The 57,671-nt window shown below is 55.4% G+C and carries 44 protein-coding genes and 8 pseudogenes (1 of these 52 running past the window's edge); 33 read left to right on the top strand and 19 right to left on the bottom strand.

Annotation, left to right across the window (positions count from 1 at the left end; all coding sequences use genetic code 11):
- Positions 1–429 carry the 3' portion of a bifunctional DNA-formamidopyrimidine glycosylase/DNA-(apurinic or apyrimidinic site) lyase gene (mutM, locus tag AU509_RS05765; protein WP_094117880.1) on the top strand. 381 nt of this gene lie to the left of the window's left edge, so only the last 429 of its 810 coding nucleotides appear in the window; its start codon lies off the left edge, out of view; its stop codon occupies positions 427–429.
- A gap of 7 nt (positions 430–436) precedes the next feature.
- Here the strand turns inward: mutM and coaD are convergent, their stop codons facing one another.
- From coaD to rfaQ, 6 genes are all read right to left on the bottom strand, one after another.
- Positions 437–916 (bottom strand): pantetheine-phosphate adenylyltransferase, encoded by a 480-nt coding sequence (coaD, locus tag AU509_RS05760; protein ID WP_026738452.1) that lies wholly within the window; start codon positions 914–916, stop codon positions 437–439.
- Positions 906–1,679 (bottom strand): glycosyltransferase family 2 protein, encoded by a 774-nt coding sequence (locus tag AU509_RS05755; RefSeq protein WP_094117879.1) that lies wholly within the window; start codon positions 1,677–1,679, stop codon positions 906–908. Before AU509_RS05755 ends, coaD begins: the two co-directional genes overlap by 11 nt.
- Positions 1,679–2,956, bottom strand: coding sequence for a lipid IV(A) 3-deoxy-D-manno-octulosonic acid transferase (gene waaA / locus AU509_RS05750; protein WP_085650756.1), 1,278 nt, complete (start codon positions 2,954–2,956; stop codon positions 1,679–1,681). The genes AU509_RS05755 and waaA overlap by 1 nt, the downstream gene beginning before the upstream one ends.
- A 1,072-nt stretch (positions 2,957–4,028) precedes the next feature.
- Positions 4,029–5,126, bottom strand: a complete 1,098-nt coding sequence (locus AU509_RS05745; RefSeq protein WP_094117878.1) for a glycosyltransferase — start codon at positions 5,124–5,126, stop codon at positions 4,029–4,031.
- Positions 5,127–5,129: 3 nt separating this feature from the next.
- Positions 5,130–6,257 carry a glycosyltransferase family 4 protein gene (locus AU509_RS05740; protein ID WP_085650758.1) on the bottom strand — a complete coding sequence of 376 codons (1,128 nt, stop codon included), beginning with the start codon at positions 6,255–6,257 and terminating at the stop codon, positions 5,130–5,132.
- Positions 6,254–7,324: a putative lipopolysaccharide heptosyltransferase III gene (gene rfaQ, locus AU509_RS05735; protein ID WP_094117877.1), complete on the bottom strand. Its 1,071-nt coding sequence runs from the start codon at positions 7,322–7,324 to the stop codon at positions 6,254–6,256. Before rfaQ ends, AU509_RS05740 begins: the two co-directional genes overlap by 4 nt.
- A gap of 211 nt (positions 7,325–7,535) precedes the next feature.
- Between rfaQ and AU509_RS05730 the strand changes: the two genes are divergently transcribed.
- Both AU509_RS05730 and AU509_RS05725 read left to right on the top strand, forming a co-directional pair.
- Positions 7,536–8,495, top strand: coding sequence for a polysaccharide deacetylase family protein (locus tag AU509_RS05730; RefSeq protein WP_094117876.1), 960 nt, complete (start codon positions 7,536–7,538; stop codon positions 8,493–8,495).
- Positions 8,496–9,611, top strand: coding sequence for a glycosyltransferase family 9 protein (locus tag AU509_RS05725; protein ID WP_094117875.1), 1,116 nt, complete (start codon positions 8,496–8,498; stop codon positions 9,609–9,611).
- Positions 9,612–9,695: 84 nt separating this feature from the next.
- Here the strand turns inward: AU509_RS05725 and AU509_RS05720 are convergent, their stop codons facing one another.
- From AU509_RS05720 to envC, 7 genes and pseudogenes are all read right to left on the bottom strand, one after another.
- Positions 9,696–10,547, bottom strand: coding sequence for a glycosyltransferase family A protein (locus AU509_RS05720; RefSeq protein WP_085650762.1), 852 nt, complete (start codon positions 10,545–10,547; stop codon positions 9,696–9,698).
- 110 nt (positions 10,548–10,657) lie between these two features.
- Positions 10,658–12,040: an O-antigen ligase family protein gene (locus AU509_RS05715; RefSeq protein ID WP_094117874.1), complete on the bottom strand. Its 1,383-nt coding sequence runs from the start codon at positions 12,038–12,040 to the stop codon at positions 10,658–10,660.
- A 129-nt stretch (positions 12,041–12,169) separates the two neighbouring features.
- Positions 12,170–13,144 carry a lipopolysaccharide heptosyltransferase RfaC gene (gene rfaC, locus AU509_RS05710; protein ID WP_094117873.1) on the bottom strand — a complete coding sequence of 325 codons (975 nt, stop codon included), beginning with the start codon at positions 13,142–13,144 and terminating at the stop codon, positions 12,170–12,172.
- Positions 13,141–14,192, bottom strand: a pseudogene (gene rfaF, locus AU509_RS05705) (ADP-heptose--LPS heptosyltransferase RfaF). The gene rfaC and the pseudogene rfaF overlap by 4 nt, the downstream one beginning before the upstream one ends.
- A gap of 31 nt (positions 14,193–14,223) precedes the next feature.
- Positions 14,224–15,155: pseudogene (gene rfaD, locus AU509_RS05700) on the bottom strand (ADP-glyceromanno-heptose 6-epimerase).
- 98 nt (positions 15,156–15,253) lie between these two features.
- On the bottom strand, positions 15,254–16,159 hold the full coding sequence (locus tag AU509_RS05695; RefSeq protein ID WP_094117956.1) for a divergent polysaccharide deacetylase family protein: 906 nt from the start codon (positions 16,157–16,159) through the stop codon (positions 15,254–15,256).
- 53 nt (positions 16,160–16,212) lie between these two features.
- Positions 16,213–17,489 (bottom strand): annotated as a pseudogene (gene envC, locus AU509_RS05690) (murein hydrolase activator EnvC).
- A 302-nt stretch (positions 17,490–17,791) separates the two neighbouring features.
- Here envC and AU509_RS05685 point away from each other — a divergent pair.
- The 6 genes and pseudogenes from AU509_RS05685 (at position 17,792) to AU509_RS05660 (ending at position 22,639) form a co-directional block, all read left to right on the top strand.
- Positions 17,792–18,226, top strand: coding sequence for a rhodanese-like domain-containing protein (locus AU509_RS05685; RefSeq protein ID WP_176223460.1), 435 nt, complete (start codon positions 17,792–17,794; stop codon positions 18,224–18,226).
- A gap of 124 nt (positions 18,227–18,350) precedes the next feature.
- Positions 18,351–18,823: pseudogene (secB, locus tag AU509_RS05680) on the top strand (protein-export chaperone SecB).
- The gene (gene gpsA, locus AU509_RS05675; RefSeq protein ID WP_085650768.1) at positions 18,823–19,839 is read left to right on the top strand and encodes an NAD(P)H-dependent glycerol-3-phosphate dehydrogenase; all 1,017 of its coding nucleotides are present in this window, start codon (positions 18,823–18,825) and stop codon (positions 19,837–19,839) included. The pseudogene secB and the gene gpsA overlap by 1 nt, the downstream one beginning before the upstream one ends.
- 110 nt (positions 19,840–19,949) lie before the next feature.
- On the top strand, positions 19,950–20,768 hold the full coding sequence (cysE, locus tag AU509_RS05670) for a serine O-acetyltransferase (RefSeq protein WP_085650769.1): 819 nt from the start codon (positions 19,950–19,952) through the stop codon (positions 20,766–20,768).
- Positions 20,769–21,129: 361 nt separating this feature from the next.
- Positions 21,130–21,609: pseudogene (gene pagP, locus AU509_RS05665) on the top strand (lipid IV(A) palmitoyltransferase PagP); the annotation flags it as partial.
- 131 nt (positions 21,610–21,740) lie between these two features.
- Positions 21,741–22,639: pseudogene (locus tag AU509_RS05660) on the top strand (carboxylate/amino acid/amine transporter).
- Here the strand turns inward: AU509_RS05660 and metR are convergent.
- Entirely contained in the window at positions 22,542–23,480 is a 939-nt protein-coding gene (gene metR, locus AU509_RS05655; RefSeq protein ID WP_085650772.1) for an HTH-type transcriptional regulator MetR, read from the bottom strand. The pseudogene AU509_RS05660 and the gene metR overlap by 98 nt on opposite strands.
- 104 nt (positions 23,481–23,584) lie before the next feature.
- Here metR and metE point away from each other — a divergent pair, with 104 nt between their 5' ends.
- Positions 23,585–25,852, top strand: a complete 2,268-nt coding sequence (metE, locus tag AU509_RS05650) for a 5-methyltetrahydropteroyltriglutamate--homocysteine S-methyltransferase (protein ID WP_094117871.1) — start codon at positions 23,585–23,587, stop codon at positions 25,850–25,852.
- A gap of 384 nt (positions 25,853–26,236) precedes the next feature.
- Here the strand turns inward: metE and AU509_RS05645 are convergent, their stop codons facing one another.
- Positions 26,237–26,560: an ArsR/SmtB family transcription factor gene (locus AU509_RS05645; protein WP_085650774.1), complete on the bottom strand. Its 324-nt coding sequence runs from the start codon at positions 26,558–26,560 to the stop codon at positions 26,237–26,239.
- 161 nt (positions 26,561–26,721) lie between these two features.
- Here AU509_RS05645 and AU509_RS05640 point away from each other — a divergent pair, with 161 nt between their 5' ends.
- A complete protein-coding gene (locus tag AU509_RS05640; RefSeq protein ID WP_094117870.1) occupies positions 26,722–27,969 on the top strand; it encodes an MFS transporter in 1,248 nt (415 codons plus the stop codon).
- Between the two features lie 214 nt (positions 27,970–28,183).
- On the opposite strand, the gene AU509_RS05635 is transcribed toward AU509_RS05640, so the two are convergent.
- Positions 28,184–29,194, bottom strand: coding sequence for a GntR family transcriptional regulator (locus tag AU509_RS05635; protein WP_094117869.1), 1,011 nt, complete (start codon positions 29,192–29,194; stop codon positions 28,184–28,186).
- 687 nt (positions 29,195–29,881) lie between these two features.
- On the opposite strand from AU509_RS05635, the gene AU509_RS05630 reads away from it, so the two are divergent.
- From AU509_RS05630 to AU509_RS05615, 4 genes are all read left to right on the top strand, one after another.
- Complete coding sequence (locus tag AU509_RS05630; protein ID WP_094117868.1) at positions 29,882–30,628, top strand: SDR family NAD(P)-dependent oxidoreductase; 747 nt, start codon at positions 29,882–29,884, stop codon at positions 30,626–30,628.
- Positions 30,629–31,081: 453 nt separating this feature from the next.
- On the top strand, positions 31,082–32,260 hold the full coding sequence (locus AU509_RS05625) for an ABC transporter substrate-binding protein (RefSeq protein ID WP_094117867.1): 1,179 nt from the start codon (positions 31,082–31,084) through the stop codon (positions 32,258–32,260).
- Positions 32,261–32,447: 187 nt separating this feature from the next.
- The gene (gene udp, locus AU509_RS05620) at positions 32,448–33,206 is read left to right on the top strand and encodes a uridine phosphorylase (RefSeq protein ID WP_085650779.1); all 759 of its coding nucleotides are present in this window, start codon (positions 32,448–32,450) and stop codon (positions 33,204–33,206) included.
- A gap of 31 nt (positions 33,207–33,237) precedes the next feature.
- Positions 33,238–34,020 (top strand): tyrosine-protein phosphatase, encoded by a 783-nt coding sequence (locus AU509_RS05615; RefSeq protein ID WP_094117866.1) that lies wholly within the window; start codon positions 33,238–33,240, stop codon positions 34,018–34,020.
- 154 nt (positions 34,021–34,174) lie between these two features.
- Here the strand turns inward: AU509_RS05615 and ppc are convergent, their stop codons facing one another.
- Together ppc and argE are read right to left on the bottom strand one after the other, a co-directional pair.
- On the bottom strand, positions 34,175–36,814 hold the full coding sequence (ppc, locus tag AU509_RS05610) for a phosphoenolpyruvate carboxylase (protein ID WP_094117865.1): 2,640 nt from the start codon (positions 36,812–36,814) through the stop codon (positions 34,175–34,177).
- Positions 36,815–37,341: 527 nt separating this feature from the next.
- Positions 37,342–38,492 (bottom strand): annotated as a pseudogene (gene argE / locus AU509_RS05605) (acetylornithine deacetylase).
- 206 nt (positions 38,493–38,698) lie between these two features.
- Here argE and argC point away from each other — a divergent pair.
- From argC to hemB, 12 genes and pseudogenes are all read left to right on the top strand, one after another.
- On the top strand, positions 38,699–39,703 hold the full coding sequence (gene argC / locus AU509_RS05600) for an N-acetyl-gamma-glutamyl-phosphate reductase (RefSeq protein WP_085650783.1): 1,005 nt from the start codon (positions 38,699–38,701) through the stop codon (positions 39,701–39,703).
- A gap of 23 nt (positions 39,704–39,726) precedes the next feature.
- Positions 39,727–40,500: an acetylglutamate kinase gene (gene argB / locus AU509_RS05595; RefSeq protein WP_094117864.1), complete on the top strand. Its 774-nt coding sequence runs from the start codon at positions 39,727–39,729 to the stop codon at positions 40,498–40,500.
- Positions 40,501–40,616: 116 nt separating this feature from the next.
- A pseudogene (argH, locus tag AU509_RS05590) lies at positions 40,617–41,989 on the top strand (argininosuccinate lyase).
- Between the two features lie 168 nt (positions 41,990–42,157).
- Positions 42,158–43,666 carry a DNA recombination protein RmuC gene (gene rmuC, locus AU509_RS05585; RefSeq protein ID WP_094117863.1) on the top strand — a complete coding sequence of 503 codons (1,509 nt, stop codon included), beginning with the start codon at positions 42,158–42,160 and terminating at the stop codon, positions 43,664–43,666.
- Positions 43,667–43,825: 159 nt separating this feature from the next.
- The gene (ubiE, locus tag AU509_RS05580; protein WP_085650787.1) at positions 43,826–44,581 is read left to right on the top strand and encodes a bifunctional demethylmenaquinone methyltransferase/2-methoxy-6-polyprenyl-1,4-benzoquinol methylase UbiE; all 756 of its coding nucleotides are present in this window, start codon (positions 43,826–43,828) and stop codon (positions 44,579–44,581) included.
- 14 nt (positions 44,582–44,595) lie between these two features.
- On the top strand, positions 44,596–45,201 hold the full coding sequence (ubiJ, locus tag AU509_RS05575) for a ubiquinone biosynthesis protein UbiJ (RefSeq protein WP_094117862.1): 606 nt from the start codon (positions 44,596–44,598) through the stop codon (positions 45,199–45,201).
- The gene (gene ubiB, locus AU509_RS05570; protein ID WP_085650789.1) at positions 45,201–46,838 is read left to right on the top strand and encodes a ubiquinone biosynthesis regulatory protein kinase UbiB; all 1,638 of its coding nucleotides are present in this window, start codon (positions 45,201–45,203) and stop codon (positions 46,836–46,838) included. The genes ubiJ and ubiB overlap by 1 nt, the downstream gene beginning before the upstream one ends.
- A gap of 78 nt (positions 46,839–46,916) precedes the next feature.
- On the top strand, positions 46,917–47,180 hold the full coding sequence (gene tatA, locus AU509_RS05565) for a Sec-independent protein translocase subunit TatA (protein WP_094117861.1): 264 nt from the start codon (positions 46,917–46,919) through the stop codon (positions 47,178–47,180).
- Between the two features lie 3 nt (positions 47,181–47,183).
- Entirely contained in the window at positions 47,184–47,708 is a 525-nt protein-coding gene (gene tatB / locus AU509_RS05560) for a Sec-independent protein translocase protein TatB (RefSeq protein WP_094117860.1), read from the top strand.
- A gap of 3 nt (positions 47,709–47,711) precedes the next feature.
- Positions 47,712–48,473 (top strand): Sec-independent protein translocase subunit TatC, encoded by a 762-nt coding sequence (gene tatC, locus AU509_RS05555; protein WP_085650791.1) that lies wholly within the window; start codon positions 47,712–47,714, stop codon positions 48,471–48,473.
- 139 nt (positions 48,474–48,612) lie between these two features.
- Complete coding sequence (gene tatD, locus AU509_RS05550) at positions 48,613–49,407, top strand: 3'-5' ssDNA/RNA exonuclease TatD (RefSeq protein WP_085650792.1); 795 nt, start codon at positions 48,613–48,615, stop codon at positions 49,405–49,407.
- A gap of 4 nt (positions 49,408–49,411) precedes the next feature.
- Positions 49,412–50,434 carry a porphobilinogen synthase gene (gene hemB, locus AU509_RS05545; RefSeq protein ID WP_085650793.1) on the top strand — a complete coding sequence of 341 codons (1,023 nt, stop codon included), beginning with the start codon at positions 49,412–49,414 and terminating at the stop codon, positions 50,432–50,434.
- 12 nt (positions 50,435–50,446) lie between these two features.
- On the opposite strand, the gene rfaH is transcribed toward hemB, so the two are convergent.
- Entirely contained in the window at positions 50,447–50,935 is a 489-nt protein-coding gene (gene rfaH, locus AU509_RS05540; RefSeq protein ID WP_085650794.1) for a transcription/translation regulatory transformer protein RfaH, read from the bottom strand.
- A gap of 123 nt (positions 50,936–51,058) precedes the next feature.
- On the opposite strand from rfaH, the gene ubiD reads away from it, so the two are divergent.
- The 6 genes from ubiD (at position 51,059) to hemG (ending at position 57,558) form a co-directional block, all read left to right on the top strand.
- Positions 51,059–52,555 (top strand): 4-hydroxy-3-polyprenylbenzoate decarboxylase, encoded by a 1,497-nt coding sequence (gene ubiD / locus AU509_RS05535; protein ID WP_094117859.1) that lies wholly within the window; start codon positions 51,059–51,061, stop codon positions 52,553–52,555.
- Positions 52,556–52,609: 54 nt separating this feature from the next.
- Positions 52,610–53,311, top strand: a complete 702-nt coding sequence (gene fre / locus AU509_RS05530) for an NAD(P)H-flavin reductase (RefSeq protein WP_085650796.1) — start codon at positions 52,610–52,612, stop codon at positions 53,309–53,311.
- A 245-nt stretch (positions 53,312–53,556) separates the two neighbouring features.
- On the top strand, positions 53,557–54,888 hold the full coding sequence (gene pepQ, locus AU509_RS05525) for a Xaa-Pro dipeptidase (RefSeq protein ID WP_094117858.1): 1,332 nt from the start codon (positions 53,557–53,559) through the stop codon (positions 54,886–54,888).
- Complete coding sequence (locus AU509_RS05520; protein WP_094117857.1) at positions 54,888–55,502, top strand: IMPACT family protein; 615 nt, start codon at positions 54,888–54,890, stop codon at positions 55,500–55,502. The genes pepQ and AU509_RS05520 overlap by 1 nt, the downstream gene beginning before the upstream one ends.
- A gap of 45 nt (positions 55,503–55,547) precedes the next feature.
- On the top strand, positions 55,548–56,999 hold the full coding sequence (trkH, locus tag AU509_RS05515) for a Trk system potassium transporter TrkH (protein ID WP_085650798.1): 1,452 nt from the start codon (positions 55,548–55,550) through the stop codon (positions 56,997–56,999).
- A gap of 19 nt (positions 57,000–57,018) precedes the next feature.
- Positions 57,019–57,558 (top strand): menaquinone-dependent protoporphyrinogen IX dehydrogenase, encoded by a 540-nt coding sequence (hemG, locus tag AU509_RS05510; RefSeq protein WP_085650799.1) that lies wholly within the window; start codon positions 57,019–57,021, stop codon positions 57,556–57,558.
- Positions 57,559–57,671 lie beyond the last annotated feature (113 nt).

Genomic DNA, 57,671 nt, shown 5'->3' with positions numbered 1-57,671 from the left:
CATCTGGGACCGGAGCCACTCAGCGATGCGTTCAGCGGCGACTATATGTTCGATAAGTCGCGAGGCCGGAAGACGCCGATAAAGCTTTGGATTATGGATAACAAGCTGGTCGTCGGCGTGGGTAACATCTACGCCAGCGAATCCCTGTTCAGCGCGGGCATTCTGCCGGAGAGAGCCGCAGGCTCGCTGAGCGAGGCTGAGTTCCAGCTATTAGCCGACACCATCAAGAAGGTGCTGCTACGCTCCATCGAACAAGGCGGGACTACACTGCGGGACTTCCTGCAGTCGGACGGTAAACCCGGGTATTTTGCGCAGGAACTGCAGGTCTACGGCCGCAGCGGCGAACCTTGTCGTCACTGTGGGACGCTGATTGAAAGCCTGAAACAGGGGCAACGCAGTACCTTCTTCTGCCGTACCTGCCAGCGCTGACGGCGCGTCAGGCCAGCTTTTTCTGCAGGGCTGCCGAGATGGGCGGAGGGAGAAACGGATCGATGTCGCCGCCGTGTCGGGCGACTTCTTTCACCAGGGTGGACGAAATAAAGGACCACTGCTCCGCAGGCATCAGGAACACGCTCTCCAGCTCGGGCATCAGGTGCGTGTTCATCTTCGCCAACTGCCACTCATACTCGAAGTCCGATACCGCCCGCAGTCCGCGCACCAAAATATTCGCCTGATGCTTCTGAGCAAAATGCGCCATCAGTTCGCTAAATCCCATCACTTCGACGTTAGTCAGATGACTCGTCACTTCGCGCGCTAGCGCAACGCGTTCTTCCAGCGTGAACAGCGTATTTTTGCTGGGGCTCGCGGCTATCGCCAGGATCAAGTGGTCGAACATCCGGGCGGCACGGGTCAGCAGGTCGAGATGGCCATTGGTCAACGGGTCGAAGGTGCCGGGGTAGATCGCTCTAGTCGTCATGATGTTTACGCTGGTTATTCAGTGCCCATAAGCCAGTATATTTATTAAACGTGTACTGCGCATTGACTATCGCCAGCAGCAGTCCGCGCTTGCCGTCCAGAAAGCCTGCGCGCAACAGCCAGGTCTTGGCGAAAGCGCCGAGCGTATGGGTCAGGATGGACAGGTAGCTGCAGCGTTTACCCGCCTGGAAACGCGACTGCGCCCAGCTGGCGGCGTAATCAAACTGCTTTTGTTGAAAGGCGAAAAAATCCCGACAGGTGAGATGCTGGAGATCGCCTGCCAGCGAAACGACGCGCGCGTCGCCATAGTCCAGCGACTCATGCACCGCGTTATCGTTATAGCGATAGTGGCGCGGATAAAGGCGAATTACCTCGTCGGGATACCAGCCGCTGTGGCGCATAAAGCGACCTAAAAACAGATTGCGGCGAGCGCAGCGATAGACCGTTTTCCCGTCGGGTGATGCGAGCACGCGCTCAATGGCGAGTCTCAACTCAGGCGTTACGCGCTCATCACAGTCGATCATGAAGATATAGTCGCCGCTGGCGTAGCTTTGCGCCCGCTGACGTTGCCGACCGAAGCCCGGCCAGTCGTCATGTTCGAATACCTGTGCGCCGAACTGACGCGCGATCGCCTGCGTGTCATCGCTGCTACCGGAGTCCAGAACGATGATTTCGTCCGCCCAGGAGACAGAGGCCAGACAGTCCGGCAGTAGTTCAGCCTCATTGCGGCTGATAAGCACGACGGACAGGCGAGGGTGGCTCATTATTGTCTCCGTGGCGGTAGATAGGGTTCCAGTAGTTTTAGCAGACTTTGTAGCGCGCCCTGATTTTTATGCAGCACCTGTACCGCGTGACGGCCGTAATACTGGCGATAGTCATCGTCGGAGAGAAGATTACTGACCTGTTCGACCAGCGAAGCGGTGTCTGTCACCGTGATCAGTCCGTCGGACTGCTGCAATCGGGCGCATATATCTTTGAAGTTAAACGTATGCGGGCCCATCAGCACCGGGATGGCATGGGCTGCGGGCTCCAGCGGGTTATGGCCGCCGCGTCCAATCAGGCTGCCGCCGACAAAGGCGAGGTCGGCAATACCGTATAGCAGCATCAGTTCACCCATCGTATCGCCAATCACGACCTGCGATGAGGCGGGCGGAATCGCGCCTTCGCTGCGCAGGGTATAGTCGAGACCGGCTTTGCTGACGATTGTCTTGGCGTCGTTGAAACGCTCTGGATGGCGCGGCACCAGAATCAGCAGCAGGTTGGGGAAGGTCTTTAGCAGCTCGCAGTGCGCGTCGACGATGATTTTCTCTTCGCCGTCGTGGGTACTGGCGGCGATCCACACCGGGCGCTGTGAGGCCCATTGACGGCGCAGCGTCACGGCTTTCGCCGCCAGTTCTGGCGTGACGGAGATATCGAATTTCAGGCTGCCGGTGACGTTCAGCTGTTTACGTTTGAGGCCTAATGAAATAAACCGCTCGCCGTCTTCCGCATTCTGAACGGCGATCAGCGTAATGCGTCGCAGCAGGGTGCGCATCAGTTTGCCCAGCTTTTTGTAGCCGGCGGCGGAGCGTTCGGAAAGACGGGCGTTGGCGATGACCAGCGGAATGTGACGCTGATGCAGAGCATCGATCATATTGGGCCAAAGCTCGGTCTCCATCACAATCACCAGCCGAGGCTGAACGTGATTCAGAAAGCGCTTCATCGCCCCCGGTAAATCGTAGGGCAGATAGACGTGGTACACGTCTTTGCCGAAGGCGGATTGCGCGCGTTCAGAGCCGGTCGGCGTCATGGTGGTGACCGTGATGGGCAGCGACGGGTAGCGGTAGCGTAAGGCTCTCACCAGCGGTACGGCAGCCAGTGTTTCTCCCACGGAGACAGAGTGCAGCAGGATACCTTCCGGTTTTACCGTGTCTTTGTAGAAGCCGTAACGTTCGCCCCAGCGTTTGCGATAGGCAGGGATTTTACGGCCGCGGAGCCAAAGACGGATCCAGATCAAGGGCTGGATAAGGTAAAGCAGAAAGGTATACAGCAGCTGTAACATAAGTATCTATATTTAAGTCAGAGATAGCGAATTCTATATATTTATAGCCGCTAAATCTATCACTTACGATAACAGGGGCCGCGATATCTCTTTTTTTCGGAGGTCAGTGTAATGCTAATTACATCAGTATGTTGCAACGATTACACTTTGCCGCCATTTGAGCGTAACTCGCTGTAATGATTGGTTTTTACGATAGGTCATGTCGTCAGTTTCCTTACGAGAATGTTATGCGAAAAATTATATAATTTATATAAATAAAATTCGAAAATGGTGCACGAAAATATACGGTCAATTAATAACGCCATGCTGGCGTCATTGAAAATCGTCATTATCGGAAATAAGATTCCATAAATAGGCGCGCATATTCTGTGTTTCATGATTATTTTTTAACGCATCTCTGTTCGCTCATTCAGACGACATACCCCGTTTTTATTGGTCATCATAAAATAAGGCGTCGAAAATTTTTTCGTCTTTTTTCTTCTCGTCATGAGCGTATTACCATGCCTGAATTTAGCTATCTCGCTATGGGTCATTTGATGGTGAATCGGAGATGGACTTCCGTGAATATAATATATAACTAACTGAATTATAGTAAAAATATATCATTTTTATTTGTTATAAAAAGAAGCCGTCTACTTTGCCTAGCCTAGGTGATAAGCGATAATTCTCCGTTGAAATACGGAAACAAGAACGCTTTCTTTTTGCCCTCTTTTCTTATTTTTCCGAGGTGAAATCTCTTTCAGGGGAAAGCTAATCGCAAAAAATAGCGCTTTAACTGTCCTCAATATGATTTCCCATCACAGCCTATTTTCTTCCGATGAAAAAAATGAAACAGAATAGGTCTCTATTTGCCTATTTTTCTGTGAACAATGCCGGCCCGTCGGTGCTGAGCCGGAAGGGCGTTATATCTCTCTCTTTCAGATAAATCCAGATACCACCTGAAAGCACGAAGGGAGACGTCGCAATGTGAATAAAGCGGGGGAGAGTCACTTTGCTTCACGTCGCGGCTGCGACGTAAGAGTGTGAGCGGCCCGTCACGGCCGCTTTGCCATTATCGCAAGGAGTGGGACGGTTAACGCGTTCCGAGAGCGAGATAGGCTCCGCATATAGCGTCAATGCGGTAGCGCTCGAGCTGCGCCTTATCAATTTCCGGCGGAGAGTCCAGTACCGATTTTAGCGTTGCCGCCAGCGAGTCGTCGGACAACTCCGCCAGACCCTGGGCCAGTGGACCGGTCAGGATTTCTTCCGGCCCTCCGGGGCAGCGGGTGCTGACGACCGGCGTTCCGCAGCTTAGCGCTTCAACCAGTACGTTGCCGAAGCCTTCGCTGTCAGAGCTCAACACCAGCAGGCGGGCATGGCGGATATAAGGGTAAGGGTTGTCGCAGAATCCTTGAAAGATAACGCGATCGGCCACGCCCAACTCGGTGGCCAATTGTCGTATGCGCTGAACTTCCTCGTCCTTACCTTTACCCAGCAGCACCAGCGGTATCTCGATACCGCTCAGCGCGTAGGCGCGGATCAGGCGGTCATGACGTTTATTGGGATGAAAGCGGCCGACGTGCACCAGATAATCTGTCCCCGCGCGTTCGCACGGCTGGTCAGCAAGTGCGGCGATCGCCTCAAAATCAAATGGATTGTTGATAACCGCCGCATCTGATGGGCGGACCTGGAAGGCGTTTTGTAAATCCGACAGTACCGCCTGGGATACCGCAACGATGTTGCGCTGCTGGTAGACCCGCTGAATCTTAACGCGTTTGAACCAGCGGGAAAGGCCGGTTCGATGGCCGAGATAAGACGGGGAAAACATGCCGTGCAGGCAGAACCAGACGTTGTCGGGATTCAGCGCCTTGCTGCGGGACACAATACGGTCGGTCTTGTGCAGGTTTGACAACACCAGGTCGAACGCACCCTGCTGCGTTTGCGCACGTTGGATTGCCGTATCCAGCATCGCGGCGCGACGGCGCAGTTCGGTGAGCTTGCGCCAGGGCGCACGGCTGTGGTCGGCGATCGTCTGATAATCCACGCCTTCGGGCACCGGGTATTCGCAGACGTCGCGCAGCGAAAAAAGCGAAACCTGGTGCTGTTGAGCGACCAGGCCCGCCGCCAGCGTCAACACCACTTTTTCTGCGCCGCAGCCGGGCAGACCGTCGATGATCATTAAGATACGCATGCGTTAGTCCAATAAGGTTTGATAGAGCGATATCAGCTGCTGAGAGAGCTTCTGCGGCGACGCGTCGATAATGCGCGCGCGCGCCGCGGCGCCCATGCGGCTGCCGGGTGCGGCGGCGGGCAGCGCCATAACGGCATCGGTCAGCGCAGGGACGTCTAGCGCATCGCAGACGAAACCATTTTCTCCGCCTCGGATAAACTCCGATCCGCCGCAGGTCGTTGTCGTGATGACCGGCAGCCCGCAGGCCATCGCTTCCAGAATCACGTTGGGGAAGGGGTCGTAGAGCGTAGGCAGCAGCAGACCGTCGGCGGCATGATAGTAAGGCTGTGGATCTTTCTGCATACCGGTAAAGCGTACTCTCGACTCGCATCCCAGCGATGCGGCCAGCGCCCGGTATTGACGTTCAGCCTTATCCTGCCCGACAACGATCAGGTAGCGGTTCGTTCCGGCAATGGCCCGGATGGCCGCCGCCAGTCCTTTACGTTCGAAGCCTGAGCCGACGTAGACCATCACGCAGGCGTCCTGCGGCAGCGTCAGAGCGACGCGCATTGCCCGGCGCTGCGACTCTTCAGCGGGTAAAAAGCGCGTGCTGTCGATAGCGTTGTAAATTACGTGGATCTTGTCTGCGCTGAGCCCGAAATCTTCGATAATTTCCTGTTTAATCAGTTCTGCGTTACAGATGACCGCTTTTAGCTGCGGCGCCCGATACATCTCGCCCTCCGCCTGCATGACGTAGCGATGGAAGCGGTTGGAGAAAAGCAGCGGTTTGCGCCAGGCGGGCAGCAAACGCGCGCGCTGCATCAGCCAGCGACGATGAACGCCGTCACCAGCCCGATAAATGTCGCATCCTGCGATGCGCTCGTGACTTTGTACCAAATCGAACTGTTCTTGCTGCCACAGCGCGCGGGCAGCGTCGGCAAATCCACGCTCACGTCCGACTCTGGTCCAGTAGCGAGGATTACACAGGTGCAAATGCCAGTCCGGCTTCTTTTCACCCTGCCACTGACGCGTGATGACGTTCAGCTGTAAATCTTCCTCTTCCAGCGCTTCCAGCGCACGGCTCACAAAGCGTTCGGCGCCGCCGTCCGGCCGATATTTCTGCCGCACAATGGCGAGGCGAAAATGACTCATGATAGTTGTCTCCGTGCCGCGGCCGTGACCGCCTCAACGGGGATCAGGTCAAGGTAACGTTGTTGTGTCCCGGTATCGATATCATCCGGGTCGGGCAGCGTGCCGTAGTCGCCGGCCCAGATCACTTCTCCCGGTGCCTGCCAGGGACGCCAAAAATGAAGTTTCGAAGGGCCAAATAGGGCGATGCTGGGCGTTTGCAGGGCGGCGGCCATATGCATGGGGACGGAATCAACGCCCAGAAACAGGCGAGCGTGGTCGATGAGCGCCGCCAGCTGGCGCAACGTCAGCTGACCTGACAGCGAGATGACCCCCTCGGCCGGACAGCGGGCGAGAATATTGGAGACCATCTGTTGTTCTTTAGCATCCGGCCCGGATGTCACGACGACGGTGTGTCCGTCCTGCTGCAGTGCGGAAATCGCCGCTGCCATCTTCTCTTCGCTCCAGCACTTGAACAGCCAACGCGAGGTGGGCTGGACGACGATGTAAGGGCCGTCGACCTGCTGCTGTCGCAGCTTTTCCTGACACTGCGCCCAGTCTTCGGCGGTATAGCCCATCGTGACCTGCGTGCTGACGGAGGAAATCCCCAGCGGCGAAAGAATAGAGAGGTTTTGCTCCACGGTGTGCTGGTGCGCATGCGGCGCCGTGCTGGCTAAAGCGCTGTGGCAGTAGCGCCACAGCAGATGCTGACGTTTATCGAAATCGAACCCCAGCCTAATCGGCGCGCCGGTGAGTTTCGCTATCAAGGCGCTTCGCCACTGATCGGCCAGGTTGATAACGAGATCGTAATGCTGATGACGCAGCTGGCTGATCAACTGCCACTCTTTGCTGAGCTGGGTGCGCAGCCCCTGTTTTTTCCATTGGCGATCGATAGCGTAAATATGATGGATGCGTGGATTGGCGACCAGCATGTCCTGCGTTTCAAGGTACAGCAGAACATCAATTTGGGCATCCGGATAGGTTTGACTCAGGGTGTTGATAACCGGGGTGGTTAACAGCATGTCGCCATGATGGCGAAATTTTATCAGCAGAATATGCCTGACGGCATGGGCTGTGGCGTGATTCATCAGCGGCGTTTCTCATTGCAAGCAGAAGGCGATTTTAGATGACATCGCTATGAGTGGCTACTATTGATCCCCGACGAACTTGGTTATCCATTTAACCTGTGTAGCAACATCTTCGGTTACAATAATTACTTTTCACGGCGACAGTCGCGGTTTAGGCTTTCCGCGTCACCGACTTACGTCACGTCATGTCCTTAGATTATCAGGCGCTATTTCCATGTGTAAACCAGCATTTATCATCACGATCGACACGGAAGGAGACAATCTTTGGCAAAATAATGACAGGATTACGACAAGAAATTCTCATTATTTGCCGCGGTTTCAGCAGCTCTGTGAAAAATACGGTTTCAAACCAACTTGGTTAACGAATTACGAGATGGCTTTAGATCCCGCGTACATCGAGTTCGCCAGAGATGTCATCGCCCGAGACCAAGGAGAGGTGGGGATGCATCTGCATGCCTGGAATAATCCGCCTGAGTTTGACCTGACCGGGGATGATTGGCGCTATAAACCTTATCTGATTGAATACCCTAAAGCGCTGATGCGACAGAAAATCGAGTACATGACGTCGTTACTCGAAGATACGTTCCAGCGTAAAATCCGCAGCCATCGTTCTGGCCGCTGGGCATTGAATGAAGACTACGTTCAGTTGTTGATGGAATACGGCTATGAGATTGACTGTTCCGTTACACCGCGTGTGAATTGGCAGTTTTCACCGGGCGACCCAAACGGGCAAGGCGGCACCGACTACAGCCGTTTCCCGCACCACGCTTACTTCATGGACCCGAATAACATTGCACTGCCGGGCCACTCCACGTTGCTGGAAGTGCCAATGAGCATTCAATACAAGCACAGTGGTTTCCTTAACGCGATGACCCGGATGTACGATCGCCTGCGTGGAAAACAGCGTAGCGCTTCCGTGAACTGGGTACGGCCTAAAGGCGGCAATTTGCGTCAGATGGAATCGGTGGTGGAAAAGGTGTTGGCGGAGGGCAATGACTATGTGGAGTTTATGCTCCATTCGTCGGAATTTATGCCGGGAGGCAGCCCGACGTTTCCTACAGAGCAGCATATAGAAACGCTGTACCATGACTTAGACGCGTTATTCGCCTGGCTGGCAGATAAAACAAAGGGGAAAACGTTGTCGGAATATTATCAGGGAATTAAGGCTGTTTAGATGAAGAAAGGCTGGAAATTCAAACTTGTAGATCTGTTTTTGCGTATGTATACCCGTTGCAGCGGTCGACTTCGGCCTGCGCAGCAGCTTATAACTGAGAGCGCGTTCTCCCACATCGTCATCTATTCTACGACCGCGCTGGGCGATTTGATGTTCAATACGCCGGCCATCCATGCGGTGCGTCAGCGCTACCCCCAGTCAAAAATCACGCTGGTGGTGCATAAAAAGTTGGAAGCCTTCGTTGAAGGTGGAGAAGATTGGCAGCACGTCGTGTGTTGGAACACCAAAATCAAAACGCTGCCTCAGCTGGTTCGGGATATCCAACAGTTCGGTATGCCCGATTTGGCCATCATTCTGCATTCACACGATCCTTATGATTATCTGAGCGCGGTGATGTCAGGCGCGAAATATGTGTTGCGTGATAACTATGTTGACGGAATCACACCAATGGATCGCTGGCTGGCGGGATATGTCATCGGGTTTCGTGGCCATGTGATTCAGCGCAAGCTGGCGCTGGTGTCTATGTTGGGCGCGGACGTCAGCGATATCAGTATGCGCATCCCTTTTGCGGTGCCGCCAGCCGATAACATCGGGCGTGGAGCGGTAATTGGCTTTCAGATGGGTGCCTCGACGTCTGAACGGTGCTGGCCGATGGAGAATTTCGCCGCGGTGGCCGAGCATTTTCTTACCACGAATTCTACCTGCCAAATTGCACTGACGGGATGGTCAGGCGATAGCCCTCTGGCTGAGTCACTGTTGCAGCAGCTAAACCCAGCGCTGCACTCCCGCATCGTCAACCATATCGGTTCGTCCAGCCTGAAAGAGTTAGTGGGGCTGATCAACGGTATGGATGTGTTGGTGACCGGGGACACGGGGCCTCTGCATATTGCCATTGCGCTTAAAGTACCGACGGTTAGCCTGTTTGTGACCGCGGAGCCGCACAGCACCGGCCCTTATCAGGATCCAGACTTGCACGATGTGATTTATGGCGCCACCAACAATCTCGCGATTCAGCAAGGCCATGTGATGGAGGCGATTAAGCCACAGCAGGTGATTGATAAGGTCGAGCGTCGCATTGAGCGGATAAAGACGACGGCTGACGATGTGAGCCATTAAGGCTGCTTTGGCTGCAACGACTGTCGTTGACGGTGCCTTCGGGTCAGTTAAAACGCCCCTGACGAAAGTCGAGGGGCGTTATAGTTAGCGGGCCAGAAAACCGAACAGGTATCTGAACCACCACATCGGTTTCCAGAGCGTATTTTTCTTACGTGCTGGCGGCGTGCGGTGGACGTTTTTCACGATGCTCCAGCTGAAGTTCAGGAACATCCTGCTGTGCCCAAACTCCTCGCCGTAGGTCTCGATCTCATGTTTCTTTTTATCATCGACGGGCGTGTTGGCCGAGAGATCGCGCTCCAACGTGTGGTATGACTTATTACGGTTTACATTCCTTTCTGAACACAGGTATTTCTTTGATAAATAACGCTGAATGGAGCCGTGGTACTTCTGATATTTCACGAAGCGATAATCCTCCGCGCCGTAGTTACCCGCGAATTCCTCGTCGTAGCCGAAAAAGCGCATGAATCGGGCGCGGGACATAAAGAACAGGTTGGAGTGGCCTTTGTAGATTTTCTGCGGGTTTTCCGGCGAGTTGCGATAGAGCTTAAAGAAGGTGCGTCCCGGATTGCGTCTGTCCGCCATGTAGCGCAGCGTATTTTCATGGATGATATGGTCGAGATCGGTCATCACGATTTTATCGGACTTGGCGTAGAGGACGCCGAGGTTACGCGCTCCCGCCTGATTCCATGGAATGTTCTCGTTGATCTTGATCCAGATGAGGTTCAGGTTGAATTCGGGAATGTCGTAGCTGACCGGGGAGCCGTCGTCGACGATGACGAACTGGATGACGTCCAGCAGCTCGGGGGAGTACTGCTCATACTCGCGCAGCAGTGAGGTAACGGATTCTATATCGCTTTGGTTGCAATAAAAGTGAGTGACGTAGCTCAGTTTGATATGTGACTTATCAACCCTGTTAATTTCTCGAATATTTTCCATGTTGGCCTGTATGTAATAATAATTTATCTAAAGTTATTATATATTTGAAAACACTGTGTGCAATGAAAAACAGAATATCATCATTGCTATCAATGATATTCTGTTTGCTTTCAATCGTTAGCGGTTTGTCCGGAAGAACTGGGCTTATAGGCGATAATGCCTAAGAGTAACCCGCTCAGGAACATATATTCTTCCATATAATGATCTAATAATATTCTGTCTACCATTGAACGGAAGAAAAAACCGCTCGAAAGGAGTAACAGTACGACGCCGATGGTCTTGTTTTCTTTAAAGAACGCTCGGATGGATATTTTGAATATCATCAGGTTGTACATAACCCACAGTAAAATCCCAAGAACGCCGTATTGCAGACCGTATTCCAGAATACCGCTATGGCTGTGGCTGATATCGATCAGCGGATTATGATATTTCTCATGCAACCGTTGTAAAAATGCCGTTTTGCTGGTGCCAATGCCCAGCGGATACTCAACGATAAAATCTGTCGCCTGATGAACATAGGCCATCCGACATGCATTCGAGTGGCTGACCGGCGTACCGTCCGCATGCACCGGAACGACTCGTTCCGGGCTATTAAAGATAAAACAAAAGCTGTTACTGGGGGCATTCCAGCCCACTTCGACATCTTCTCTGATACTTTTCCAGCGAGGATCTTTTTCGTAGGAAAACAGGCCGACGCTGACCACCGTGCAAATAATGAGCAGTACGTAGAGGCTTAATTTCCACAGATTAATCGCGTGGAATTTTCTAATGATAAACACCAGGCTGATGGATAATATGCCAAAGATCATACCGACCGTGCCCCAGCGGGTATTGGCCAGCCCGGTTGCAATGACGTTAGAAATAATCAATGCGACGACCACGCCGGTATTTAACGTCAGCAGTCTGCGGTTTTCCAATATACGTAACAACAGATCAGAAAAGATAATGATGCTAATCAAATTGATTTGAAAGCTGAGTTCCAGACGCGATGGAAATATATAAGTTTCTCCCCACATGATGGTGCCGGAATTAACGAAGATATACGCAATCGTCAGGATATGAAGGAATATGGGTGCCCAAAAACTTAAAATAACGGCGGTAATCAGTTTTTTGTAGCTCAGATTTGGAAAATTAAATGCGATGATAGAATAAAAGGCCAGCCCGTAAATAAATAACATGAGCGGCCTCATCCATTGACTGTGCCAGGCCCTCAGCGTGTCGTGAAGATTGGGTGAAAATAAGAGCGCACACGACAAAGTCACGACGGTCATTACCCCTAATACAATCAGCACGTGCTTTAATTTACCTGTGTCTAAACTTTGCAAAAAACGTCGGTCTTTGAAAAAAAGTAACAACGAAAAGACAAAGGCGCTGTAAATAAGCAAATTCCGGTGGAAAGGTAAAAGGCTGCTGGGGATAGCCCAAAAAGAGCATAGTAATAACGTGATTACCAGTAAAAATAGCGCAATGGGTTTATGGCTCGATAGTGACATATTTACCTTCTGGGAAGAATCTCCAGCTCCCTATTTTGCTTTCGTCTGTTTTTGTATCATCAAAGTTAAACATGACATTAAAGTATCCCATTGATGAGGTGGAATATTCTTATTTGTCATTTTTTATAATTAGAAATCATGTTTTTGATCGAGCGACAAACGGGAAAAAATATCGGCGCTGGTTATGGAACGCATCGTTTTATCATGGGAGACAACGGCGATTTGATTTTTCCCGTATCCCCCAATTAATCCCGGATCCGTTGGGCCATACAGCGTAATATTTGGCCGATCGAGCGCCGCCGTCAGATGACTCAGCCCGGTGTCGACCGAGACGACGGCTTTGGCTCCGGCCAATACCGTGGATACCTGTTCGAGATTAAGTCGCGGCAGAACGTCGACGTGCGGGAAACCCTCCGCGAGCCGCAGCGCGCGCTGATGCTCATGTTCCGCTCCCCACGGCAGTTTGATGCGAAGACCACTGGTTTGCATACGTCCAATCAGTTCGCGCCAGTGATCTTCCGGCCAGTGCTTTTCATCTCGAGTGGTGGCGTGCAGAAAGACCAGATAACGCCCGGCGTCTTCTGGCGGCGACGCCAAAAATTTAGCGGCAATCGCGTAGTCCCCGTCATCTGTAGGACGGCGATAGTTCAGGCTGATAGAAAACAGTTCACGAATGCGCTCGACGGCATGCTGCTCGCGCGCCACCCGATGACGGTATTGATAAAACCAGCTGGCTAGCGGCTCGCGGGCGCTCTTCCAGTCCAATCCATGCTTGTTACCCCGTGCCAGACGCGTGACCAGCAGCGCGCTTTTGATCAGCCCCTGCGCGTCAATGACCGCGTCGTAACGACGGGAACGCAGCAGATGCTTGAATGCTGAACGCTCATGGCGAACGGCGGCGCTGAACCAATTTTTGCGCCAGCGGCGAATCGCAACCGGAATCACCCGGTCAACGGCCGGATGCCAGCTTGGGATCTGAGCAAATCCCTCTTCTACCACCCAGTCAAACTGGATGCCCGGCACAGCGTGCATAGCGTCGGTCAACGCGGGAAGGGTGTGCAGAACATCTCCCATGGAGGAGGTTTTCACGATCAGCACTCTCATGCCTGCGCTCCTCGCTCATTCATCTGCTTTCCCAACGCGTTCAATACCTGTTCCGGCTGAATGTCGATCAGACTCTGGTGATAACCCTGCTCCGCATCGCCTTTGCGCACGCGATGGTAGCCGCTTATCAAGCGGATCACTTCCGCCTCTTTGGAGAGTGGCGGCGTAAAGTCGGGGCTGCTGGGACCGTAAAGGGCGACGAGCGGCCGGTTGAGCGCGGCGGCGACATGCATGAGCCGGAGTCGTTGCTGACCACGGCGCGGCAGGCGGCGAGCAGTACGACGGCCTGATCCAGCGAGGTATTCCCCGCCAAATTGAAGCAGGACGTCTTCGCCTCTGTCGTCAGGGTATCGCGAATATCTTCGCCCGCCTGACGGTCGTTGGCCGAACCGAACAGCGCTACCTGATAACCGCGTTCGATCAACGCCTGAGCCAGTGCGCCATAGTGGTAATGAGGCCAGCGTTTGGCCGGCCCGAATTCCGCGCCGGGACAAAATCCGATCAGCGGTCGGTCGTCCGGCAGGCTGAATTCGGCGATGGCCGCCGCAATCTCGGCCTCGGAGACCTGCAACTGCGGCCACGGCAGCGACGCGGGGAGGTCGTTCGCGCTGTTGACGGTCTTCGCGTCATAGCCGAGTGCGACGTAACGTTGCACCATCAGCGGAAAGGCCGTTTTGTCCAGCACGCGAACGTCATTCAGCAATCCGTAGCGCATTTCGCCGCACCAGCCGGTGCGCTGCGGTATCTGCGCGAAGAACGGCACCAGCGCGGATTTGAATGAGTTGGGCAGGACGTACGCGCGATCGTAGCGCTGGGGGCGAAGTGCGACCCCCAGACGACGGCGTTCGCCCAGTTGCAGCGCGCCGTGGCCCAGCGGCATAGCTAGCGCCTGATTGACTTCCGGCATGCGAGCCAGCAACGGACGGCACCAGGCCGGTGCCATCACGTCGATGACGGCATCCGGGTGTTCGGCCTTGAGTGTGCGATAAAGACTGTGCGACATCATCATGTCGCCAACCCAGGAAGGGCCGATTACCAGAATTTTCATACCGTTCGAGATCCCCTACGGTCACGCAGGATTATGCGTCGCGGTTAAGCCAGGCCATGTAGTCGGCTACGCCTTCAGCGACGGAGTGGAACGGTTTGTCATAACCGGCCGCGCGCAGTTTGGTCAGATCCGCCTGCGTGTAGGACTGATAGCGACCCTGCAGTTTTTCCGGGAAGGGAATGTACTCAACGCTGCCGGTTTTGTGGTAATCCAGTACGGCGTCGGCGACGGCCTGGAATGACTCAGCACGGCCGGTCCCGCAGTTGAAAATACCGGAGACGCCCTGCTTCCAGAACCATAGGTTCACGGCGGCGACGTCGGCGACATAAACGAAGTCGCGCTTGAAGTTTTCGCTACCAGAGAACAGCTTCGGATTTTCGCCCTGATGGATCTGCTGGTTTAGGTGGAACGCCACGCTGGCCATGCTGCCTTTATGGCCTTCACGCGGTCCGTAGACGTTAAAATAGCGGAAACCGCAGATCTGGGAGCCCGCGTGCGGCAGAATTTCACGCACGTACTGATCGAACAGGAACTTGGAGTAGCCGTAAACATTCAGCGGCTGTTCGAACTGACGCTCTTCCACGAAGTTGTTGCTGCGTCCGCCGTAGGTGGCGGCGGAAGAGGCATACAGGAAGGGAATGCTGCGTTCCAGACAGTAATGCAGCACCTCTTTGGAGTACTGATAGTTGTTATCCATCATGTACTTGCCGTCCCACTCGGTGGTGGAAGAGCAGGCGCCCTCGTGGAAAATCGCTTCGATATCACCCAAATCTCGCCGGCGACGATATTGGCGATGAAATCTTCTTTATCGATGTAGTCGGCGATATCCAGATCCGCCAGGTTGGCGAACTTGGTGCCGTCTTTCAGGTTATCAACTACCAGAATGTCGCGGTAACCCGTGTCATTCAACGCTTTCACGATATTGCTGCCGATGAAACCGGCGCCGCCAGTCACGATAATCATGGGAATTACCCTTGCTAAGCTGTTAAGTGAGGCACCGTGCCTCACGCTATCTATTGGGCGCTATCATAGCATTTCATTTTCCAGCGGACAGCCTGGCATTATTTTTCTGCCGGCGGCGTACCGATGATGGGATCGCCCATCCAGGTCTGCCAACGCTGCTTGAGATAAACGACGGGCACGCTGTGGCTCATGTTCTCGCTAAGTTGGCTAAGCACCTGCGGTTGAGGCATCGGCGACAACGGGCGTTTAGCCCGGCACAGTTGCGGCGGACGGAACGAGTGTTTCGAGGAGGCGGTATAGACCGGCACAGGTCGGTACCTCAGGGGTTCCTGAGGCTCGTTTAATAGCTGGCTAGGCCGCACCAAGACGATATCGGAGGGCAGAGTGGGCAACATTTGTTGCAGTACGCGGATGGTGTTGGGGTGCGGATGGCCGATGGCGATGGCGGAACCGTTGCGGCGCGCTAGCTCAACGGCTCGACTGAACTGTTGACGAATGTCGGCCTCGTTCTGGGTATCATCCAGAAAAACCCTGCGTTTGACGACTTTGACGCCTGTTCCTTCCGCCGCCCGGCTGGCCTGGCTGCTGCCTATCGTCATGCTGTCCAGAAAGTAGAGCCGGTAAACGGTCATGGCCTGCATCACTTTCTGCATGCCCGGCAGACTGGCGGTCATGGCGCTGCCCATATGGTTATTAAGCCCAACGGCATAGGGCACTTTACCGACCGCTTCACGCAGAATGCGCTGGATTTCTTCGCTGCTCATGTCCGGTCGCAAAGTGTCTCGCTCCAGCGGCTGTTTGCTCATCGGCGCCATAGGCAGATGGATCAGGACTTCGCGGCCCTGCTGGTGGGCTTCCGTCGCCATCTCGCGCGCGTTCGGGGCATTTGGCAATACCGCGACGGAAATGGCTGTCGGCATGGCCAACACCTGACGTTCATTGTGGAGGCGGTAGCCAAAGTCGTCGATAACGATAGACAGTTTGCCTGCCCAGGCGGGAACCATCAGACCACATAGGGTAATAGCCGAGATAACGCGAAAAATGAATGGACGCAAAACTACCTTCCTAACCAGGGGAGTGGGTTAACGGCCTGACCTTGACGTCTGATTTCAAAATAGAGCGCCGGCTGGCTTTGTCCGCCGCTGGTGCCGACGAGCGCAATAGGTTGTCCTGCCTTGACCTTGTCGCCAACGGACACCAGTGCGCTCTGGTTATATCCATACAGGCTCATGTCGCCTTTGCCGTGCTCAACCACCACCATCAGACCGTATCCTTGTAGCCAGTCGGCCATTAGCACGCTGCCGTCGGCGATGGCTTTGACCTCGGTGCCTTCCGGCGCGCCGATGACCAGTCCTTTCCAACGGAGTTCGCCCTGCAATGGCTCGCCGTAACGGTGCAGGGTTTGACCGCGAATTGGCCAGACGGCCTGTCCATCAGGTCTTCCCAGTCCGCCGGTGCGCGCCATCAGAGAACGTTCGCTGTCGGTGGGGGTATAGCGGGTGCCGCTGCGTTTCGCCTTATCTTCTTTTTCTCTGACGCGCGCCGCCTCCCGGGCTTCTCGCTCGGCCCGCGCGCGCGCTTCCCGTTCTGCGCGGGCGATTTTGTCGCGCAGGCGGGTTTCGTTTTGACGCAGTTCGGTCAGTTGCTGCTGATCTTTCTCCAGCGTGCTTTCGAGTGTGCCAAGCGTCTTCTGGCGTTCGCCTGAGCCTGCTCCAGCGTTTTCTGCTGCTGCTGCTGTTCACTGAGCAAACTCTGCTGACGCGCCAGCCGATCGCCGAGCGCTTCTTTTTGCTGGGCGAGGTCTGTGCGGGTTTGCTGCAGATGCACGATAGATTCCTGACGGGCCTGATTCAGATAGCCGAAATACGCCAGAATACGTTCGCGACGCTGGCTTTCTTCGCCGCTCAAAATGAGTTGAATTCCGCTGTGCTGACCTTGACGAAAAGCCGCATCCAACTGCTGTGAGAGCAGTTGCTCCTGCGTTTTCTGGCGCGACTGCAGTGTGGCGATGGAGGCGTTCAGGGTTTTAATTTCCTGCGCCAGCTTCTCCAACGTGCCGCGTGTTTCCCGCAACTGGCGGCTGGATTGCGAAATAGACTGTTCCTGACGTTTTAACTGCTCCAGCAAAGCGCTGCGCCGCTGTTGTTGCTCTTTGACGCTTTTCTCTTTAGCGGCGATATTTTGCTGCAAAGATTTGAGCTGCTGCTGACTGTCGTCGGCCCCGCTGCGGAACGGCAACAGCAAAGCGCCAATGCATAATGCACTGGCGTAGCGAAGTCGCCGACGTTGGCGGTCAGTTGTCCCTAACGGTACAGAAAACGCGCTTTTATTCATGATGATGGATTATTCCACGATGCACAGCCGCTGACCAGTTGTCTCACTCAGGGTTTCTATTACTAACTGTGTGCGAGAGTCGCTGATGCAGGCTGCAATGAGATCAATAATAGATAAGTGGAAGACTCTCCGCATAAAATGATCGCGCGTGTCGTTTTCTGGCGGGTTTTTATGTAGCTACGCGCAGATTCACTCGGCGATATTGGCTTTCAGGCTGTAATTGCCCTATCGCGCAGGTATACTCAAACACCTCAATATTGATTGCTTAACTGATTCCGGAGTCGTTACACCTCATGCAAGACATTATGCAAGAGATCATGCCATTCGTTAGCAGACACCCGATCCTCAGCCTGGCTTGGGTTGTGTTGCTTGTTCTGGTCATCGTGCTTACGTTTAAGAGTAAGTTTTCGAAGGTAAAGGATGTTGCTCGTACAGAAGCGATCCGACTGATTAACAAAGAAGATGCGGTCGTGGTGGATCTGCGTACGCGTGAAGAGTATCGCCGTGGACACATCGCGAGCTCCATCAACCTGTTACCTAACGATATTAAAAACGGTAGCTTGGGCGAACTCGAAAAGCACAAGGCTCAGCCCGTCATCGTGGTCTGCGCTAACGGGATGTCCTCTCGTCAGTCAGCCGAGCAGCTGTTTAACGCGGGCTTTACCCGTGTTGTGATTCTGAAAGACGGCCTTGCGGGCTGGAGCGGTGAAAACCTTCCACTGGTTCGCGGCAAGTAATAGAGACGGCCGTGCGTCGCGCCCGCGGCAATGATTGACCGGGCGCGGGGCCCTTAGCGCTGGCGTTGACTTTCCGCAGACAGGGAAGCGCGTCAAGGAAATCTAACAAAAGGTATTTTTAACTATGTCCGAACACAACAACGTCGAAACCTCATTCCAAATCCAGCGTATCTACACCAAAGATATCTCTTTCGAAGCGCCGAAGGCACCGCAGGTGTTTCAACAAGAGTGGAGCCCTGAGGTCAAACTGGATCTGGATACGGCGTCAAGCAGCTGGCTGACGACGTCTACGAAGTGGTGCTGCGCGTTACGGTGACTGCGCTGCTGGGTGAAGAAACGGCGTTCCTGTGTGAAGTTCAGCAGGCGGGTATTTTCACCGTTTCCGGTCTGGAAGGCCCGCAGCTGGCTCATTGTCTGGGCGCTTACTGCCCGAATGTTCTGTTCCCGTATGCGCGTGAATGCATAACTAGCCTGGTTTCCCGCGGTACCTTCCCGCAGTTGAACCTGGCTCCGGTCAACTTTGATGCGCTGTTCATGAACTATCTGGAACAGCAAGCATCCGAAGAAGGCGCCGCTGCGCCGCAGCTGGATGCCTGATGAACATGCCTGACGCTTCCATGACCGTTATCGGTGCCGGCTCTTACGGTACCGCACTGGCGATCACACTGGCGCGCAACGGCCATAACGTTGTGCTCTGGGGACATGACCCTGTCCACGTGCAGGCGTTGCAGGATGCCCGGTGCAACCAGGCGTTCCTGCCGGATGTGCCTTTTCCGGATACGTTGCTGCTGGAGAGCGATTTGGCGCGTGCCGTGGCCGCCAGCCAAAATATTCTGGTGGTCGTGCCGAGCCATGTGTTCGGCGACGTGCTGCGGCAGATTAAGCCTTATCTGCGCGCGGATGCGCGCATCGTTTGGGCGACCAAAGGGCTGGAAGCCGAAACCGGGCGTCTATTACAGGACGTTGCACGAGAAGCGTTGGGCGACGCAATACCTTTGGCGGTGCTGTCGGGACCGACATTCGCCAAAGAGCTGGCTGCCGGCCTGCCTACCGCTATCGCGCTGGCGTCGACGGACAGCCAGTTTGCCGATGATTTGCAGGAACTGCTGCACTGCGGCAAAAGTTTCCGGGTTTATCGCAATCCGGACTTTATTGGCGTTCAGCTGGGCGGCGCGGTGAAAAACGTGATCGCTATCGGCGCGGGAATGTCTGATGGGATGGGCTTCGGCGCCAATGCCCGTACGGCGTTAATTACCCGTGGCTTGACCGAGATGACGCGCCTGGGCGTTGCGCTGGGGGCAGACCCCTCGACCTTTATGGGGATGGCCGGGTTGGGCGATTTGGTCCTGACCTGTACCGACAATCAGTCGCGTAACCGACGTTTCGGTATGATGCTGGGGCAGGGGATGAGCGTCGAAGTGGCCCGTGACCAGATTGGACAGGTTGTCGAAGGCTATCGCAATACGAAAGAGGTCATGGCCCTTTCAACGCGGCTTAACGTCGAGATGCCGATTACCGAACAGCTGTGGCAGGTGCTTTATTGCGGTAAAGATGCACGAGAAGCCGCGCTAAGCCTGCTGGGCCGGTCGCGCAAAGACGAGAGCGCCAGCTAATCCCTTTTCAAGGAAAACGAATCGTCCTCGTCTGACGGCGGCTATCTCGTTTTGCCTTGCGCAGAAAAGACATGACTTTAGCATGCGATGGACTTCGGAGGACGGTTGCAATGTCGAATGATGAATTAGAGCTGGTCTGGAAAAACATCAAAGATGAGGCGCGCAGTCTGGCTGATTGTGAACCCATGCTGGCCAGCTTTTTCCATGCGACGTTGCTGAAACACGAGAATCTGGGCAGCGCGATGAGCTACATGCTGGCAAACAAGCTGGCCAGCTCCACCATGCCCGCCATCGCCATCCGCGAAGTGCTGGAAGAGGCCTACCGGGCCGAACCTCAAATGATTGTCTCTGCCGCCCGGGATATTCAGGCCGTCTGCCTGCGCGATCCGGCGGTGGATAAATACTCAACGCCTTTGCTCTACCTGAAAGGGTTTCACGCGTTGCAGGCCTACCGTATTGGTCATTGGCTTTGGCTGCAGGATCGCCGGGCGCTGGCGGCCTACTTTCAAAATCAGATATCCGTTTCCTTCGGGGTGGATATCCATCCTGCGGCGAGCATCGGTTGCGGCATCATGCTGGATCACGCGACGGGGATCGTCATCGGCGAAACCGCCGTTGTGGAAAACGATGTATCAATTCTTCAGTCGGTCACGCTGGGCGGGACCGGCAAAACCACCGGCGATCGCCATCCCAAAATCCGTGAAGGGGTGATGATCGGCGCTGGCGCTAAAATTTTAGGAAATATTGAGGTGGGATGTGGAGCCAAAATCGGCGCTGGTTCCGTGGTACTGCAACCGGTCCCCCCTCATACCACCGCCGCTGGCGTGCCGGCGCGCATTGTGGGCCGTCCTGAAACAGATAAACCCTCCATGGATATGGATCAGTACTTTAACGGTGCTCGCGGCTTTGAATACGGAGACGGTATTTGAGCGTCGTCGACCTGTATGTTCTTCACGCACTTCGGAATGATGCTCTATATTCAGGTGAAGCGCTTTGCGTCGCCTGCCTTCGTGGCGCGATCTTTCTGAAGCGCGTCGCGACTTTTTCTGTCTGAGACCACACGTGTTATTTCTATTTTTCCCTATCGCTGCAACATCTGAAAGGATACCGCCTTGACGGCGTCTGCGCGCGTTTTATGAGTGATTGAGAACTGGATATGTTGTTGAAATTAGCTGTACCTTCGCGGTGTTTACCTCTGTTGTCCGTCCTCTCGGCGCCTGTTATGGCTGAAAAGGTCGATTCCAATAATGTTTCCGTCAATGCGAGCGAGCAGGAAACGACGTCATCGGGGACGGATTCTGGCAACGCGCCAAAACCAATCTGTCCATGACTTGGAATTCTCCGCAATCCTACGACCTCTATGTACCGGCGATAACCTGGCATAACCGCTGGGCGTACGACAAGGAAAAGGCCGAGAGTTACAATGAGCGTCCCTGGGGCGCGGGCTTCGGCGTCGCTCGGTTGGATGAGGATGGCGACTGGCACGGCCTGTACCTGATGGCGTTCAAGGACTCCTTTAACAAATGGGAACCGATCGGAGGCTACGGCTACGAAAAACGCTGGCAGCCGATGACAGATCCTGATTTCCACTTGGGGCTGGGATTCACAGCGGGCGTCACTTTTCGAGATAACTGGAACTACCTCCCGATTCCGGTGCTGTTGCCTCTGGCCTCCGTTAGCTATCAGAGATTGTCTTTCCAGGCGACCTACATTCCTGGAACCTACAATAACGGCAACGTATTTTTCGCTTGGCTGCGCTGGCAGTTCTAAGTTCTCAGTGTGACAGACGGTTGGCAATCGCGCTTTATTTGTTCGGTTGTCAACCGCATTGGTGAAAAATCGCGCGTAGAACTCATTTACAATAGCGGTTCCTGTTGAGTGCTATTGGAGTGAGTCATCGCGTGCCATTACTAATCATAACGACCATTCTGTGGGCCTTTTCCTTCAGCCTGATTGGCGAATATCTGGCGGGTCACGTCGACAGCTGGTTTTCGGTGCTGATTCGTGTCGGGCTAGCCGCCTGATCTTCCTGCCTTTCCTGCGCTGGCGGGGCTACGCGCCGCGCGCGCTGCTGCTCTACCTGCTGGTGGGCGCCTGCCAGCTCGGCATCATGTATCTGTTCGCCTTTCAGGCTTATCTCTATCTCTCCGTGCCGGAGTTCCTGCTATTCACCGTCATGACGCCGCTGTATGTGACGCTGATTTATGATCTTCTGAAACGGGAACCCCTGCGCTGGGGATATGCGCTCAGTGCGCTGTTAGCCGTGGCGGGAGCGGCGGTGATTCGGTACGACGGCATCAGCGGACAGTTCTGGTGGGGTCTGTTGTTGGTGCAGGCGGCCAATATTTTCTTCGCCATCGGACAGGTTGGCTACAAGCGCCTGATGGAGGTCTATCCCATGCCGCAGCACAGCGCATTCTCGTGGTTTTATCTCGGTGCGCTGGGCGTCTCGGTGGTGGCCTGGCTGCTATTCGGCAACGCGCACAAACTGCCGACGACCTCGTTGCAGTGGGGCGTACTGGTATGGCTGGGAATCGGGGCTTCCGGGATAGGCTATTTTATGTGGAACTACGGTGCGACGCAGGTGGACGCCGGAACGTTGGGGATTATGAACAACTTTCACGTTCCGGCGGGCCTGCTGGTCAATTTCGCGATTTGGCAGGAACGACCGCATTGGCCGAGCTTTATCGTCGGCTCGGCCGTTATTCTATCGTCGTTGTGGGTACATCAGCGTTGGGTTGTGAAGCGTCCCGCACGAACGGCAGATGCGAACAGGCGTGCTGACGCGCCGAACGAATAAAGGCGTCAATGACCGGCTGACGCTGCTCGCCATCGCGTACGGCGGCGTACAGTCGGCTCCACAGTCCTTTCCCCAGCGTTTTGGTGACGACCAGTCCCTGACGCTCGAAGCTTTCCACCACCCAGTGCGGCAGCGCGGCGATCCCCATGTGGGCCGCCACCATTTGGATAAGTAGCAGCGTATTGTCTACACTCTTCAGCGCCGGGCTGACGCCCGCGGGCTGCAGGAAGTGGCGCCAGATATCCAGACGCTGGCGCTGCACGGGATAGATCATCAGCGTTTCCTCACTGAGATCCTCCGGGTCGATCTGTTCTTTGGTCGCCAGCGGATGGTCGGGAGACAGCACCAGTCGGACTTCGAAGTCGAACATCGGCGAATAGTGCAGACCGCTGCGCGGCAAAATATCTGAAGTCATCACCAGATCCAGCGTTCCTTGCTGCAGAGCAGGCTGCGGGTCGAACGTCACGCCGGATTTAAAATCCATGGCGACCTGCGGCCAGCTCTGATGAAAATTTTCCAGCGCTGGCGTCAGCCACTGAATGCAGCTGTGGCATTCGATGGCTAGACGCAGCGTGGCCTGGTGAGGCTCGTGGCAGGCCTGTAACGCTTGCTGGATTTGCGGCAGCACCTGCTCCGCCAACTGCAGCAGAATATCTCCTTGCGGAGTGAATCGCAGCGGTTGGCTCTTACGGACGAATAGCCGGAATCCTAAACGTTGTTCCAGATCGCTAAATTGATGCGATAACGCGGATTGCGTTTGATGGAGCTGTGCGGCGGCGGCGGCTAACGATCCTGTATTGCGCAGCGCCAGCAGCGTCCGTAAGTGTTTAAGTTCGATCATGAGAGTCCTTCACAGTGACAGTGAATAAATTGCGCTTGTGCTGACTACACTACCTGCGGATTATGGATGTGTAAACATCTGGACGGCTAAATGGGAATTCAAGCATGGCAATTGTAAATCATACTCTCGGTTTTCCTCGCGTCGGCTTACGTCGTGAGTTGAAAAAAGCACAGGAAAGCTATTGGGCAGGGAACACGACCCAGGAAGAACTGCTGGCTGTCGGCCGCGATCTGCGCGCTCGTCACTGGCAGCAACAAAAGGATGCTGGTGTGGACCTGCTGCCGGTGGGCGATTTTGCCTGGTACGATCATGTATTAACCACCAGTCTGCTGCTCGGCAACGTGCCGGCGCGCCACCAGAATGCGGATGGCTCCGTCGATCTGGATACACTGTTCCGCATCGGTCGTGGTCGTGCGCCAACCGGCGAACCGGCTGCCGCAGCGGAAATGACCAAGTGGTTCAATACCAACTACCACTACATGGTGCCTGAATTTACTCAGGGTCAGAGTTTTAAACTGACCTGGACGCAGCTGCTGGATGAAGTCGATGAAGCGCTGGCGCTGGGTCATAAAGTCAAACCCGTCCTGTTAGGACCGGTTTCCTACCTGTGGCTGGGCAAAGTGAAAGGCGAGGCGTTTGATCGCCTGTCGCTGCTGAACGATATCCTGCCGGTCTACAAACAGGTTCTGGGCGAACTGGCGAAACGCGGCATCGAATGGGTACAGATCGATGAGCCTGCGCTGGCGCTGGAACTTGAAGACAAATGGCTGTCGGCATTCCAACCGGCCTACGATGCGCTACAGGGTCAGGTGAAACTGCTGCTGACCACTTATTTTGATAGCATCGGCCAGAATCTGGATACCATCAAAGCGCTGCCGGTTCAGGGGCTGCACGTTGACCTGGTGCACGGCAAAGACGACGCCGCGGCGCTGAACGCTCAGCTGCCGGCGGACTGGGTGCTGTCTCTCGGCGTGATCAATGGCCGTAACGTTTGGCGTGCTGACCTCAGCACCTGGTTTGAACGTCTTCAGCCGCTGGTGGGCAAACGTACGCTGTGGATCGGTAGCTCTTGCTCGCTGCTGCATAGTCCGATCGACCTGAGCGTAGAAACGCGTCTCGATGATGAAGTGAAAAGCTGGTTTGCTTTCGCGTTGCAGAAATGTAGTGAGCTGTCACTGTTGACCACCGCGCTGAACAGCGGCGACGGTAAGCCGCTGGAAGCCTACAGTGCGCCAATCCGCGCTCGTCGTACTTCTACCCGCGTACATAATGCGGCGGTGGAAAAACGTCTGGCCGCCATTGTGGCGAAAGATAGTCAGCGTCAGCATCCTTATCCGCAGCGTGCTGAAGCTCAACGTGCTCGCTTCCAGCTGCCGGCATGGCCGACGACGACCATCGGTTCATTCCCGCAAACCACTGAAATCCGTAGTTTGCGTCTGGACTTCAAACAGGGGCGTCTGGATGGTCAGAACTATCGCACAGGTATTGCCGAGCACGTCAAACAGGCGATCATTGAGCAAGAACGTCTGGATTTGGATGTTCTGGTGCACGGCGAAGCCGAGCGTAACGACATGGTGGAGTACTTCGGCGAACATTTGGATGGTTTCGTCTTTACGCAGAACGGTTGGGTACAGAGCTACGGCTCCCGCTGCGTGAAACCGCCGGTCATTATTGGTGATATCAGCCGCCCGGAACCGATCACCGTTGAGTGGGCGAAGTATGCGCAGTCCTTAACCAGCAAGCCGGTAAAAGGCATGCTGACCGGTCCTGTGACCATCCTGTGCTGGTCATTCCCACGTGAAGACGTGAGCCGTGAAACCATCGCCAAACAGATTGCGTTGGCGCTGCGCGACGAAGTCGAAGATTTGGAAAAAGCCGGCATTGGCATCATCCAGATCGATGAACCGGCGCTGCGTGAAGGTCTGCCGCTGCACCGTTCCGACTGGAAAGCCTATCTGGAGTGGGCGGTGGAAGCGTTCCGTCTGAATGCCGCGATTGCTCAGGATGACACGCAGATCCACACCCACATGTGTTACTGCGAGTTCAACGACATCATGGATTCCATCGCCGCGCTGGATGCCGACGTGATTACCATCGAAACCTCGCGTTCCGACATGGAGCTGTTGGAGTCGTTTGAAGAGTTCGAATACCCGAACGAAATCGGTCCCGGCGTTTACGATATTCACTCGCCGAACGTCCCAAGCGTGGAATGGATTGAAGCGCTGCTGCGCAAAGCCGCGGAATACGTCCCTGCCGATCGCCTGTGGGTGAACCCGGACTGTGGTCTGAAAACGCGCGGCTGGCCGGAAACGCGTCAATCACTGGCTAACATGGTGCAGGCGGCGAAACGTCTGCGCGAAACGCAGGCCTGATCGCTGACGAGAGAGCCGTCCCGTCAGTGTCCCGGCCTCTCGCCGGGACGCATCAGTCCGGCATAAGCCACATGCTGGCCCATCATGACTCAACGGGGAAACGATCGTTTCCCCGTTTTTTTATTCCGTACCCAGACCGTTGAGTTCACCCTTTCCTCATCCTTCCTGCGAGCCTTTATAGACTGTGGTCAGATCTTCGATGTCAGAGTGGGGACGGTCCATACAGCACGCATTCATCTTCATGGCGCACGCCTGACGGCAAGCAAATCGGTTATAAACTGAGACAGGTATTTGATTCCTCTTCTGCATGAACCACGTGGGTGTCGTGAGGATGAGCGAAGCCCGCTGCCTTTATGCAAAGCGCTAAGCCTTAACTCCCGCTTCTTACGATCGGCGTAGCAAGGCGCCCAGTTCGCCCAAAAACTGTTCTGCCACCGCATCATTAAGTCGGTAATAAACCCAGTTTTTTATCCGCGTAGGAATCACCAGTCCCGCTTTCGCCAGAACCTGCATATGAGTGGTGACTGTCGGCTGACTCAGACCGGTTTTGTCAGTGATAAAACTCACGCAGACGCCATCTTCAGTCAGATCCCCATCACGCTGTATCGGAAAATGTGCTTTGGGATCCGCCAGCCAGCGAATAATCATTAGTCTGTGGCGGTTAGCGAGCGCATGTAAGACCTCCTGCAACTGCGGTTCTGTCTGCATAAACCTTTCTCTATTTTTGCTTGTGGAATCTATATAGCAATTATTCTATATAGATAATTAACTATATAGTTGTTATCGTATATAGATGATACGGAAACGGGGATACCTACGCAAAACACTCGATATCCTCAGCCGTCACCTTGCGATAAGGAATCTCTTTTATGCAGTCTAAACCCATGACGTCTCGCCCCGCCAGTCTGGTCAGTACCGCCAGCGTGGCAATCATCCTGACGCTTTATATCGCAATCGTTTTTGGCTTCGGGTTGTACCTTTTCTCTGTGCTGGTCACTTTCATGCAAGAAAGCCTCAGCTTTGGCATTCCGACTGTTGGCATCATCACAGGAGGGGCGCAGGTCTCGTATCTGACGGCATCCCTGTTTTGTTCGCCTTTAACGCGCCGGTTCGGCGGTGGCAATGTGATTTTTGCGGCCGCGCTGACGGCCGGTTTTTTACTGACTCTGTTGTCCGCAGTACAGAACATATGGCAGGCGGGCGCTTTGTTAATCGCACTCGGCTCATGTGCCGCAATGACGGTTATTCCAACCGTTGGCGTCATAGGAAAAGTCGTCCCCATCGCCTGGCAGTCGAGCATTAATGGACTGATATCCAGTGGAACAGCCTATGGGCAGTTTGCCACGGGGTTGCTGGTTCCCTTTCTGATACATGGCTATGACTGGCGTACGGTGTGGATGGTGATTGGCGCGATCTCCATTACCGTGGCTATCATTGGTTATACCGTGCTACGTGGACTGGCCGCGGATGTCTTCAGGAAGGCGTCCCCCCAAAATTGTTTAGACAAGCAGGCTAATCTGGAGAAATCCCCCCGATTGAAGTCCCTGGCAACCCCCCGGCACTTCCTGATTTGGACGCTGCTCGCATTGAGCGGTATCGCATGCGGCCCCTGGCAGAACTACCTTGCTTCCTTCCTGGGCAATGAGCAGCACTTTTCGATCTCATTTATCGGCCAGCTTTGGTCCATGATCGGCGTCACTGGCCTCATCAGTGGATTCGCGTTTGGCCTGCTGGCTGACAAAATTGGGGTTCGTATGACGCTGGCGCTTTCGTATAGCCTCCTTCTCGCCGCTGGCTTGCTCGTGGCCATGGAGGGCGGAACAATCACCTTGCGCATGGCCGCTGTTGCGTTCGGCCTGTCGTTCTATGCGATCTTTGGTCTTATTCCGGCTTACATCACCAAAGCGGCGAGTCCTGAGACTTCCACCGCTATTTTCGCGGTGGCTAATGTTTTTCTGGGTATCGGCACCAGCTTGGGTAATGCAGGCAGTGGATACTTTCAGTCATGGGTGGGCAGTTTTCAGGGGATTTATGCTGGCGTCGCTGCGGTTGCCGCAGTGGCGATGATCCTCTCTCTTCTCTTGCCCGATGAGCGAAAAATAACGCAGTCCAAATAAAGCGCTGGGGTTAACACCGTGGCTCTGGGTCGAGCGGCGGTCAGGCAAATGCCAGGCTATCGGCCTAACTCACCGAATTCAGCCGCCGCTGTTAACACAGCGGCGTGGCGTGCGAGTCGCTATTGTGAGGGCATTGGCTGTTCGGTGGGTTTCTTCATTTTTGACATGTTATTTCTGGAACAGAGGGGGTTTCGCTGCCGGGTTATGCTGTGGGTCAGCTGAGGCGATGGAGGTAGGGGGGGAGCGTGGGTTCTGGGAGTACGGACAGAACTTTCAGCTTTTTAAGCGTTCTATTTTGGGCATTCGCCAAATGCTCATCCAGGTTTCGCGCCGCGAGGTCCCAGCGACCTTCTAGCAGGAGTTGATAGATAACCTGATGCTCGCTCACCATTGCTTCGTCAACAGGTAGTGAGAGGGTTTCGTGGAAGATACGCGCGATAGTCAGGGTAGAGTGGCTTTGCCGAAGAATATCGACCAAGGCGCGGTTGCCCGCAAACTCAAGACTCAGCAGATGCAGATCGTCTTCAACCTGCTCAAGCTCAATCCCCGTGCTGACCTTACTGGTTCGAATGCGTTCAATATGCGTCAGACTGGCTTCAATGTGCTTTTGAGGGATGAGTGGCCCGGCCCGACGCAGCGCGGCGGGTTCGAGACTGGCGCGAACTTCGTAATGTTCGCGGATTTCACGGGCGGTAAGCGGCCCGGCCAGCCATTGGGAATAGGGCTCTTTCTCGACCAGACCGCGATCGCGCAGTCGCATCAGGCTTTCGCGGATGACGTTGCGGCTGACGTGGTAAAACTCGGCCGCACTGGCCTCGTTAAGCTGGTAATGACCAAAGACCATACAGGTGGATAGCGCTTCATGCAGATCGCTGAGCACTTTCTCACCGGTGCTGCGTGTATCCACCAGCTCTTGCTGCTGATCGAATCCGAGCATGGTGCGGTTGAGCGGCATACGCACAGGTTCTATTTCCTGGTCCGCCGCGGCCACGATGAAACCTCGGCCTTCGAAGCGGCTGAGCAATCCTTCTTCATGCAAGAGTCCAAGCGCCCGGCGAACGGGAACGCGACTCGTACCGAACAATTCGGCGAGCGGTCCTTCCAGCATGACCAGTCCGACAGGCAACGTTTTTGCCTTGATGGCCTGTTGCAATACCTGATGGATCATTTCGTAACGTGCTGTGCCACGAATGTCCGGTTTTTTATTATCGTGTGTAGTTAACATCCTTTATGACATCGTCCCCCCTGCCATGCGCATGTCGTCATTATCGCACACCTCTGCGGCGATGTGCGTGACTGATGGCGTTTGAAAAACGGGCCTTCTGGATAATACTCGCTCAATAATGGATGTTTTAATATAAGATACGTTTATGGATGACACGCATTGCGCGAGTGATTTTTTAGGTGGAAATGTTGTCTCATTCCCATTTTTTAAATAATGGCGATATATTCATCTGATATTTTTATTATTAACGGTAAACTTTTGTTTTTTTGTCGTCCTAATTGCCCATTTACCTAACGAATAGTGATGAATCAATTAAATAGATCGCTATCTATTCGGCGGGTTTTCGAGTGATAAAACGCATTTCGTTCGGAAAAACAAATGACTGAAGAGGCGAACCGCAAGGACTCTCGGAGGTTTGCTGGGAAGGTAAAAGACCTTTTCCGGCGATGGGAGTCGTACGGCGAAACGGGATGGCAGCCCATAGGTGAGATGATCAGGTCGGTTTGCTCAAGGTCTGCGTAGAAGGTCATGGGATAGAATGCAGAATTCGACGACAAGATCGCTTTCTTCGTTTGATTATCTGCTATGCATGTTTTCACTTCGCTGGTCATGGTTGTTCTCTGCGCTGACCAGCGCTTATATGATTGACGACGGTCCATCCACATTGGCCGGATGAGGGAGAATAGGATGTCATTACAGGATAAACGCGTTGTTATCAGCGGAGCGGCCAGCGGTATCGGGTTCGCTATCGCCGAACTTTTCTCACAGCACCATCCGCGCTTGCTGTTGTCCGATCGCGATGCGGAAGGACTGGAACACGTCGTCGAGCGTTGCCGCCAACGCGGCGTTGAATGCTATGGCAGCGTCGTAGATGTCGCGACGCCGTCGGGCGCGCAGCAAAGCGTTGATGACTGCGTCCGTCACTACGGCGGTATCGATATCCTCGTCAACAATGCGGGGCTGTTGACGCAAGCGCCCTGCGAGGCGATCACGCTGGAGATGTGGGAGGAAATGATGGCGGTAGATCTGCGCAGCGTATTCCTTTCTTCCCAGCGGGCGCTGCCTTGGATGCGGGGTCAGCGTTGGGGGCGCATCATCAATATCGCCTCTCAGCTGGGTATCAAAGGGGGGGCGGAGTTGTGTCATTATGTGGCGGCGAAAGCGGGCGTTATCGGCTTCACCAAGTCGCTGGCGCTGGAAATGGCGCCGCACAACGTGTTGGTCAATGCCATCGCTCCCGGCCCGATCGCGACGCCGATGATCGACGGCATCAGCAGCGACTGGAAAAAGGCCAAAGCCGCAGAGCTACCGTTGGGGCGATTCGGGAACCCCGATGAGGTCGCACCGGCCGTGCTGCTGTTGGCCAGCGATCCGGGTGGCAATCTCTTTGTCGGTCAAACGCTGGGGCCAAATTCCGGCGACGTCATGCCCTGACCCAAAAAGGCGACGTGGGATTAAGCGCGATCCTGAACGCAGCCAACTGCCGTTGGTTGACGATTGCGGTATCATCGATTCTGGACAATGGTGACACAATGGCGTTCTCGCATGCTCATGCGTTCGCACAACTTGGCGCGAGCGCGCCAGAACTCGTGGTGACACGAGCGGTTCTCAGGCTGTTTGACGATTCGCCCATGGGTGGTTATGGTCGGCATGGCCCATCTCTATTGAGCTTGAAAGGTATTATTATCGTGAAAAAAATGCACATCCCCATCACTCTTCGGGGATCTCTTCGCGTTTCTCCCCGACAGCACCTTGGTAAACCGGCGGTGACACGCTCGCGCCCTTGCGGCGAGGAAACATCATGAATCGGGGGATGCGGATTTCAGGATGCGAAAGCGGTATTAAGCACTTTCAGACGTCGTTGATCATGACAAACGGCGGGCAGTGATGAAGAGCAGCGGTGTGACCTTACGAGTTTTGGGAACCTCTGTGACGCTGCTGGAGCTGCTGCGCAAGCAGGCGGAGCAGGATTTGGGCATGTGTATCGACTATCGGGTATGCAGCGTCAAAGAAGCGCAGCGCATAGCGGTCATGCACCCTGAAAGTTACGATCTGTACGACCAGTGGTTTCACAATATTGACTTTGTCTGGCCTGCGCAGGCAATCCAGCCGCTTGAGATCGCAAGACTGCAGTATTGGGATGAAATTAACGCCCTTCCCAAGCGAGGTACGCTGTTGCCCGGCCAAGCGCTGAGCGGCGGCAGCGTACCGGCTCATCGCTTGTATGTGCAGGATAACGGCGAGCTGGGCGCCCATCCCACCGAGCGGATCAGTATGCTCCCGCTGACGCACAACGCCGACAGCTTCGCTTATCAGGTCGAGCGTCTGCCGGCTTCGCTCAGGGGGAAAGAGGAGAGTTGGGGATGGTTGGTGAATCCCGCGTTCTTTGGTCAGGTCGCATTACAGGATGATGCCTCGATGGGCGTGCTGGACGCCGTACTAGCGGTGCAAGCGCGCGGATCGTTTCAGTTCGGCAATGTGGGCAACCTGACGTTGGAAGAGATCGATCGGCTGACCGATGTCCTGGCGGGTCTGCGCAGGCAGGGGCATTTTGCCGCGCTGGATTCTACGCATGACGAAGCGAGCAAGCTCATCGGGAATCAGCTGGTTTGCATACAGAGCCTGTGGGCACCGACGTATTTTCGGCATCATTTCCGTCAAAAAGGGTTCAAGCTGGCGGTGCCGCAAGAGGGCTATCGCGCCTGGTACGGCGGTCTGTCGCTGTCGCGTTGCGTCAGTGGGCGCGTGAAAGAAGCCGCCTATGATTATCTGAACTGGTGGCAGTCCGGCTGGCCGGGGGCGGTCATGGCGCGACAGGGCTACTATATTTCTAACCCGCAGCGCACGCGCGCGTATCTCTCTGATGCCGAATGGGATTTCTGGTACGGCGGCAAACCTGCTGCCGAAACGCTGCCGGATGCCCACGGCAACCCCTTGATCATGCCTGGCGAACTGCGTGACGGGGGAAGCTACGAGCAACGCATGGGGCACATTGCCGTCTGGAATTCGGTGATGGATGAGCACAACTATCTCGTGCGGCACTGGCAGGACTTTATCAACGCCTGATCGCGGATAGACGGCGGCGAGCGCCTTGCGTATGCGCTATCGCCGTACGGAAAATTTATACATAACAGTGTCACCAAGCAATGCGGATCCTTTGCAGGATCCGCCACGTTTACCGGGTCACCGGGTGAGCGGCGCGAGATTAGATTAGGGCGAGGCCCTCTCATTTACTACATCGATGGAGAGCGATATGTCAGACGTATTTCACCTGGGATTAACCCAACAAGATATGCACGGTGCCGAACTGGCGATTGTGCCGGGCGATCCGGCTCGGGTAGAGAAGATCGCCCGTCTGATGGAGAACCCGGTGTTTCTGGCATCCCACCGCGAATTCACGTCCTGGCGCGCCGAACTGGCGGGGCAGCCGGTCATTATCTGCTCGACCGGCATCGGCGGCCCATCGACGTCGATTGCGGTGGAAGAGCTGGCGCAACTGGGGGTTCGTACGTTTCTGCGCGTCGGGACGACCGGCGCGATCCAGCCTCATATCGCCGTGGGCGATGTGTTGGTGACGACAGCGGCGGTACGCCTTGACGGCGCCAGCCTGCATTTTGCGCCGATGGAGTTTCCCGCCGTCGCGGACTTTGCCTGCACGTCGGCGCTGGTGGAGGCCACCCGCGCTGCGGGTCATACGCTACACGTCGGCGTCACCGCCTCTTCCGACACCTTTTATCCGGGGCAGGAACGTTACGACACCTTCTCAGGTCGGGTCGTTCGTCGTTTTCGTGGTTCGATGGAAGAGTGGCAGAGCATGGGTGTGCTGAACTATGAAATGGAATCCGCAACGTTGCTGACAATGTGCGCCAGTCAGGGGCTACGCGCGGGCATGGTCGCGGGCGTTATCGTGAACCGTACCCAGCAGGAGATCCCGGACGCCGCGACGATGAAACTGGCCGAAACCGCATCGGTGAACGTAGTGCTGGACGCGGCGCGGACGCTGCTTTCCTGAACCCATCCTTCCCACCGAATAAAGGAACGCTATGACGTTAGCCAAGACGCTGCACCCTTCCGTCCTGCCGCTGAACGGCGGGATTAATTTTCGCGATCTGGGCGGGCTGGCGACGGCCGACGGCCGGCGAGTTCGCCCTGGTAAACTGCTGCGTGCGGGTTCACTGAATGAACTGAGCGATCAGGACTTGACGTATCTGGCCGAGATGCCGGTCGTGCATGTGATTGATTACCGTGATATTTCGGAGGCTGCGCAGCGTCCGGACCGACTGTGGTCGGGGGCAAGCTATCATGCCATGCCGGCTAATCCGCCGAGTCATGAGGTGACCGCGAATCTTGAATCGCTGGGGTCGGAGAAACTGGCCGAGCTGGATGCGCGCGCTTTCATGCTCACCGTCTACGAACGTCTGCCGTTCGAAAACAGCGCCTACCGCCATCTGGTCCAGCTGTTGCAGGCGCCGGGCGAGGGCGCGCTGGTGCAGCATTGCGCCGTGGGCAAGGATCGCACCGGCGTTGGCGTAGCGCTGGTGTTATTCGCGCTGGGCGCGGATGAACAGACGGTCATGGAAGATTATCTTTTGACGGAAACCACGCTGGAACCGTTCCGCCAGCGCCTGATGGAAGAGCTGACGCCGGTGCTGGGCGAGGCGGCCATGCGGCCGTTTTCCTTCATCTTGTCGGCTCGCGAGGAGTTTCTACAGACGGCGCTACGGACGATCCGTGAGCGGCACGGCTCGATCGACAACTGGTTGATGCGGGACTACGGACTGGATATGCCGGCGCGCGAACGCTTACGTGAACGCTATTTAGATTAAGTACGGCAACAAAAAGAAAAAGGCGGACCGACGTTGCCACAGGGTGATGGCATACTCGGCCCGCCTCTCAATGTCTTGCTGGGCCGCGACGACGCAGAACGGGTCGTCGCGGTCAGACGGGTGAAGCCCGCCGTCGTCGTTTGACTGACCGCCATCAGCCGGTATTACGCATGCCCGCAGCCACCCCGGCGATGGTGACCATCAAGGCCTGTTCCACATCCGGATCCGGCGTGTCCTGCTGACGACAGCGATGCAGCAATTCGGCCTGCAGAACGTTGAGCGGATCGGTATAGACGTTGCGCAGCGAAATAGACTCTGCAATCCACGGCAGGTCCGCCATCAGGTGGTCGTCGTTGGAGATGGTCAACACCGCTTTGATGTCTTTTTCCAACTGGCTGCGTAGCTGTTGACCCAGCGGCCACAGATTTTCTTCTACCAGGCACTGATCGTAGTATTCCGCCAGCCACAGATCGGTTTTGGAAAACACCATTTCCAGCATGCCGATACGGGTGGAGAAGAATGGCCAATCGCGGCACATCGCTTCCAGCTGATCCTGTTTGCCGTCATCCATCACCTTCTGCAACGCCGCGCCCGCGCCCAGCCAGGCGGGCAGCATCAGGCGGTTTTGCGTCCAGGCGAATATCCACGGAATGGCGCGCAGGCTTTCGACCCCGCCGCTCGGACGACGTTTAGCCGGGCGAGAGCCCAACGGCAGTTTGCCCAACTCTTGCTCCGGCGTTGCCGCGCGGAAATAGGGAACGAATTCTGGATTCTCGCGGACGTAGTAGCGGTACATATCGCAGGAGATGCGCGATAACTCGTCCATGATGTGGTGCCACTCTTTCTTGGGCTCGGGTGGCGGCAGCAGGTTGGCTTCCAGAATCGCGGAGGTATATAGCGACAAACTGCTGATGGTGACTTCCGGCAGGCCAAACTTGAAGCGGATCATCTCGCCCTGTTCGGTGACGCGCAGACCGCCCTTCAAACTTCCCGGCGGCTGCGAGAGCAATGCGGCATGCGCCGGAGCGCCGCCTCGGCCGATAGAGCCGCCGCGACCGTGGAATAACGTCAGCGCTACGCCATATTTCTCGAAGGTTTTAATCAGCGCGTCCTGCGCACGATATTGCGCCCAGGAGGCCGCCATCACGCCTGCATCTTTGGCCGAGTCGGAATAGCCGATCATGACCATCTGTTTGCCCTGGATCACGCCGCGATACCAGTCGATATTCAGCAACTGGGTCATCACGCTGTCAGCGTTGTTCAGATCATCCAGCGTTTCGAATAGCGGAGCTACCGGCAGCGTGTAGGGGCAACCGGCCTCCTTGAGCAGCAGGTGGACGGCCAGAACGTCGGACGGGGTGCGCGCCATCGAAATGACGTAAGACGCGATAGCGTTCTGTGGGGTTTGTGCGATGACCTGGCAGGTATCCAGCACTTCCTGCGTTTCTGGGCTCGGCTCCCACTGGCGCGGCAGCAGCGGACGTTTTGAATTCAGTTCACGGATCAAAAAAGCCTGTTTATCGGCTTCAGACCAGCTTTCGTAGTCGCCCAACCCCAGATAACGGGTGATTTCGGCGATCGCCTCGGTGTGATTGGTGCTCTCCTGACGGACGTCAATGCGGACCAGCGGTACGCCGAAGCAGTGCACGCGGCGCATGGTATCCAGCAGCTGGCCGTCGGCGATAATCCCCATGCCGCAGGCGTGCAGAGACCGGTAACAGGCGTGTAGCGGATCCCACAACTGCTCGTTACAGACCAAAAGGTTATGCGGCTCGGGAGCCGATTTTCCTTCCAACTGGGTATCGAGATAGTTCAGCGTCGCGACCAACTGGGCGCGCATGGTCTTCATTATCTGGCGATAGGGTTCCTGAACGCTGTCGCCGCCCGCCAACTGCTGCAGTTCGGGTGTACACGTGGACATGGACAGTTCTGACACCAGCTCCTGCACATCATTCAGGAACAGCGCCGCTGCTTTTCGGCGACCCAGCAGCAGCACGCGACGAGTGATTTTCGCTGTGACGTTGGGGTTACCGTCGCGGTCTCCCCCCATCCATGACGTGAATCGGACGGGCGTCGCTTCTACCGGCAGACGATAACCGAGCTCCTGCTCCAGCTGTTCGTCCAGCTCGCGCAGAAAGGCCGGAACGCCTTCCCACAGGCTGTTTTCGACCACGGCAAAACCCCACTTGGCCTCATCGACCGGCGTTGGGCGTTCTTTACGGATTTCGTCCGTGTGCCAGTACTGGGCGATAAGCTGACGCAGACGGCGCATGATCTGATGGTGCTCATAATCCGCCAGATCGTCGTGATCGAGCTGCTTTAAGCAGTGGTTCACCTCACCCAGCTTGTGGATCAGGCTGCGACGGGTAATTTCCGTAGGATGCGCGGTCAGGACCAGCTCAATGGAGAGCGATTCCACGGCTTCGCGGATCTGATTTTCGTCCAGTTGATCGCTGTCTTTCAGACGGCGGATGGCTAACGCCAGCGTTTCCGGGTTACTGGCCGCTTCTCCGTGCGGAGAGATGGTGTGATATTGCTCGGCGGTATTGGTCAGGTTGAGAAACTGGCTGAACGCGCGCGCGACGGGCAGAAGTTCTTCATTAGAAAGGTTTTGCAGCGTATTCAGCAGCTGTTGCCGATGCTCATTGCTGCCTGCGCGGGAGGCTTTGGAAAGTTTTCGAATGGTTTCAACACGCTCTAGTATGTTTTCTCCCAATGCGTCTTTGATGGTGTCCCCAAGCAATTTGCCGAGCATACTGACGTTGCCGCGCATTGCGGAATATTGTTCATTCATATTTGTCCTGACCCGTCTCTCGTTGTCCTGTAAAAATATTACGCTTCAAAAGTGGAGTGATGCTGTTGTCTGGCAATGGAGGATCGCGCCCATCTGTGTTGAGCACTATCTTTACAGTTGTAACCGTTTCTGTAGGGAAAAGGCAATTTGCGAAATTTAATCACCCGATCGCTAAGATAAGACTAGCTTATTAACCCCCAATGAACCCAGGCAGGACAAGGGTTGGCGGGACACCTCATTGGCGTAAAAACCCATCAAATAGCATGGTTTTTGCGTTTTCACGTAATTAATCGTGCCAATTTGACTCTCTTTTGTGGTTTTTTATTTCGCGCATAGCCCGCCCTGATAGCATTCATCACTGCTTATTTCCCGATTATTCAGAATAAATTTTTACACAGAGAGCAGCGTGAAGGCGCTGTGGATTGTCCTTGATGCCTCGGGCGGCCGGACTTCGGTGGAAAAACGAAGGTGGCTTACGGGTAGGAAAGAGAGAGCCTTGCCCGTCGACGACAGGCAAGACCGAGGGATCAATGCTGGCAGAAACGATGAATCAGCTGTGCGATCAGCGTGCGGGTCGGCTTGATGAACGACGTGTCGATATATTCATCCGGCTGATGCGCCTGATTGATGGAGCCGGGGCCGAGCACCAGCGTCGGGCAGAGCTGCTGGATAAACGGCGCTTCGGTACAGTAATTCACGACTTCCGTCGGTTGCCCCAGCAACTTTTCCACCACCTGCGCCAAAGGACTGTCGGCGAGGCACTCATAGCCGGGAATAGGCGGATGCAGCTCGTTGATGGTCAGACGCCCCGGCCAGCGGGAACTGACCGGCTCGAGCGCCTCGGTCAGCAGCCCGTTGAAATCGTTCAACGCCATGCCCGGCAGCGGGCGGATATCCATATGCAGTTCGCAGCAGCCGCAGATACGGTTGGCCGCGTCGCCGCCGTGTATATGCCCGAAGTTCATCGTCGGGTAGGGGATATGGAACGCGGCGTTGTGATAGCGCTCCTGCAGGGTATTACGCAATGTCATCAGGTGTGTGATGGACTCGTGCATCAGTTCGATGGCATTGACCCCGCGCGTCGGGTCACTGGAGTGGCCTGACTGGCCCTGAATGCGGATTGCTTTGGACATGTGGCCTTTGTGCGCGCGCACCGGCTGTAGCGAAGTGGGCTCGCCGATGATGGCGCAATCCGGTCTGATGCGCGTGGACTCGGAGAAAAATTTGGCGCCCGCCATCGTGGTCTCCTCGTCTGCCGTCGCTAGAATATAAAGGGGTTTGGAGAGCGTAGCAGGGTCGATATCGCGCAGCTATCCAGAATGAAAGCGAAGAACCCTTTCATGTCGGCGGTGCCCAGGCCATAAAGCCGATTATCGTGTTCGGTCAGGGTGAAGGGATCACGCGTCCAGCGCCCGTCGTCAAACGGTACGGTATCGGTGTGGCCCGCCAGCAGCAGCCCGCCGCTGCCTTCACCCCGGCGCGCCAGCATGTTGAATTTATGACGCGTTCCGGGAACGGGTTGGACTTCGACATGAAAGCCCAGATCGGTAAACCAGCCTGCCAACAGGTTGATTAAGGTTTCATTACTTTGGTCCAGGTCGCTATCGGTGGCGCTAATGGATGGCGTAGCGATTAATGCCCGGTACAGCTCAATAAAAGGGGGTAAATTCATCTTCACTGTTGACAGCCTCTGGTTTGAATAGTATCAATATTCATGCATTTTTTGTGAATAAAAATACAGTATTGCCAGGTGAAAGAAAATCACAAACTGCGGCGCGGACCGCGCTTATGCTTTTTTCTGGCATCGTGGGGGGAGCGGCTTATCCGCGTTAGTCCCCGGCTCTCGTCTCACCGATCGCGATATAACAAAGGTATACGGATCTCATGTTGAATACGTTGATAGTTGGTGCAAGTGGTTATACCGGCGCGGAGCTGGCACTGTACCTGAACCGTCACCCTCAGATGAACATAACCGCTTTGGCGGTTTCAGCGCAAAGTGTAGATGCGGGAAAATCACTCTCCGATCTGCATCCTCAGCTTAAAGGCATCATCGATTTGCCTGTCCAGCCGCTCACTGATGTTGCTGACGCGGCTAAAGGCGTCGACGTGGTGTTTCTCGCCACTGACCACAAGGTGAGCCACGATCTGGCGCCGCAGTTTTTGGCGGCGGGTTGCACCGTATTTGACCTGTCCGGGGCCTTTCGTGTGCAGGACGCCGATTTTTACAGCCGCTATTACGGCTTCGACCATCAGCATGCCGACTGGCTGGCGCAGGCCGTGTACGGTCTGGCCGAGTGGCAGGCTGAAGAGATCAAACAGGCGCAGCTGATCGCCGTGCCGGGCTGCTATCCCACGGCGTCTCAGCTGGCGCTGAAGCCGTTGGTGGAAAGCCGTCTGCTGAATACCGATCAGTGGCCCGTCATCGACGCCACCAGCGGCGTCAGCGGCGCCGGACGTAAAGCCACCATGACCAACAGCTTCTGCGAAGTCAGCCTGCAGCCTTACGGCCTGTTTACCCATCGGCATCAGCCAGAAATTGCCGCGCATCTGGGTATTCCGGTGATTTTTACCCCGCATCTGGGCAATTTCCCGCGCGGTATTTTGGCGACAATCACTTGTCGCCTGCGTCCCGGCGTGACCGCGCAGGATGTGGCTGAAGCCTACTACAACGCCTACCACGACAAGCCGTTAGTCAGGCTCTACGCTAAAGGTATTCCGGCGCTGAAATCCGTCGTCGGCTTACCGTTTTGCGACATCGGTTTCTCGGTGCAGGATGAACATTTGATCGTCGTATCCACCGAAGACAACCTGCTGAAAGGCGCGGCGGCGCAAGCGGTACAGTGCATGAATATTCGTTTTGGTTTCCCTGAAACCCAGTCCTTACTCTGATTATTTCTGAGGCGCAAAGACCCATGAATCCGTTAATTATCAAGCTAGGCGGCGTACTGTTGGATAGTGAAGAGGCGCTGGAGCGTTTGTTCGACGCGCTGGTTGAGTATCGCCAGCAGCATCAGCGCCCTCTGGTTATCGTGCACGGCGGGGGTTGTCTGGTCGACGACCTGATGAAAAAGCTGTCGCTGCCCGTCGTGAAAAAGCAGGGGTTGCGCGTTACGCCTGCCGATCAAATCGACATCATCACCGGCGCGTTAGCGGGTTCCGCGAACAAAACGCTGTTGTCATGGGCGGTTAAGCACGGTATCCAGTCGGTCGGACTGTGTCTGGCTGACGGCGGGAGTACGGTGGTGACGCGTTTGGATGAAGCGCTGGGTCATGTCGGCAAAGCGGACGCGGGTTCTCCCGCTCTGCTGACGACGCTGCTGGGGGCGGGTTATCTGCCGGTCATCAGCTCCATCGGCATCACCGCTGAGGGTGAACTGATGAACGTTAATGCCGATCAGGCGGCGACGGCGCTGGCTCAGACGCTGGGCGCGGATCTGATTCTGCTCTCTGACGTTAGCGGTATTCTGGACGGCAAAGGTCAGCGCATCGAAGAAATGACGGCGGAGAAAGCCGAGACGCTGGTCGCCCAAGGCATCATCACCGACGGCATGGTGGTCAAGGTCAATGCCGCGCTCGACGCCGCGCGCGCGCTGGGTCGTCCCGTGGATATCGCCAGCTGGCGTCATGCCGAGCAACTGCCGGCGTTATTTAACGGCGTCTCCATCGGCACACGTATTTCGGCGTAATACTGCGTTATTAACAGCTGACTTGCCCGTCTTGGGCGAGTCAGCGTAAGACAGCGTTTCTGGCGGGCGATGGAGTGCCATCCGCTCGCAATCATTTAATACCGGGAGTTAAAGTTATGGCTTTGTGGGGCGGACGGTTTAGTCAGGCAGCAGATCAACGTTTCAAACAGTTCAACGATTCACTGCGGTTCGATTACCGTTTGGCGGAACAGGACATCACGGGCTCCATCGGGTGGTCTAAAGCGCTGGTGACGGTTAATGTACTGAGCGAACAGGAACAGCAGCAGTTGGAACAGGCGCTGACGGTCCTGTTAAAGGAAGTTCAGGCCGATCCGCAGGCTATTGTGCAAAGCGATGCCGAAGATATTCATAGTTGGGTGGAGCAACGCCTGATTGAGAAGGTGGGCGATCTGGGCAAAAAGCTGCACACCGGCCGTAGTCGAAACGATCAGGTCGCCACTGACCTGAAACTGTGGTGCAAAGCGCAAATCGGTGAACTGAGGGAGACCCTTCGGCATCTGCGCGAGGCGCTGGTGGCGACGGCGGAGGCGAACCAGGATGCGGTCATGCCGGGTTACACGCATCTTCAACGCGCTCAGCCGGTAACGTTCGCTCACTGGTGTCTGGCCTACCACGAAATGCTGGCGCGTGACGAAAGCCGTTTAGCCGATACGCTGGCTCGTCTGGACGTCAGTCCGCTGGGCTGCGGCGCGCTGGCGGGAACGGCTATCCCATCGATCGTGAACAGTTGGCAGGCTGGCTCGGTTTCGCCTCTGCGACACGCAACAGTCTGGATACGGTGTCCGACCGCGACCATGTGCTGGAACTGTTGTCCAACGCGTCTATCGGCATGGTGCATCTGTCGCGTTTCGCCGAAGACCTGATTTTCTTCAACAGCGGGGAAGCCGCATTCGTCGAACTGTCTGACCGTGTGACGTCCGGTTCCTCCCTGATGCCGCAGAAGAAAAACCCGGATGCGCTGGAGCTGATCCGCGGCAAATGCGGACGCGTTCAGGGCGCGCTGGCGGGCATGATGGTCACGCTGAAAGGGTTGCCGCTGGCTTACAACAAGGACATGCAGGAAGACAAAGAAGGTCTGTTTGATGCGCTGGATACCTGGCACGACAGCCTGATGATGGCCGCACTGGTACTGGAAGGCATTCAGGTTAAGCGCCCTCGTTGCCAGGAAGCGGCAGAACAGGGCTATGCCAACGCCACCGAACTGGCGGATTATCTGGTGGCAAAAGGCGTTCCGTTCCGTGAAGCGCACCATATTGTGGGCGAGGTGGTGGTAGAAGCTATCCGTCAGGGAACCGCGCTGGAAGCCTTGTCATTGGACGAACTGAAAAACTTCAGCGACGTCATTGAAGACGACGTGTATCCGGTGCTGTCGCTGCAGTCCTGTCTGGACAAGCGTGCGGCGCAAGGCGGCGTGTCTCCGCAGCAGGTCGCGGCGGCTATCGCGGCAGCGAAGCAAAGCTTATCCTGATGAACGAAGGAGGCGGATTTTTCCGCCTCCGTTTCATCCATTCTTGAATCCGCATCGTATTTCCTCCCTTTTTTCCTTCAAATTCCGGCAATGACCTGAATCCTTTCTGGACATCCATACAGCATGCTTTTACCTTGACGGGCAGCGGCAAGAGAACCCGGAGGCGGTGTGGTAATCACCCTTTTTTACGGCATTGGCGGAGGCGTTGTCGGTCTGATGATCGGCTGGCTGGTGGCGAGTTTATTACAACAGCAGCGTCATACGCGCTACGAAACCGAACGACAGTTGCAGGAGCAATCCCTCCAGCAGGCGCATCAGGCCCTGAGCGAGAGCCGGGAGGCGCGCCAGCAGGATCAAACGCGACTGAACGATCAAGAGCGCGAGCTTCGGCTTTTGCACGGCCAACTGGCGGCAGGTCAGGAAAAGCTGCTGCAAATGACGGCGCTGCGGGCCGAATGCGAACAGCTCAATCAGGAACTTCGCGCGCTGCGGGAGGCCAATGGCGCTCAGGAAGCGGAATTGCGCGAGGTAACGATCCGCCTTGAGGAGACGCGGCTGGCGGCGGAAGAAAAACAGCGCCTGCTGGTCAACAGCGAGCAGCGCCTGTCGGCGCAGTTCGAAAATTTGGCCAACCGTATTTTCGAGCAAAGCGGCCGGAAGGTCGACCAGCAGAATCAGTTGAGCCTGGATCGGTTGCTGACGCCGCTTCGGGAACAGCTCGACGGTTTTCGCCGTCAGGTACAAGAGAGTTTTGGCGAAGAAGCCCGCGAGCGTCACACGCTGGCGCACGAAATCCGCAATCTCCAGCAGCTTAACGCCCGCATGACGCAGGAGGCTGTTAACCTGACTCAGGCGCTGAAAGGCGACAACAAAACGCAGGGAAACTGGGGCGAAGTCGTCCTGAGTCGGGTGCTGGAAAGCTCCGGGCTTCGGGAAGGGCATGAGTATCAGACGCAGGTCAGCATACAGACCGGGAGCAACGGCAGGATGCAGCCTGATGTCATCGTCCGGTTGCCGCATGGAAAAGACGTGGTGATCGACGCCAAAATGTCGCTGGTGGCGTATGAACGCTATTTCAATAGCGAAGACGACCTCGACAGGAGCGCCGCGCTCAATGAACATTTGGTCTCTATACGCAGCCATATACGATTGCTCGGCAGCAAAGATTATCAGCAGCTTCCGGGATTGCGTTCGCTCGACTATGTGCTGATGTTTATTCCCGTGGAGCCTGCATTTCTGCTGGCCATCGACCGACAGCCTGAGCTGATCACCGAGGCGCTCAAAAATAACATTATGTTGGTCAGTCCGACCACGCTGCTGGTAGCGCTTCGCACCATTAACAACCTGTGGCGCTATGAGCAGCAAAGTCGCAATGCGCAACAAATCGCAGAGCGGGCGTCCCGGCTATACGACAAGCTGCGGCTGTTCGTCGACGATATGACCACGTTAGGACAAAATCTGGACCGGGCTCAAAGCAGCTATCATCAGGCGATGAAAAAAGTCGCGTCCGGTCGTGGAAACTTGATCGGCCAGGCCGAGGGATTTCGTTCTCTCGGCGTTGAAATCAAGCGGCCCATTAAAACCTCGCTGATCGCGGATAGTGATGTGGTGGGCGTGGCGTCTCATACCGACGACGATACGCCGAGTGACACGTTTCATGACGAAAAATCCGGTTAGCGCGCCTATGGGGGCGGTGTAAACTTCTGACGGGGCGCGGGCTGATACACCCGCGCATCAGCCCCCAGCGGCAAAGAAGGGCAGTGGCTTTTAAGCGGGGTCTGTTACACTCTTCGTAAGTGGGGGAGACCCAGATTTTGACAATAGCAGGCGGATAACATGGCAGACGATTCGGAGAAAACAACGCACTTTGGTTATCGCACCGTGGCGAAAGACGACAAAGAGACCATGGTTGCTGACGTTTTTCATTCTGTGGCGGCAAAGTACGACTTGATGAATGACCTGATGTCTTTCGGCATCCATCGTATCTGGAAACGCTTTACCATCGAATGCAGCGGTGTCCATCGCGGCCAACGCGTACTGGATTTGGCTGGCGGCACCGGCGACCTGACGGCGAAATTCTCGCGTCTGGTCGGCGAGGAAGGGGAAGTGGTGTTGGCGGATATTAACGCGTCGATGCTGCAGGTAGGCCGCGAGAAGTTGCGTAACAAAGGCGTCATCGGCAACGTCAGCTACGTGCAGGCGAACGCAGAGGCCTTGCCGTTCCCCGATAACACGTTTGATTGCATCACCATCTCGTTCGGCCTTCGCAACGTGACCGAAAAAGAGCAGGCGCTGCGCTCTATGTTTCGCGTATTAAAACCGGGCGGTCGTCTCTTAGTGCTGGAGTTTTCCAAACCGACGACGAAAGCGTTGAGCAAAGTCTACGATCTCTACTCTTTCCACGTGTTGCCGCGCATCGGCGAAATGGTGGCGCGCGATGCCGGCAGTTATCGCTATCTGGCGGAGTCTATCCGCATGCATCCGGATCAAGACACGCTGAAGTCCATGATGGGCGACGCGGGCTTCGACAACGTCAATTATTACAATCTGACCGGTGGGGTGGTTGCCCTGCATCGCGGATTTAAATTCTGAGTCTGAATATGCCAATGCGGATAATGCCTGTGCTGACGGCGGCGCTGGAAACGGCGCTCAACCAGTTACTGTTTCGTGATCGGAGCATGAAGGCCGCCCGTCAGCGCCTGCACGGAAAAACGCTGCGTATCGATATCGCCGAGCTGCGTGCGCCGCTGGTGCTGATTTTCAGCGAAGAGCGGCTGGACGTCGTCAGCCAGTGGGCGTCGACGCCGGATTGCCAGTTGATCACCCAACTGTCTGCGCTGATTCAATTGCGTGATCGTCAGCAGTTGTCTGCGTTGATGCGCAGCGGCGAACTGACGTTGGAAGGTGATATTCAGGTGGCACAGCAATTCATCGCGCTGCTCGATCTGGCAGAAATCGATCCGGCGGAATGGCTGGCGCCTTACGTAGGAGATATTGCTGCGGAAGGTCTGAGTCAGACTGCCCGTAAAACGGTCGGCGCCGTCAGCGGACTTCTTTGCCGCCAACGGCATTATCTGTCGGAAACGCTGACCGAAGAGTGGCGGCTGCTTCCGGGAAAACTGGAGGCGATGTGGTTCGGGGACGAAGTCGAGGCCTTGGATCACGCGGTGGACGCACTGTCTGAAAGATTGTCAAAACTGGAGGAAACGTGATGACGCCGGGGGAATTAATTCGCCTTTATCGCATTGTCTGGGTACTACTGAGCTACGGACTTGACGAACTGATCCCACGCGTGCCGCTGACGCTTCCTGTCCGTGTCGTACGTCGACTGTTATTCTGGTTGCCTAATCGTCATCAAGATCAATCCTTGGGCGAGCGTCTGCGTCTGGCTCTGCAAGATTTGGGGCCGGTCTGGATCAAATTCGGTCAGATGATGTCTACCCGGCGTGACCTGTTTTCTCCTGCCATCGCCGACCAGCTAGCGAAATTGCAGGATCAGGTTGAGCCTTTCGACGGCGAGCTGGCGCGTCAGCAAATCGAAAAATCGATGGGCGGCAAGCTGGAAAACTGGTTCGACGATTTTGACGCCAAACCGTTGGCTTCGGCTTCCATCGCTCAGGTGCACACGGCGAAGTTGAAATCAACGGGTAAAGATATCGTCATTAAGGTCATTCGCCCGGACATCCTTCCCGTCATTCAGGCCGACATTAGACTGATGAAACGGCTGGCCAGTTGGCTGCCCCTACTGATGCCGGACGGCCGTCGCTTGCGGCCTCGCGAAGTGGTGCGGGAATATGAAAAAACGCTGTTGGATGAGTTGAATCTCCTTCGGGAAGCCGCCAACGGCATACAGCTACGACGCAACTTCGAAAACAGCGGACTGCTGTACGTGCCGGAGGTCTATTCGGACTATTGCACCGAGCGGGTACTGGTGATGGAGCGGATTTACGGTATTCCGGTGTCGGATATGGAAGCGTTGAAAACGCACGGCGTGAATCTGCCCCTGCTGGCGGAACGCGGGGTTCAAGTCTTTTTCACCCAGGTTTTCCGCGACAGTTTCTTCCATGCTGACATGCATCCCGGCAACATTTTCATCAGCTACGAGCACCCCGAAGATCCCCTTTATATCGGCATTGACTGCGGTATTGTCGGCTCCTTGAATAAGGAAGATAAACGCTATTTGGCGGAAAACTTTATCGCTTTCTTTAACCGAGACTACCGTCGTGTGGCTGAACTGCATGTCGATTCCGGCTGGGTGCCTGCGGACACCAATGTCGAAGAGTTTGAGTTCGCGATTCGTACCGTCTGCGAGCCCATATTCGAAAAGCCGTTAGCAGAAATTTCTTTCGGTCATGTATTATTGAACCTCTTCAACACGGCGCGCCGCTTCAATATGGAAGTTCAGCCGCAGTTGGTCTTGCTGCAAAAGACGTTGCTCTACGTCGAAGGTATTGGGCGTCAGCTGTATCCGCAGTTGGATTTATGGAAAACGGCCAAGCCGTTTCTCGAAACCTGGTTGAAAGACCAGGTGGGTATACCCGCCATGGTGCGCGCATTTAAACAAAAAGCTCCGTTTTGGGCGGAAAAATTGCCTGAAATTCCTGAACTGCTCTATGACGGACTTCGCCAGCACAAGAAGCTGCGTGAAAGTATGGAACACTTAGCGAATGAACTCCGCGTTCAGCGGGTACGGCACGGTCAGTCTCGCTATCTTCTTGGCGTCGGCGCGGCGCTGTTGGTGAGCGGTACGGTCTTGCTGGCCAGCCATATTGAAGCGAACATTGTGCCTTCTGGCATGATCGCCGCTGGGATTGTTGCCTGGATTGTGGGTTGGCGCTGTACGCGTTGAATAAGATCGTAATCAGTAGCATGATTGCCGTTATAAAACACGGCAGTTTGATAATCCCTTTGCATAAGAGGTAGTGACATGGGCGGTATTAGTCTCTGGAATTTGTTGATCATCGCGGTCATCGTGGTGCTGCTGTTCGGGACCAACAAATTAAGAACGTTAGGTTCGGATCTCGGTGCTTCCATCAAAGGTTTCAAGAAAGCCATGAGCGACGATCAAACGTCTGCCTCGGATGAAAAGGCGCAGCAGCAGCAGGACGCGGATTTCAACACGAAAACCGTTGCTGAACAGCAGCCTGAAACGAAGCAGGAAGAAAAGAGTCAGTCAAAAGAGCGGGTGTAATCGGTGTTTGATATCGGCTTTAGCGAACTGCTGTTGGTGATGGTTATCGGACTGGTGGTGTTAGGTCCGGAGCGTCTCCCAGTGGCGGTAAAAACGGTAGTGGGCTGGATTCGCGCTTTACGCTCTCTGGCGTCAACGGTGCAAAACGAACTGGTTCAGGAAATGAAACTGCAAGAGTTGCAGGAAAGCCTGAAGAAAGTGGAACAAGCCAGCAACCTGGAGAATCTTTCGCCTGAACTCAAAGCGTCAATGGACGAGCTGAAGGAAGCGGCGGATTCCATGAAGCGTAGCTACACGCTGGATGAAGAAACGAAAGGCAATGCGCCTAGCCAGCCGTTGAACGACCCCGAGGCTGCCCATGATGGCGTGATCGACCACGAAACGGCGCCGGTGTCTCCGGTGACGGAAAAAACCGTCGAGGCCCAGAGTCAAACCGCGGACAACATCGCGGGCGAGTCTGGCAAGGTGAAAACCTCATCGCCTGCCGTTACGCCTTCGTCCCCCTCTCAACCACGTGATGATCATTAATCTATGGCCGTTGATGAAACCCAGCCGCTGATCAGCCATTTGATCGAGCTTCGTAAGCGGTTGCTGAATAGTATTCTTTGTGTACTGGCAGTCTTTGTGGTGTTGGTTTATTTCGCGAACGATATCTACCAGATCGTCTCCGCACCGTTGATAAAACAGCTGCCCGCTGGCGCCAGCATGATTGCGACCGATGTCGCCTCGCCGTTCTTTACCCCTATCAAACTGACCCTGATTGTCTCGGTGTTTGCCTCCGCGCCGTTGGTGCTATATCAGGTCTGGGCCTTTGTCGCGCCTGCGCTGTACAAGCATGAACGTCGCCTGATGATGCCGCTGTTGTTCTCCAGCAGCCTGTTGTTCTATCTCGGCATGGCGTTCGCTTATTTCATCGTCTTTCCGCTGGCGTTCAGTTTCTTCGCCCAGACGGCGCCCGCTGGCGTGATGATTGCGACAGATATCAATAATTATTTGGATTTCGTCATGGCGCTGTTTATGGCGTTTGGCGTGTCGTTTGAAGTGCCGGTGGCGATTGTGCTGTTGTGCTGGAGTGGCGTGGTGACACCGCAAGAGCTGAAGCAAAAACGTCCCTACGTGCTGGTTGGCGCATTTGTCGTGGGCATGTTGCTGACGCCACCGGACGTCTTTTCCCAAACGCTGCTCGCGATACCGATGTATCTGTTGTTTGAGATAGGGGTCTTTTTTGCCCGTTTCTACGTCGGTAAAGGACGTCGGAATGACGAGGAAAATCCGGAAGACCCTGCCTCATAACGGCAGAGTTCGCTGGAAATGCCGGCGACGCCGCAGCGCGGTTAAAACGTCATATTGGACACCTCTCGTCGAGAGGTGTTGTTTTTTGAGGGTCTCGTGACTGACGGGACAACGGATGTTAATCGCAGGACTGACGTTAATGTTTGATATTGGAGTTAACCTCACCAGCTCACAGTTCGATAAAGATCGCGAACAGGTCGTGCAGCGTGCCCGCGAGGCGGGCGTCACCGGTCTGCTGATCACCGGCACCAGCGCCGAGGAAAGCGCGCAGGCACTGGCATTGAGCGAAGCCGTTCCGGATTACTGCTGGTCGACCGCAGGCGTTCACCCCCATGACGCCAGCACGTGGACAGACGCGGTGGCGGAACACATTCACCGGTTGGGTCAGCATGATAAGGTTGTCGCTATTGGCGAATGTGGTCTGGACTTTAACCGTAATTTCTCTTCTCCCGAACAGCAGGAACAGGCGTTCAGCGCACAGCTGGCACTTGCGGCCGAGCTGTCTCTGCCGGTGTTTTTGCACTGTCGCGATGCGCACGAACGCTTTATGACATTATTAACGCCGTGGCTGGATAAGCTGCCCGCTGCCGTTGTTCACTGTTTTACGGGAGATCGTCAGGCACTGGACGACTGCCTGCATGCCGGATTGATGGTAGGCATCACCGGCTGGGTTTGCGATGAACGCCGGGGTTTGGCGTTGCGCGAACTGCTGCCGCACATTCCAGATGAGCGGCTGCTATTGGAAACGGATGCGCCCTATTTGCTACCGCGGGATTTAGATCCTAAACCGACTTCCCGACGTAATGAGCCCTGTCATCTTCCCCATATTATCCGGCAGGTTGCCGCCTGGCGCGGACAAGACGCCGTTTGGCTGGGGGAAATGGCGGATGACAATGCCCGCCGGGTTTTCCGGCTGGGTTCGACTGGAGAATAATTCTATGAGCACTGCTTTTCCCGGCGCATTCCCTGGACGACGTCTGCGCCGACTGCGTCGTCATGACTTTAGCCGCCGACTGGTGGCCGAAAATCAGGTGACGGTAAATGACCTCATCTACCCTGTGTTTGTCATGGAAGGAAAGGGGCTACGTCAGGAAGTGCCTTCCATGCCGGGCGTTTTCCGTTTGTCGATCGACGAATTGGTGAAGGAAGCGGAGATTGTCGCAAAACTGGGTATTCCGGTGCTGTCGCTGTTTCCTGTGATCGAGGCGGATAAAAAGTCGCTGCACGCAGAAGAGTCCTACAACCCGGATGGGTTGGTACAACGTGCGGTGCGTGCGTTGAAGTCTGCGGTGCCTGAGCTGGGACTGTTGACGGACGTAGCGTTAGATCCCTATACCACCCACGGTCAGGATGGGATCATCGACGACGACGGCTATGTCGTGAACGACGTGACGAAAACCATCTTGGTTCGCCAGGCGCTATCTCATGCAGACGCAGGCGCGGAAATCGTGGCCCCCAGCGACATGATGGACGGCCGTATTGGCGCTATTCGCAGCCAGCTGGAAACGCAGGGACTGGTTAACACCCAGATCATGGCGTACTCGGCCAAGTATGCCTCCTGTTTTTACGGCCCGTTCCGCGATGCGTTGGGTTCCTCCGGTAACCTGAAAGGCGGCAACAAGAAAACCTATCAGATGGACCCGGCGAACGGCGCGGAAGCGCTGCAGGAGATTGCCCAGGATCTGCAGGAAGGCGCAGATATGGTGATGGTGAAACCGGGTATGCCGTATCTCGATGTGGTCCGTCAGGTGAAAGAGACCTTCGGAGTGCCGACGTTCGCCTATCAGGTTTCCGGTGAATATGCGATGCAGATGGCGGCGATTCAAAACGGCTGGTTGCAGGAACAGCCGGTGGTGATGGAGTCCCTCATGTGCTTCAAACGCGCCGGTGCGGATGGCGTGTTGACTTACTTCGCGAAACGCGTGGCGCAGTGGCTGCGTGAGGAATCTCTGCAGCGCTAACGGCAATCACCGTCAGCATTTTTTGAACTGGCGGTTATCGATGCTCTGCTTAACCTGTTTATTCAGCAGGTTAAGCAGCAGCATAGAGCGTGCCTCACCATCGGGCTCCGCATAGATGGCTTCCAGCCCGTTGAATGTCCCTTCCGTAATCGTCACGGTGTCGCCCGGCTGAGGCGTCTCCGGATCTGTCATCACTAGCGTTGGATTCAGCGCGAGTTCGTCAATGACACCCTGTGGCACCACCGCGGGCAGCGCGCCAAAGCGCACGAAGTGGCTGACGCCGCGCGTTGCGCTAATCGTGGTAGTGTGAATGTGCTCGGGATCGAATGCGACAAACAGATAGTTTGGAAACAGGGGCTCGCTGACCTCGGTACGTTTTCCGCGCACAATCTTTTCAACGGCAATCATCGGGCTCAGGCAGTTGACCGTCTGACGCTCCAGATGCTCTTTTGCCCGCAGCAACTGCCCGCGCTTACAGTAAAGTAGATACCAGGATTCCATAATTTCACTAATCTATTGCAATTTTCGGCCAGAATAACAAAAGCGGCTCGGGATAAATAGCGTCCGCAGGAAGCGACAGTTTGTAGAAGAAACTTTATAATAAGTGCACCACCGAACGTCCTGATGATCAGCATGAAATACCGTGATTTACGTGAATTCCTTTCCCTTCTCGAAGATAAGGGTGAGTTGAAACGCATTACCCAGCCCATCGATCCTCATCTTGAAATGACCGAGATCGCGGATCGCACCCTGCGAGCCGAAGGTCCGGCGCTGCTGTTCGAAAACCCGATCGGCTACGACATGCCGGTCTTGTGTAACCTGTTCGGTACGCCGAAACGCGTTGCATTAGGAATGGGGCAGGATGACGTCAGCGCGTTGCGGGATGTCGGCCGACTGCTGGCATTTTTGAAAGAGCCTGAACCGCCACGTGGATTCCGTGACTTGATGGACAAACTTCCCCGCTTCCGTCAGGTCCTGAACATGCCGACGAAGCGTGTGTCGTCCGCTGCCTGTCAGGAGCATGTGTGGCAGGGGGACGACGTGGACCTGACGCGAATTCCCGTGATGCACTGCTGGCCGGGCGATGCGGCCCCCCTGATCACCTGGGGACTGACGGTCACCCGAGGTCCGTTCAAGGAGCGCCAGAATCTCGGTATCTATCGCCAACAGGTGCTGGGTAAAAACAAACTGATCATGCGCTGGTTGTCTCACCGGGGCGGTGCGCTCGACTTCCAGGAATGGTGTCAGGAACACCCCGGTGAACGTTTCCCCATCGCGGTGGCGCTGGGAGCCGATCCGGCGACAATCCTCGGCGCGGTGACGCCAGTCCCGGATTCGTTATCCGAATATGCCTTTGCCGGACTGTTGCGCGGCCATAAAACCGAGGTGGTGAAATGTCTGTCCTGCGATCTGGAAGTGCCAGCTAGCGCGGAAATCGTGCTGGAAGGGTACATTGAGCCGGGAGAGCTGGCGGAGGAAGGGCCCTACGGTGATCACACCGGCTACTATAATGAGGTCGATAAGTTCCCGGTCTTTACGGTGACGCATGTGACTCAGCGGCAGAACGCGATTTACCACTCAACTTACACCGGCCGTCCGCCGGATGAGCCAGCGGTACTGGGCGTCGCGTTGAACGAAGTTTTCGTGCCGCTGCTGCAGAAACAGTTTCCGGAGATCGTCGACTTTTATCTTCCGCCTGAGGGCTGTTCTTACCGTCTGGCGGTCGTTACTATGAAGAAGCAGTACGCCGGGCATGCTAAGCGGGTGATGATGGGCGTGTGGTCGTTTCTGCGGCAGTTTATGTACACCAAATTTGTTATCGTCTGCGACGATGATATCAATGCCCGGGACTGGAAAGATGTCATTTGGGCGATCACGACGCGGATGGACCCGGCACGAGATACGCTGTTAGTGGAAAACACGCCTATCGACTATCTCGACTTTGCTTCGCCGATTTCCGGGCTTGGCTCCAAAATGGGGCTGGATGCAACCAATAAATGGCCGGGCGAGACCCAACGAGAGTGGGGCGAACCGATAACCAAAGATCCGCAGGTTGTGGCCCGCATCGATGCCATCTGGGATGAGTTAGCCATTTTCGATGACAGCGGCAAGCGGCGCTAATCGACCGTTACCGCCATTTCCCATTTCGTTTAGATGACCCTACAGAGGGAACGCATGACAACATTGAGCTGTAAAGTAACATCAGTAGAGACGATTACCGATACGGTTTATCGGGTTCGTTTATTACCTTCAGCCCCGTTTTCCTTCCGTGCCGGCCAGTATCTGATGGTAGTGATGGACGAGCGGGACAAGCGCCCGTTTTCTATCGCTTCGACGCCGATGGATACCGATTTTATCGAGCTACACATTGGCGCGTCGGACATGAATCTTTACGCGATGGCTGTAATGGATCGCATTCTAAAAGAAGACACTCTGGAAGTGGATGTTCCGCACGGCGAGGCCTGGCTGCGAGACGACAGCGATCGTCCGTTGATTTTGGTTGCGGGCGGCACCGGCTTCTCTTATGTCCGTTCGATCCTGCTGACCGTGCTGGCCCATCAGCCGCAGCGCCCGGTCTCTATCTATTGGGGCGGTCGGGAACCTCAACACCTCTATGATTTGGGTACGCTGGAGTCGCTGGCGGAACAGCATCCGAATTTGCAAGTTGTGCCGGTGGTTGAACAGGCGGAAGACGGCTGGCGTGGGCGCACTGGTACGGTGCTGAGCGCGGTACTGCAAGACTTCGGCTCGTTGGCGGATCATGATATCTACATCGCGGGTCGGTTCGAAATGGCGAAAGTCGCGCGTGAACGTTTCTGTAACGAGCGTGGCGCACAGCAAGAACGTCTGTTCGGTGACGCATTCTCCTTCATTTAAGACCTTCCTTTCGCAATAACCGGCTTCGTACATCACGGGGCCGGTTGCCTATGTATGTCCTAACCGCTCGTGCGTGAATCATTGCTGATTGTCCGTCTTCCATTTCGCCGTTCGGCGACGTCTTTGGCTTTGCCTGTGGGAGTGCGTAACAACACCCTGTGGTACTCCTGCGTCAGGGGGCGACCCTGCCGGATCCCCGGCGCTGTGTTAACATAAAAAATACGCTGTGGTAGATGGAGATACTGATGGAATCGCTGGCCTCTTTGTATCATCAACATGTCGTGACGCTGCAACAACGCACGCAAGCCGCGCTTGAACGCGACAATCTGGATGCGTTGCTGATCCACTCCGGAGAGCTGTTAACGCTGTTTCTGGATGACCACGATTATCCGTTCAAGGTGAATCCGCATTTCAAAGCCTGGCTGCCGGTGACGCAGGTGCCGAACTGTTGGCTGTGGGTCGATGGGCTGAACAAGCCGCGCCTGTGGTTTTATTCCCCCGTGGATTTTTGGCACAGCGTCTCTTCACTGCCGGATAGCTTTTGGACCAAAGAGTTCGATATCCAGGTGCTTCGAGATGCCGACGATATCGGTCATGCGCTGCCTGCGGCGCGTCAGAACGTGAGCTACATCGGCAGCGCCACACAACGCGCAGTCGATCTTGGCATCACCCCTGAGCACATCAATCCCCGGAGCGTGTTGAACTACCTTCACTATTACCGCGCCTACAAAACGGATTATGAGCTGGCGTGTATGCGCGAAGCGCAGAAAACCGCGGTATCGGGCCATCGCGCGGCGCTGGAAGCGTTCCAGTCCGGTATGAGCGAGTTCGATATCAACCTCGCTTATCTGACGGCGACCGGCCATCGAGACAGCGACGTGCCTTATGACAACATTGTGGCGCTGAACGAGCATGCCGCGGTGTTGCACTACACCCAACTGAAGCATCACGTTCCAGGCGAAATCCGCAGTTTCTTGATTGACGCCGGCGCGCAATACAACGGATATGCGGCGGACATTACCCGCAGCTATGCCGGTCAGCACGACGGCGATTTCGCCGCGCTGGTCAAAGATCTCAACCATGAACAGCGAGCGTTGATGGATACGTTGAAATCAGGCGTTCGCTATACCGAATATCATGAGCAGATGCATCGTCGGCTGGCCGGACTGCTGAAGCGCCATAAGCTGGTGGGCGGCCTTAGCGAGGAGGCGATGGTTGAGCAAGGGATGACGCGGCCATTTTTACCGCATGGCCTGGGTCATCTTCTGGGGTTGCAGGTCCATGATGTCGGCGGGTTTATGCAAGACGATACGGGCACCACGCTGGCTGCACCCGAATGCTATCCTTATCTGCGCTGCACGCGAATTCTGGAGCCCCGGATGGTGGTGACTATCGAACCCGGACTTTACTTCATCGACTCTCTGCTGGAGCCTTGGCGCGCAGGCGCGCTTCGTCAGCACTTCAACTGGCAGAAGATCGATGCGCTGCGCCCTGCGGGAGGTATTCGTATCGAAGATAACGTCGTGATCCACGACAAGCGTATCGAAAACCTGACTCGCGCGCTTAATCTCGACTGATGTCTTCTTATCCGGTTCCGGCTGAGCAAGTCAGCGTCAGCGAAGAAATTAAAAAAAGTCGTTTTATCAGCGTGATAAGCCCTGCCTGCGGCGTAGAGGCGGCAAAAGCCTTCATCAATACCTTGCGGGAGCAACATCCTGCGGCGGTTCATCACTGCTGGGCTTATGTCGCGGGCGCGCCCGACGATTCTCAACAGTTGGGCTTCTCTGATGATGGCGAACCGGCGGGCACAGCGGGGAAACCGATACTGGCACAGCTGATGGGCAGCGGTATCGGCGAAGTGGCGGCTGTCGTCGTCCGCTATTACGGCGGCGTCAAGCTTGGCACCGGTGGGTTGGTACGAGCTTACGGCGGTGGTGTGCAGCAGGCGTTGAAACAAATGACACTCACGCAGCGCGTGTTGCTGCAGGAGTATCAGCTACAGTGTGATTACCCGCTGCTGGCTCCCGTCGAAGCTATCGTGCGTCAGTTAGAAGGGCAGATTGTGTCGACGGAGTATGGCGCTGATGTCAGGCTCCAACTGGCGTTGCCTTTAAACGCCGCTGATGAGGCGGATCGTCGATTGCGAGATATTAGTCGCGGTGCGTTGCAATTACTGCCAATTTCACAATAATCCCAGCGCGAACTCATTGAACTTTTTGTTAAGGAAGGCCCCGTAATGCACTTGCGCGCCATAACCCGCATCGTTGGCCTGCTGGTCATCCTGTTTTCTGGCACTATGTTTATCCCCGGCCTGGTGGCGCTCATTTATCGCGACGGAGCGGGTAAAGCCTTTACGCAGACGTTCATCGCCGCGTTGATTATCGGGCTGGTGCTCTGGTTTCCTAACCGCAAGCATCGCCATGAGCTTAAAGCGCGAGAAGGCTTTTTGATTGTGGTGCTGTTCTGGACGGTGCTGGGAAGTGTCGGGGCGCTGCCTTTTCTGTTTACCGACCGGCCGAACTTAACGATTACGGATGCGTTTTTCGAATCTTTCTCCGGCCTGACGACGACCGGTGCGACCACGTTGGTCGGCTTGGATTCGATGCCTAAAGCTATCCTGTTTTACCGCCAGATGCTGCAATGGATGGGCGGCATGGGGATCATCGTGTTGGCGGTGGCTATTCTGCCGATTTTGGGCGTCGGGGGCATGCAGCTATACCGCGCAGAAATGCCCGGTCCGCTGAAAGATAACAAAATGCGTCCTCGTATCGCGGAAACGGCTAAGACGCTGTGGTTGATCTACCTGCTGCTCACGGTGCTATGTGCGTTGTCTCTTTGGTTAGCGGGGATGCCGATATTTGACGCCATCGGCCATAGTTTTTCGACGATCGCGATAGGGGGCTTCTCAACTCATGACGCGAGCATCGGCTACTTTAATAGTCCAACCATCAATACCATTATTGCCATTTTCCTATTAATTTCGGGCTGTAACTTTGGCCTTCATTTCGCGGTATTGAGCGGGCGCAGCCTGAAAGTGTACTGGCGCGATCCGGAATTCCGCATGTTCATTTTTGTCCAGATGTCTCTGGTCGCTGTCTGTACCGTCGTGCTGTGGTTCCATAATGTGTACAGCTCGGGGATGGATACGCTGAACCAGGCGTTTTTCCAGGTGGTCTCGATGGCGACGACCGCAGGGTTTACGACGGACAGTATTTCGCACTGGCCATTATTCCTACCGGTACTGCTACTGTGCTCAGCTTTTATCGGCGGTTGCGCAGGCTCGACGGGCGGTGGACTTAAAGTTATCCGTATCTTACTGCTGTTCTTACAAGGTTCGCGTGAGCTGAAGAGGCTGGTCCACCCTAACGCGGTCTATACCATCAAACTGGGACAACGCGCGTTGCCGGAAAGAATACTTGAGGCTGTATGGGGATTCTTTTCCGCCTACGCGCTGGTATTTATCGTCAGCATGTTGGCCGTGATTGCGACCGGCGTTGATGATTTTTCGGCGTTTGCCGCCGTTGCAGCTACGCTAAACAATCTTGGTCCCGGTTTGGGCGTGGTGGCGGATAACTTCACCTCAATGAATGATGCTGCAAAATGGATACTCATTTTGACGATGCTGTTTGGTCGTCTCGAGGTATTCACGCTGTTGGTGCTGTTTACGCCGACCTTCTGGCGGGAATAACAAAAGAGGACTCCTTAGAATGAAAGCATTGATCCTGTTTTCGACGACTGATGGGCAAACAGAGGCGATCGCCAATGTCATTGCTGATGAATTGAAAGAGACGCAGGTCTGTGATGTCGTCAATATTGATGATGCCGACAAAATCGAACTGTCTGAGTATGAGAAAATCCTTTTAGGGGCGTCTGTCCGCTACGGGCACTTTGCACCGGCGCTGGATCAGTTCATCCAGCGCAATCTGGTTTTACTGCAAAACAAGCCGAGTGCTTTCTTCTCGGTGAACCTGACGGCGCGCAAACCGGAAAAAAACACGGTGCAAACCAATGCGTATACGCGCAAGTTCTTACTGCGTTGTCCCTGGAAGCCCGACTTGGGGGCGGTATTCGCGGGAGCGCTGCGTTATCCCCGATATCGATGGTTCGATCGCGTCATGATTCAGTTAATTATGCGTATGACGGGAGGAGAAACGGATGCGTCGCGTGAGATTGAATATACCGATTGGCATCAGGTTCGCGATTTCGCTCAGCAATTCGGGCAATTAACGCTGAAAAAAAAGGCATAATGAGGGTTATTGCAACGTATTGATGGAAAAAGACTCGCTTGAATATCTTTTTGCATTTAGCGCTTGTCAGCCCGAAATAACTCCCTATAATGCGCTCCCACTGACACGGCAAA

Origin of the sequence: Lonsdalea britannica, from assembly GCF_002111595.1 — a bacterium.
Lineage (GTDB): Bacteria > Pseudomonadota > Gammaproteobacteria > Enterobacterales > Enterobacteriaceae > Lonsdalea > Lonsdalea britannica.
This window is presented reverse-complemented; position numbering and strand designations above follow the sequence as displayed.

Coding starts and splice junctions, on each gene's coding strand:
- coaD (WP_026738452.1), bottom strand. CDS start 916: ATGACGACTAGAGCGATCTACCCCGGCACCTTCGACCCGTTGACCAAT.
- AU509_RS05755 (WP_094117879.1), bottom strand. CDS start 1,679: ATGAGCCACCCTCGCCTGTCCGTCGTGCTTATCAGCCGCAATGAGGCT.
- waaA (WP_085650756.1), bottom strand. CDS start 2,956: ATGTTACAGCTGCTGTATACCTTTCTGCTTTACCTTATCCAGCCCTTG.
- AU509_RS05745 (WP_094117878.1), bottom strand. CDS start 5,126: ATGCGTATCTTAATGATCATCGACGGTCTGCCCGGCTGCGGCGCAGAA.
- AU509_RS05740 (WP_085650758.1), bottom strand. CDS start 6,257: ATGAGTCATTTTCGCCTCGCCATTGTGCGGCAGAAATATCGGCCGGAC.
- AU509_RS05730 (WP_094117876.1), top strand. CDS start 7,536: ATGTGTAAACCAGCATTTATCATCACGATCGACACGGAAGGAGACAAT.
- AU509_RS05725 (WP_094117875.1), top strand. CDS start 8,496: ATGAAGAAAGGCTGGAAATTCAAACTTGTAGATCTGTTTTTGCGTATG.
- AU509_RS05720 (WP_085650762.1), bottom strand. CDS start 10,547: ATGGAAAATATTCGAGAAATTAACAGGGTTGATAAGTCACATATCAAA.
- AU509_RS05715 (WP_094117874.1), bottom strand. CDS start 12,040: ATGTCACTATCGAGCCATAAACCCATTGCGCTATTTTTACTGGTAATC.
- rfaC (WP_094117873.1), bottom strand. CDS start 13,144: ATGAGAGTGCTGATCGTGAAAACCTCCTCCATGGGAGATGTTCTGCAC.
- AU509_RS05695 (WP_094117956.1), bottom strand. CDS start 16,159: ATGGTTCCCGCCTGGGCAGGCAAACTGTCTATCGTTATCGACGACTTT.
- gpsA (WP_085650768.1), top strand. CDS start 18,823: ATGAACATGCCTGACGCTTCCATGACCGTTATCGGTGCCGGCTCTTAC.
- cysE (WP_085650769.1), top strand. CDS start 19,950: ATGTCGAATGATGAATTAGAGCTGGTCTGGAAAAACATCAAAGATGAG.
- metR (WP_085650772.1), bottom strand. CDS start 23,480: ATGATCGAACTTAAACACTTACGGACGCTGCTGGCGCTGCGCAATACA.
- metE (WP_094117871.1), top strand. CDS start 23,585: ATGGCAATTGTAAATCATACTCTCGGTTTTCCTCGCGTCGGCTTACGT.
- AU509_RS05645 (WP_085650774.1), bottom strand. CDS start 26,560: ATGCAGACAGAACCGCAGTTGCAGGAGGTCTTACATGCGCTCGCTAAC.
- AU509_RS05640 (WP_094117870.1), top strand. CDS start 26,722: ATGCAGTCTAAACCCATGACGTCTCGCCCCGCCAGTCTGGTCAGTACC.
- AU509_RS05635 (WP_094117869.1), bottom strand. CDS start 29,194: ATGTTAACTACACACGATAATAAAAAACCGGACATTCGTGGCACAGCA.
- AU509_RS05630 (WP_094117868.1), top strand. CDS start 29,882: ATGTCATTACAGGATAAACGCGTTGTTATCAGCGGAGCGGCCAGCGGT.
- AU509_RS05625 (WP_094117867.1), top strand. CDS start 31,082: ATGAAGAGCAGCGGTGTGACCTTACGAGTTTTGGGAACCTCTGTGACG.
- udp (WP_085650779.1), top strand. CDS start 32,448: ATGTCAGACGTATTTCACCTGGGATTAACCCAACAAGATATGCACGGT.
- AU509_RS05615 (WP_094117866.1), top strand. CDS start 33,238: ATGACGTTAGCCAAGACGCTGCACCCTTCCGTCCTGCCGCTGAACGGC.
- ppc (WP_094117865.1), bottom strand. CDS start 36,814: ATGAATGAACAATATTCCGCAATGCGCGGCAACGTCAGTATGCTCGGC.
- argC (WP_085650783.1), top strand. CDS start 38,699: ATGTTGAATACGTTGATAGTTGGTGCAAGTGGTTATACCGGCGCGGAG.
- argB (WP_094117864.1), top strand. CDS start 39,727: ATGAATCCGTTAATTATCAAGCTAGGCGGCGTACTGTTGGATAGTGAA.
- ubiE (WP_085650787.1), top strand. CDS start 43,826: ATGGCAGACGATTCGGAGAAAACAACGCACTTTGGTTATCGCACCGTG.
- ubiJ (WP_094117862.1), top strand. CDS start 44,596: ATGCGGATAATGCCTGTGCTGACGGCGGCGCTGGAAACGGCGCTCAAC.
- ubiB (WP_085650789.1), top strand. CDS start 45,201: ATGACGCCGGGGGAATTAATTCGCCTTTATCGCATTGTCTGGGTACTA.
- tatA (WP_094117861.1), top strand. CDS start 46,917: ATGGGCGGTATTAGTCTCTGGAATTTGTTGATCATCGCGGTCATCGTG.
- tatC (WP_085650791.1), top strand. CDS start 47,712: ATGGCCGTTGATGAAACCCAGCCGCTGATCAGCCATTTGATCGAGCTT.
- tatD (WP_085650792.1), top strand. CDS start 48,613: ATGTTTGATATTGGAGTTAACCTCACCAGCTCACAGTTCGATAAAGAT.
- hemB (WP_085650793.1), top strand. CDS start 49,412: ATGAGCACTGCTTTTCCCGGCGCATTCCCTGGACGACGTCTGCGCCGA.
- rfaH (WP_085650794.1), bottom strand. CDS start 50,935: ATGGAATCCTGGTATCTACTTTACTGTAAGCGCGGGCAGTTGCTGCGG.
- ubiD (WP_094117859.1), top strand. CDS start 51,059: ATGATCAGCATGAAATACCGTGATTTACGTGAATTCCTTTCCCTTCTC.
- fre (WP_085650796.1), top strand. CDS start 52,610: ATGACAACATTGAGCTGTAAAGTAACATCAGTAGAGACGATTACCGAT.
- pepQ (WP_094117858.1), top strand. CDS start 53,557: ATGGAATCGCTGGCCTCTTTGTATCATCAACATGTCGTGACGCTGCAA.
- AU509_RS05520 (WP_094117857.1), top strand. CDS start 54,888: ATGTCTTCTTATCCGGTTCCGGCTGAGCAAGTCAGCGTCAGCGAAGAA.
- trkH (WP_085650798.1), top strand. CDS start 55,548: ATGCACTTGCGCGCCATAACCCGCATCGTTGGCCTGCTGGTCATCCTG.
- hemG (WP_085650799.1), top strand. CDS start 57,019: ATGAAAGCATTGATCCTGTTTTCGACGACTGATGGGCAAACAGAGGCG.